This window comes from Sphingobacterium sp. Ag1, from assembly GCF_000988325.1.
Taxonomy (GTDB): domain Bacteria; phylum Bacteroidota; class Bacteroidia; order Sphingobacteriales; family Sphingobacteriaceae; genus Sphingobacterium.
The window spans coordinates 57,672-115,342 of record NZ_LBGU01000029.1 but is presented as its reverse complement, the minus strand read 5'-3'; the positions used below and the strand labels follow the sequence as shown (position 1 = coordinate 115,342).

Below are 57,671 nucleotides of genomic sequence, written 5' to 3'. Positions count from 1 at the left end.
GCCTGTCCTACTGCATTTACCTTTTTACTGAGGAAAATAGGGGATTCATTTTGGGGGCCGAAAGGTTCAAACTGCTGGAGAATACGGAAGAACTTAGCATCGATATCTTTCAATGCCAACTTTGCATCGATCAAAATTTCTTGGGTCAGCATTTCAGGACTGATACGTCGCGATACCACTTCCTCAAAACGATCCTGGAATAGCGTGACATTATCTAAGGACATCGTTAGTCCGGCAGCATATTTATGACCACCAAATTGCTCCAACAAGTCAGCGCATTCGCTTAAGGCTTCATACAAGTCAAAACCCAGTACCGAACGGCAGGAACCTGCAATATGACCATTTGTTTCGGTCAATATAATCGTCGGACGGTAATATTTTTCGGTCAGACGGGAAGCGACAATACCAATGACACCTTTGTGCCAGTCGGCTTTATACAATACCGTGGATTTTCGGCTTTTAAGAAGAACATTATCCTCAATCAGTGCAAGCGCTTCTTCTGTTATTTTGAGATCAAAGTCTTTCCGTACATTGTTTTGATCGTCTATGCTCGAACTGAAATCTTTGGCTTCCTGTAGCGATTTGGAGATCAAAAGTTTGACGGCGTCCTTGGCATGGTCTATTCTGCCCGCAGCATTAATGCGTGGGCCGATCTGGAACACGATGTCATTCACTGTAAAGATCTTCGTTCGATTGTTTGATAAATCAATCAGTGCCTTTAGTCCGACGCAGGGATTCGTATTGAGTTTAATGAGGCCAAAGTGGCTGAGTATTCTATTTTCACCGGTTATAGGAACAATGTCCGAAGCGATACTCACGGCTACAAGGTCCAAAAACTGGTAGCAGGCATTGATATCCATACCATTGGTCAGTATAAAAGCCTGAATAATCTTAAAGCCTATTCCACAACCTGAAAGTTCTTTGTAGGGATATTCACAGTCTGCACGCTTGGGATCTAATACGGCATAGGCTTTGGGAAGTTCCTCACCGGGAAGGTGGTGATCGCCAATGATAAAATCAATTCCTTTACTGTTTGCGTAATCGATTTTATCGATTGCCTTGATACCGCAGTCCAATGCAATAATTAAGCTGAAACCATTTGCTGCGGCATAATCAATACCCTGTGTGGAGATTCCATAGCCTTCGGCATAGCGGTCTGGAATATAAAACTCCAGTTGGCTATGAAATTCCCTGAAAAAACTATAAACAACGGCAACAGCTGTTGTACCATCTACATCATAGTCTCCATAGATGAGTATTTTTTCTTTGTTGCCAATGGCTTGGATGATCCGGGTGATGGCTTTTTCCATGTCCCGCATCAAAAATGGATCGTGCAAATCCGATAATTGAGGCCTAAAAAACTGCTTTGATTCGTCAAAAGTCTCCACTCCTCTGCTCACGAGCAACTCTGCCAATACAGTGTTGATGTTTAATTCCTCGCGCAGTTTGTTGGTTATTTTGACATCAGTTTTAGATTTTAGTACCCACCTTTTTTGCATATCTTTGCACAATATTTTAAGTGTAAATATACGTTTTAAGGCTGGACTTACCTAATTCCTAAACCCGGTATTGATCCGCTGTTGCTTAACGTGCATATTCCCAATGTTTTAAATATGGTGCAGGCTTATTCTTTATATGAAGGTTCTTTTTCCGTAGATAAGAGTAGAAAATTTATTCCCTTTGACCCCCTGATAGATGACCCTAAGGACCGACCCGGTGCGATGTTTATCCATGTCCATCCCTTCTTGATCCAAACGAATGCCGGACTTGTGCTCTGTGATACCGGTCTTGGCTATACCGATGACAGTGGCGTGCTACAACTGCATCATAATATCCGTAAGGCTGGCTTTGAACCGGAAGATGTAAAATATGTACTGATGTCTCATCTTCATAAGGATCATGCTGGAGGGATGGTCACATTTGAAAACGGAATGGGACGCATCGCATTTCCCGAAGCCGAATATATTGTTCAACGTGGCGAATGGGAAGATGCCTATTCAGGTATCTCCAGTTCATACAGGACCGAGATTTTTGATGTGATTCAACGCAGTGGAAATTTAGTTCTGGTGGAAGGTGAAGGAAGAATAAATGCAGAAATCAGCTATGCGCTCAATGGAGGACATACAGCGCATCATCAGGCATTTCATATTCAAACAGGCGATCAGCACTATTTCTTTGGCGGAGATGTATTACCTGAGCCCGAAGAAATTTTCCATAATTATGTCGCCAAATATGATTTTGATGGTCGGCGCTCCAAAGCGTTGCGTCAGGAGTATTGGGCTGAAGGTGCAGCAGCAGGCTGGTTTTTTTTATTTTACCATTCAAAAAATATCGCCATTGGTCGTAGTCAGATCCGGGAAGATGGCACCTATAAACTGATTGAAGCAAAGTCGTAAAAGAAAAAACCTCCATGGCCTTTGGGCTCATGAAGGTTTTTTGGAAGGTTTAGTATCCCGGATTTTGTGGGAAGGCTGCACCAGTGTTACTGTCGATAACTTCTTGTGGAATAGGCCAAAGAATAAATTCTTTTTTCACCACATTTTTTGATTGTGTGTTTAATGTTTGCACGCGGCGTAAAAATACATCCTCACCAAAACGGGCAAGGGTCATGCGACGCATTTCCTCACCAATAAGCTCGCGGGCGCGTTCGTCGAGAATCAAATCCGCATTGATCGCTGCGGCATCGATTAATGACGCTTTTGCACGGGCACGGACAGCGTTGATGGCATCCTTAGCTTGTACCGGTTTATTGGCACGCCAGTATGCTTCTGCCAATAGTAGGTAAGTTTCGGCCAAACGTACTTTCACACGGTCCTTCATATTTCCTTCAAATGCAGGGTCAACAGCTGTCTTCCCGTAGAAAAATTTGGTTGTTGTCGGGAATACATTGCCTGATTCTTTGATCGCGTCGGTAAGTACGATCTTCTTTCCATAAAGCTCAGGTACGGAGGGATCGTTATAATACCAATCGCGTTTGATATTGAAAGATGAATTTCTGACATCCTGTTTTTCATAGCTATCCAGCCACCATTGGTAAGGGCGTACGTGCCCAAGACCTCTTCCTCCAAGTGAGTCGGCCAAGGCAAATCCTTTTTGTTGCGAATAGAAAGGCACCCAGGCACGTTTGCTCCAATCGGTGTACCGGTCGCCGCCCCCTTGTGTATTGTATTCCAATTGGATGGCCCAGATGGTTTCTTGATTGCCGGAACCGCGATTTTGGTTGTTTTCAATAAACATATCGTGGAAATAATCCCCGGGTTTATCTTTTTCGGCACCAAAACGTTGATCGTTCAATTTAAAGTAGCCACTTTGAACCACTTTGTTGGCAGCCTCTACAGCTAAATCTGGCTGTCCAGCTTCGATATATGCTTCTGCCAGGTAATGTAAAGCAGCCCATTTCGTCAATTTACCTTCCTGAATTGTGCCTGGATTGTCAGGTAGATTTTCGCTCGCGTATTTAAGGTCTTCAATCATGTGCGTCAAGATTTCAGCTTTCGGTGTGCGGGTGAAATCGCGACGTGGTGTTTCGGATACTTTGTCTACCCAAGGCACATCTCCATACAGATTGATTAAGTAACGATAGCTATAGGCGCGGAAGAAACGGGCCGTTGCTTCCACACGTTTTGGATCGTTGTCTTTGTCTGTCCAGCTGATACCATCCTTTTTTAGGGCCTCTAGGATCGTGTTGGTATTACCGATAAAACCGTAGGCATATTTCCAGTAATTGCGCACATAAGATGATGCGGCATCGAGTTTGTAGTTGCTAAATGGGGCCAATGATCCGTCGGTGCCCGTGGTTTTGATGGCAACAATATCTGTTCCAACCTGTAGTGCCTCTTGCGGAGTTGCTCCCTGGGAAAAAATACTTCCGTTCCATGTCAGGAACTCCATGCGGGCATAAGAATATAAGCCATTTAGACCAGTTTCGAATCCTTTTGTATTAATATAAGTATTATCTGGCGACTGAAAACTGCTGGTGTCTTCATTTAAGAAGTTTTTGCTGCAGCCCGTGAAAAGTAAACTTAGGCCAGTTAGTATTGCATATAAAGTTGTATTTCTTTTCTTCATGATCTTGATGTGTTTAGAATTGGACATTTACTCCCACTGAGAATGTTCTTGCAACAGGATAAGGACTAGCGATGTTGGTCGTCGTTGGATTACCTGTCGTCGAACTTACGCTCAATGCCTCTACGTTGTAACCTTTGATCTTAGAGAATGTATAGAGGTTGCGTGCATTGATAAATGCTTTAATGGAAGAGAGATTTAGTTTTTTTAGAAAATCTCCGTCAAAGGTATAGCCCAAGCTAAAGTCTCTAATTCGCCAATAGGATGAATTGATGTAATAGGTATGTCCCCCAACCGGAGTATACCCTGGCGATGGAATATCCGTATTTGTACGTTCTGGCGTCCAGTAAGGCATATCAGCAAGATAATTGGCGCCGTTGTTAGGCAAGAAACGTTCGATATTTTTGAAATCATCTACTTTCGTTCCTCCAAATGCTCCATTCATAAAGAATGATAGGGAGAAATTCTTGTAGGTGAAATCATTACCAATGCCGAGTGTATAAGGGGATATTTTGTTCCCCATCATAGTCCGGTCTTTGGCATCGATTTTACCATCCCCATTTAAGTCGGCTAGTTTTGCATCGCCTGGTTTTGGTTTCACAGTGTAACTATCAGGAATTTTATCACCTTCCTGCCATACACCAATGACTTTATAATCGTAGAAAATACGAATAGGCTTTCCGATTAACCAGGCATTGGTCAAATCGTCTTTTCCATCAGCGCGCAGTTTCGTGATTTTATTGTTGTTATAGGCAAAAGTCGTATTGACATTCCATTGGAAATTGTCATTTTTGACCGGTATGGCATTCAAGGTAACTTCGATCCCTTTATTGGAAGTTTCGCCGATGTTGGTTAAAATGGTATTATAACCATTCATGACAGGGACCTGTTCGCTTAATAAAAGATCCGATGTTTTGGATGAGTAGTAGTCGATCGTTCCGGAAAGTCTATTTTTAAGGATACCGAAGTCTAAACCAAGGTTCAAAGAAGCCGTTGTTTCCCAGGTTAGGTTACCGCCTCGGCCATTGAAATTCATCACAAGTCCTTTGACCGGGTCAAGCCCATAGATATAATCGACGTTGGTCAGACGGTCGTAAGTTTGATAAGGCGATACGGCCTGGTTTCCATTTTTACCATAAGAAACACGAAGTTTTAACAGATCGAAATAGTCCTGCAAATTTCCTTCTTTAGAAATTACCCAGGCTCCTGCAACTGAAGGAAAAAATGCATATCTATTGTTGACAGAGAATGCGCTATAACCATCCGAACGACCGGTCAAAGTTAATAGGTAACGATCCTTAAAAGCATAGTTGATTCTTCCCATGTAGGAAATCATGGCTGTATTTTGGAGGTTGGATTCGATCTTAAGATTTTTAGAGGCAGAGGCCATGTTGTTATATCCGGCATCTGATACAAAATCGTCTCCATTCATTCTTGAAGTTTTCAAATTTGTTTTCTGCGAGGAATAGAGACCCACGACATTGATCTTGTGGTCACCAAAGGTACGGTCATAGGTCAAGAGATTTTCCCAGGTCCAATCCCAGAAATGCTCATTGTAAATTGAACCGGTACCATTCACGCCACGTCCTGTAACCGTATTTGAACCGTAATAGGAGTTTTCGTTAATATTTCGGTAGTTGGTTCCGAATGTGGTTTTGAAACTTAATCCTTCAATAGGGAGTTTCACATCAAGCCAAGTATTCGCATAGACTGTTCTTCTGGTCTGATCCCATTGGCCTTTTTCGTCTGCGAAAGGATGTGCCCATAGTGTTTGTGCGTACATCGGGTACGTTACAGCAGTACCATCGGCATCGCGGTTTTTACTGTAAGGGGAAAGTTTTACAACACTCTCGAGGTTGGGCTGTACGCCGTCGCGGTTCCCTTGAGAAGCCTGCATGGTCATTCCTAGCTTTAACCAAGAGCTTAAACTTTGATTGAGGTTCAGATTGACATTGTATCTTTCGTATGGCGTGTTTTTTACAACTCCATCTTGATTTAGGTAGCTCACAGAGGCATAATAATCGGATTTATCCGTTCCGCCTGAAAAACTGAGCTGGTGTTCCTGAACCGGCGCTCCGCTATTGAATACTTCATCCTGCCAATTGACTTCTTCCCCTTTTTTGTACTGTTCCAATACGTTGGCAAAAAGATAATTTTCCGGATTAAGCTTATCTCCGGTTTTTCCTGTTGCAGCCTGGTAATCACGCATAAATTGAATGTATTGCGGGCCGTTCATTAATTTAAGACGACGTTCTACACTTTGTACCCCAAAATAACCGTTATAATTGATGCGTGCTTTTCCGGCTGCACCCTTTTTTGAGGTGATGAGGATAACGCCATTTGCAGCTCTTGAACCATAGATTGCGGTAGATGAGGCATCTTTCAATACCGAGATACTGGCAATTGTATTGGAAGAGATATCGCCTAGGGAACCACTAAAAGGAATTCCATCCAGGATAATTAGGGGTGCATTGGACGCGGAGATCGAGTTCTCACCGCGGATATTGATAGAAGCTGTTTCACCAGGTTTGGCTGAACCGGAATTGATCGCTAGACCAGAAATCTTACCTTGAAGTTTATCGACAACATTCGGTGAATTTATTCGTTCTAGGGATTTTGCTTCCACTGTAGCGATACTTCCTGTCAAATCGCTCTTTTTCTGTTTACCATAACCTACGACCACAACTTCATCCAAAACATCCTCGGATTTTGTCAAGGTTATTTGTGCTGCTTGTGCCGCGGAGACTTCTTTCGCGGTAAATCCGATCGAGTTAAATGTTAGGATGGCACTTTTTGAACTGACGTTCAGTGAGAAGATTCCGTCTTGATTGGTTGTCGTTGCTGCCGCTTTACCTTTTTCAGAAACGGTAACCCCGCTTATTGGTTTCCCGGTTTCATCAAGGACCTTTCCAGAGACGACCTGCTGAAAGGGTGAAAGACTGGTTATTGCAACCAAATTACGTGGGTTCGCTACCCCGTAAATAGGTGCCGCTAATGACAAGATTGATAATGGTGTCAGAAGGATGAGATGACTCTTTTTGACCATAGGTGTGTAATTTAGATTCAGTAAGTGTTTAATGCGGCAATTATAAAGAAATAAACCTTTGGCAATTCTATTGCTTCTTGGAACAAACGATTGCATGAACTACGAAAACGTTATAGAAATGGGTATTTGTAATGAAAATTGGAGCTAATAAAAGCTGATTTGTTCTGTTAGGAACTCGGATCGTTAATAGCATGTGTACCTCGAGCGCTTTTAGTGTTGTTCAGCTGTGTCATCACGAAGCCATACGTCGAAAAAAGGGATGAAATCGGTTAAAAGAGTCGTTTTTCTGCTCTTTTTTTAGTATTTTGGGGTAATTTGCTCTTTGTGGCCCATCCCGTTAGATGTCAGCGGATTCGTTTAAGATTGATTTTTTAGGTAAATTTGTGTTTTAGTGGCTAAGGGCTGATGCTGTTTTTTCTGAAAGTCTTTGTTTTTGTAGTAAGAACCTTCAGCTTGCTTTTGTAATTGTTGGATACAACGTTATGAAGCTTATATTATTAGTATTTATTTAAATAGAAGATTATGTCTATTGTAAGAGAGTCCGATCTGATTGGAATTGGAAAAAAATTTCAAATTGAAACCGATGCGGGAGACAATATGGTTGTTGTTATCCATGACGATGGTAGACGGGAACTTTATCGCTATGATGACGAGGAGCATGAGTCACGTTGCGTCATGACACTCAATGACGATGAATCTCGGCAGATTGCGGGTATTATCGGTGGCTTGTCCTATAAGCCTAAAGCATTGGAGACAATTGAAGTTGCTTTGGACGATTTACGCATTGAATGGTACAAAGTGGAAGGCAAAAATGAGGGTGCTGGTAAGACAATTGGAGAGCTGGAAGTTCGTCAACGTACAGGTGCATCGATTATTGCTGGGATACGGGATGATGATACGGTTATCAATCCAGGACCGTCTTATTTGATTAGCCCAGGTACCACACTTGTCATTGCTGGAAAGAAGAATAATATTAAACTTTTGAAGGAAATTTTACTGTAATTTATGCTATCACATACCTTAATTCTGGAAATTGGAATCGCTGTAGGACTTGTTGCCATTGTTGGCCTCATCGCCAATAAGCTTAAGTTTTCTGTTATTCCATTTTTCATTATTATAGGAATGGTTTTGGGACAGCACGCTCCGCAGGTTGGTCTGGTGGATTTAACATTTACAGAGAGTAAACCTTTTATCGATTTCATGGGACGGTTGGGCGTATTGTTCCTGTTGTTCTACCTTGGTCTTGAGTTTTCGGTCAATCGGCTGATTAAATCCGGTAAAGCAATCGTCACCGGTGGAACAATTTACGTCTTACTGAACTTTACTTCAGGGTTGTTGATTGGTTGGTTGATGGATATGCCATTTAAGGAGATGATGGTGTTATGTGGTATCATGACGAGTTCATCCACGGCGATTGTTGCAAAGGTGCTGACAGATCTCAAACGTACAGCCAACCCGGAGACGGAGGTGATCATGGGAATGATTATGTTCGATGACCTGTTTATAGCGATGCATATTTCTTTCCTTTCGGGCCTGATACTGACAGGAAGCAGTTCGTTTTGGACGGTAGCTGGAACTTCCTTACTGGCCTTGGGATTTATATTGGCCTTTTTGATTTTGGGCAGAAAACTGGTGCCTGCGATCGATCGCTTATTGAAGGAGAAAACTTCTGAATTATTTATATTGATCATCTTTGCCTTACTTTTTATTGTGGCAGGTTTCTCCGAAACCATCCATGTTGCGGAGGCTATCGGGGCATTGATGGCCGGCTTAGTGTTGGCGGATTCGCAATACATCAAAAAGATTGAATCGATGGTGCTGCCCTATAAGGACTTTTTTGGGGCCATGTTTTTCTTTAGTTTCGGATTGTCTATTGACATTATGTCCCTTGGAGGAGCTGTCTTTTGGGCTTCGATTGCAGCGCTGGTGACGGTGATGGGGAATCTTGCTTCGGGCTATTTTGCAGCTAAATTTTCGGGTATGAAACCTAAAACGTCCTTTGATATTGGCTTTACCTTGTCTGCACGGGGGGAGTTTTCCATTATCATGGCAAATATTGGTAAAGCAGGGGCTTTATTACCCGTTATTCAATCCTTTGTGGTCGTATATGTGCTCATTCTTTCCATTGTATCCCCACTATTGACCAAAGAGTCACGTAAGCTTTGGAAATTACTTTTCGGTGCGGATGCCAATAGTGCCAAGCCTTTGAAAAAGTTGAGCGATTTGGAAAACAATCAGGGCAGATAGACCTGCGGATAGGGTACAGCTCAAACGATGTTTTAGGAGAGGCATATAGCATATACAAACAAAACAGGGCTTTCCAATATTCTTGGATAGCCCTGTTTTGTTTGATTAGTCGGTGAATTTTACAAAAAACCCAGCTCCAGTTTTGCTTCTTCCGACATCATGTCTTTTGTCCATGGTGGATCAAATGTCAATTCGACCAATGCTTCTTTGACACCTGCTACAGCAGCAACTTTTTCTTGAACTTCATTCATGATTTCGCCTGCCACGGGACAGCCAGGAGCAGTCAGCGTCATTACAATCTTTGCAATACCCTCTTCCTTCGTAATGATTTCATATACAAGCCCCAAATCCACAATATTTGCGGGTTTCAGTTCAGGATCATAAATTGTTTCCAGTACAGCTTGGATTTGTGGCGCCAGACCCAGTTTATCTAATACAATGATACTCATTTATTCCGTTTTTTATCGTGAATAGCGTCCTGATAGATCGCTAATAATTTCGCTTCATTTATTTCAGGCGTAAAATTACTAAAATAGTAAGCAATACAGGTCTTTCTTATCTCATCTTTTTCATTTGTTGTTTTTGTGCTCCACTCCCTCAAACATTGGATGATATCGTTTTTGTTGTGGGGATCGAACGTTTGTCCTGTTTTGCCGGGGATAATCAGTTCGGGGAGCGGGCCTAAATTGGAGCAAAGCACAGCTGTTCCGACTGAATAAGCCTCAAGAATCGTAATCGGCATCCCTTCAAAACAAATCGATGGTACAAGTAAAGCCTGTGCTTTGGCTATCAAGGGAAGTATTTCTGATCTCTTTTTAAAACCGAGGTAGGAAATATTCGCCTGGTGTTTAATGCTTCTCAAAACCTCATTTTCGAGCGGACCGCCGCCAATAATTGCTAGTTGAAAATCTGTGCCGATGAAAGCATCGATCAGCTGTAGTATCCCCTTTTCATCTGAAAGACGGCCGACATATACAAAGTGAGCCTGCGGACCCTCTGGTGCTATTGTCGTAGGAAAGACAAAATTCGGTTTGATCGCGAATTTAGTAGGCGGAAGGTGTAATGTCGATTCAACGAATATGTTCTTTGCGAACAGGCTTAAATTGATGTAGCGATTGACCTTTCTCCAGGTTCCAATTTTACGGTGAAACCAATAATTCAGTGCGAGAAGAAATGTTTTTACGATAGAGTTGTTAAAGGCTTTTTGTCGCACGGCTGTCCACGGAAACTCCTCTTGGAGTGAGCCCAGAAAGAGACGGTTGTGATGGTACAGTGTCGCCGAAGGGCATAGTAAACGAAAATTGTGCAGGGTCATGACCTGGGGGACGCCGAGTTTGGCAATGGTACGCACGATAATCGGGCCTGCTGCATAATGCGTGTTGTGAACGTGAACGATGTCTGGTTTAAACGCCCGAATTATTTTTTTGACACGTTGAGCAGCGCAAATATTCCAAAAAGATCCTATTGTCTGTAGTGCACCCTGCAACCCCTTTTTATTTTGAAAGGTTAGCGTTTGGACCTCATGTCCTTGCGCGAGGAGGGAAGATTCCTGCTGAAATACAGTGTCTTCACCACCAGGATCTTGATAAAATGTATGGATAATCAGTATGCGCATAATAAAAGACTTATACAAATGTACAATTTTGAGGTGACTTCCTTTAAAGGGACAAAATTGCCATTTCTATATGATTATTGCTATATTCGCAAGATTCGATCGTAAAGATATATGCAACATTTACAACAACTCGTGATAGAGGCGATAGAGACAAGTCAATTTCCTGAAACACCATCAAATTTATATGATCCGATACGGTATATATTGACTTTGGGCGGAAAGAGGGTTCGACCTGTGCTGACATTGATGGCCGCCGAATTATTCGGCATGCAAGAGATGGAGGAAATTATCCCTGCTGCCAAAGCAGTGGAGTTTTTTCATAACTTTTCACTGATCCACGATGATCTGATGGATAAGGCTCCTTTAAGAAGAGGTAAAACGACGGTTCACGAAAAGTGGGATGCTAATATTGCCATATTGTCTGGAGACGGCTTGTTGGTCAAAGCGTATGAGGAAATTTCAAAGTGTAATCCTATTTACTTGCCTGCAACTTTGAAAATTTTGAGTAAAGTGGCTATGGAGGTATGTGAAGGCCAGCAATTAGATATGGATTATGAGAGCCGGGATTCGCTGACAATGCCTGAATATCTTGAGATGATCCGTCTTAAAACTTCGGTGTTATTGGGCGGAGCATTACAGTTGGGGGCTATTCTGTCGGGAGCAGATGAACAGCAACAGCAGCTGATCTACGATTTTGGAGAGAACGTAGGCTTAGCATTTCAATTACAGGACGATATCTTGGATGCATATGGAGATCCAGATACCTTTGGAAAGATTGTTGGTGGTGATATCATGATCAATAAAAAAACTTTTTTATTGGTGAAGTTGATGGCGGTAATTTCGGAGGATGATAAGACGGTTTTACAAGCCCTATTAAATGCCACTATAGAGACTGCTCCATCAAAAGTAGCGGATATGCTTGCCTTATACGACAAGTATGCGATTAAAACTGCGGCCGACGAATTGAAAGATAGCTATACGCAACGGGCATTTGAAAAAATGGAAGCATTGAATGTACCAAATGATCGCAAAGAAGCGTTATTAGTGTTAGCAAATAACCTTTTGGTAAGACAGCAATAAGTATAAATTCTATTAAAATTCGTATCTTGCCATTAAATGTTTTTTTTGTAAGAAAATAATTAAATAAATTTTTAGATTACGTTCATGGAGCCTTTAAAAATCACCGTATTTCAAGCATATTTATTCTGGGAAAATATTGAGAAGAATCTAAATAATCTGGCCTTGAGACTTTCCTCATTGCGTGAGAAAACGGATGTTATTATTCTCCCCGAAATGTTTAATACAGGCTTCACGAATAATGTCGAGAAATGTGCAGAACCTGCAAATGGACCTACGACAAGATGGCTATTTGAAATGGCAAGCTCACTTAACTGTGTTGTTGCCGGTTCTTTGATTATCGAAGAAGGTGGGAAATACTATAATCGCTTTGTATGGATGTTTCCAGACGGTAAATATGTAAAATATGATAAACGTCATCTTTTCGGATTATCCAAAGAAAGCGAGTACTTTGAGCCAGGAAATGAACGTATCCTGGTTGATATCAAAGGATGGAAAATCTGCCCGATGATCTGTTATGACCTGAGATTCCCAGTCTGGTCTAAAAATCAAAACGGAGCATATGATATTTTAGTGTATACCGCCAGCTGGCCAGACAAGCGCTCAGCACATTGGAGAGCCCTTATTCCGGCACGTGCGATAGAAAACCAAGCTTATGTGGTGGGCGTAAACCGTGTAGGGCACGACGGTAATGATATTTACTATTCTGGCGGCTCTATGTGTATATCGCCCCTTGGTGACGTGGTATATTATAAACCGGAAGATGAGGACTTGTATACCTTTACCTTAAATCCGAACGATCTGTTGGAAGCACGTGAGAAATTTCCTTTCTTAAAAGATTCCGATTCTTTTACTATCGGATAACATCCTCTAAATTAGGTACAATTGCAAGCATTTATTTTGTTTGTATCCTTTTTATTTATTAAATTCAGTCTAGTATAAATCAAATTGTTATGATTTATCAACATCTGCTTATGATATGTTGATAAAATTTTGTTTGAGACAGCTATATTAAAGCGTAATTTAGGCTAACTATTAGCCAAAATACGTTTAGCTTTTTCTCAAATTGAATGAAAGACGACGTTTTATTATTAAAATAAGTTGCGTAAACAACCATAACCATTATTCATATGTTAGACCAAGATTTAGTATCACAAGAGTATTTTTATAATTTCTTAACAGGGAAATACTCAATTGCAGTTATGCGGAGATTACAACGTAATCTCAAGGAGGCAGGGTTAAACATTACTTCTGAACAATGGAGTATCATGTATAACCTGTGGGTAGAAGAGGGGCTTACCCAGCAGGAGCTTGCTGTGCGCACATTTCGAGATAAACCCAGTGTTACTCGATTAATTAATAACCTAGAACGGGTAAATCTGGTTATCCGTGTTAATGATAAAAACGACAGACGGTCCAATCTGATCTATTTAACAAAAATCGGGCGGAAGATGAAGGATGAAGGAATGAAGCAGGCAAAAAATACAATTGAACAGGCCTTAGGGGGATTGGCCGACGATCAAATTACTTTATCAAATACGATTCTGCACCGCGTATTGTTTAATTTGAAATAAAGATAATTAGTGGGTTTTATTCTGTAAGGGAACTATCAAGGTATAAAAAAGGTCCCCTATGTGGAATACATGGGGGACCTTTTTTTATGAATTGCTAGCAATTAATCTTCGAAAAGTTTGCTTTCGAAATCGGTGTGGCTATTGACCAATTTGCCTTCAGTACCGAAATAGATTTCCTGAAAACTTAGTGTCCGGATAGCATCGACCTTACGATAGAATTTGTCTGCCGATACATCCGAAAGAGTTTTGAAACCACAAGCTTCCATAATTTCGACTGTAGCACGTAATGTGTTGCGGTGGAATTGCGCGACGCGTACATATTTATCGTTTACATCGAGTCCTTTGTATAAATGCGGCTGTTGTGTGGCGACCCCAACTGGACAGACGTCTTCATTACATTTAAGTGCTTGAATACACCCTAAAGCGAACATCATACCGCGAGCACTATAACATGCGTCTGCACCTAAGGCAATGACTTTCAAGATATCGAAGCCTGTTACAATACGGCTTGATACAATTACTTTAATGTGCTTTTTTAAACCAAAAGCAATTAAGGTTTTCGTTACAAATGCCAATGCATCGTATAGTGGCATCCCTAGGTTATCTGTAAACTCCAGTGGAGCAGCTCCTGTACCGCCTTCAGATCCATCTACGGAGATAAAATCCGGGAAGATTTGCGTGTTTTGCATGGCATGACAGATGTCGATAAACTCATGTTTATCGCCGATACAAATTTTGAAGCCAATAGGCTTTCCACCGGATAGCTCGCGCAGCTGTTGTATGAAGTGCATCATTTCAGTCGGTGAAGAGAAAGCACTATGTGCTGGTGGCGACATCACGTCCGTTCCAGGAATGACGTGACGGATAGCAGCGACTTCAGGGGTGTTTTTTGCCGCCGGAAGTATACCGCCATGACCAGGTTTAGCGCCTTGCGAGAGTTTCAATTCGACCATCTTCACGTTTTCACGGTTGGATTTTTCTCTGAAAAGTTCGGGATCAAATTTTCCCTCCTTATTGCGGCAGCCAAAATAACCTGTACCGACCTGCCAGATTAAATCACCTCCATTGTTGTGGTAATCGCTGATCCCCCCTTCGCCGGTATTGTGTGCAAAGTTTTGAAGGGCAGCACCTTTATTTAACGCCGTTATCGCTGTTTTACTCAACGCACCATAACTCATAGCCGAGATGTTGAACACACTTAAGCTATAAGGTTTCTTACAGGCTGCATTTCCTACGGTGGTACGCAGATCGTGGTTTTCGATATGGCAAGGGAAAACAGAGTGCGCAGCCCATTCGTTCCCCACAGCCTGTGGATCTGTCTGCATACCAAATGCTACAGTTTCACGCTGATTTTTTGCACGTTGGTATACGATCGAACGTTGTCTTCTGTTAAAAGGACGTCCATCCATATCTGATTCCCAAAAATATTGTCTCAACTCAGGACGAATAGATTCGAAGATATAACGGAAATATCCAACTAAAGGATAATTGCGTAGGATGGCATGTTTGGTCTGGAAACTATGATATAACGCGATCAATAGCAAGGGAAATGGGATGATAAGCAGCCAAAACCAGCTTGATGTAAATATAAATCCAAATGATACAATGATTAAATTAATCACAATCATTATTGAAAGAATGAGTTTTCTAACTTCCATAGAAAATACGATTGTTTAGTTTTAATTCGCTATTTTAATGTTTAGCCCAACTGATTATTTTATTACTCAATTAGCATTCCAAAATGCGCTTTTGGACGAAGCAAATGTACTAAAGTTCCTGAAGTAAATGGATATATTTACCCCCTGTAGGTAAGTTTTGATAAGTTTATAACCGTTTCTAACAAACTATTTTCTTTTAGTAATCTCCTGCGACAAAAGTTGATAGATTTGCTGTAAATCTGGTTTATTGCTAATAAATTGCAAATGTTTTTGCATTGTTGTGCTGTCCTGTCTGATCGCCGGACCTGTCTGAACTGTTATTGGAATATGATTTTGCACCTTTTCTGCCGTCTCCAGGATAATTGGTTTGATTAAATCAAAGGGCAAGTTGTTTTCTTCCAATAACTCATAAGCCATCTGATAGAGGATATTGGAGAAATTATTGACCATGACCGAGGCTAGGTGAATGGCTAAGCGTTGCGGTGAGTTACAATAGATACTTTGCGGTGCAAATGTCTGTGCAAGCTGAAGTAGCGCGGCACTATTTTCATCTGTGTTACCTTCAATGCAAAGTGGCACCGTCGAGAAATCGACTGCTTTATTTTTGGATAACGATTGTGGTGGATAGATTACGCCTGCGTTTTTAAATCCAGCCAGGGCAGCAAGATCGGTTGCTCCTGAACAGTGGACAACAATGCCTGTTAAATCCTTTGGTAATGCTTCCACCAGCGGCAAAATGGCTTGATCCGAAACAGCAACAAGGTACAGATCGGCATGGAGGTCGAGTTCAGACAGTAGGTCAGTTGCCGTGCAATGAAGCGCAAAAGCCAATGCGTCTGCATTGGCTTTTGTTTTACTGTAGATCTGAACGATATGCTGTCCTGTTTTTTGAAACTGTTGTCCAAAATGCGTCGCGGCATTACCGCTTCCTAAGATCACAATGTTCATTATTTAAGTGCTTTTCGTTTCTCCTCTTTATTTCTTCTCACAATGGACATGATAAAACCGATGGTCATGACAATTGTTCCACACCAGAAAAAGTTGATGTATGGGAATTTAATGGCTTTAAATACCACCCATTTCTTTTCCGGAAGTGGCTTCTGATAAACCATGATTTCCAGTTTATCCTTGTCAGGTTTAATTCCCGTAAATCTGAATTTGAGTCCTTGCTCGGTAACATCCTTGTTGAAGTCGTAAACACCACCGTCTTTAATTAAGTAAATCGGCTGTACCTCATACTGTTTGTTGTCGGCCGAAAATACTTTTATTTTCAATCCAACCATGACATCACTGGGCCCCTTTGGAATTTTCTCCAGGTGGGCCTCTTTGTTTAAGCCTTCAATGACGTAATATCCATTGCGGTAGCGTAAGGTATCGCCAATATTTACCTGATATGTTGCCGGCTCCTCGTAGTCCTCGAAACCAGTTTTATCTTCAGCAGGAACTTTGGCGTGTGTTGCTTGACTTTCAGCTGCGGCAGCTGTAATCAGTGTATATACATCATGCGTAACATAATGTTTGGTCGCTGGAGTACCTATCAAACCACCCATTTTCGCGTTGTTTTGTGCAAAAGGTTGCAGCACAAAATGCTCCTTCACTTTGCCTGTTTCTTCGTCGATCCGCTCGTATTTTATTTTATAGAACGTATTTGGAGCAACAATGCTATCGCCGATATAGGTAATTTTGTATTCACCCATTTGTACAGGTTCACCCTCGGTCAGGAATAAGTTGTCGCCAGGCTTTTCTACTTTGTCGAATCCCGATACAGCGATGTAACCCGTGTTGTTGACAGAGATGACTTCGTTGGTTGCCGCGGCCACCATGGCACCGATAAGTAATAAACCAAAACCGATATGGGCTACCGAAGAGCCAGCCAGTTTCCATTTACCTTTGACAGCGTCACCCAATACGCGGATATTTGCCAGAATACAGAAAATACTTGCGAAGGTGATCAAAATGTAGATCAGGTTGGTATACGTCTTCGTAAAATAGACGACAGCAGCCGTTAGGATTAAAGACACAACCAACGATGCTACAGTGGAAGCCAAAAACTTGCGGCTATCAGTACGTTTGTATTTTAAGAATTGCGTAAATCCGGTTAAGATCATCACGATGACGGCAAAACCCGATTGCCATTTGTTATAATGTTGGATCGGATCCAAAGGTGGAGCTACCTTGGTGCCAAAGATCTTGTTGAACACTGGAATTGATGTTGAAGCAATGATCTGTGCACAGGCAACAGTCAATACCAAGGCGCCAATAAACATCCAGAATTCTCTTGAATAGATATCCTCATCCTTTTCTGTGATGGGCATCTCTTTCTTTTTGACGGTAAGAAAGACCACCATGATAACCAAAAAGACAACATTGAATAAGATCAATTGTCCGCTCATGCCCAGGTCGGTAAAGGAGTGTACCGAAGTCTCTCCGAGGACGCCACTACGTGTCAGGTAAGATGCGTAGATCACAAGCACAAAGCTGATCATCGCCAAAAAAGTAGCGGTGAAGTAGGAGTGGCCTGAATTCTTGTAAGCAATCATGACGTGAACAGCGGCAATCAAGGTAAACCAAGGAATAATAGATGCATTTTCTACCGGATCCCATGCCCAGAATCCACCGAAGTTAAGTGCTTCGTAAGCCCAGAATGAGCCCATGATAATACCTGCGCCTAAAATCATCACGGCAAATAAAGCCCAAGGAAGTGCTGCATTGATCCATTCTTTGTAACGTTTGGTCCAAAGAGCACCTGTTGCATAAGCAAAAGGAACAATCATCGACGCAAAGCCAAGGAATAGTGTCGGTGGGTGAATAACCATCCAGTAATTTTGAAGTAAAGGGTTCAAACCATTACCGTCGGTGATAAGTGAAAGATAATTTGCTTCTCTAAAGATTGGAATATCCATTGCTTCACGCAATAAGATAAAAGGAGAGCTACCGATCCGCAGGCCGAAGATTTCCACACCAATAATCATGGATGCTAAAAATGCTTGACATAACATGACGAAAGTCATGACAGACGATTCCCAGCTTTTTGCTTTGAAGAGCAAAACAGCGCCTAATACCGTTTGCCAGAACATCCAGAGCCAAAAACTACCCTCCTGACCTTCCCAAAAACTGGAGATGATGTAGTAGGTAGGGAGTGTCTTGGACGAGTGCGCCCAAGCATAATTATATTCAAAAAGATGATTGTATATAATATAAAATAAAGTTGCACCAATCGCTACGACGGAGACCGCATTAACCCAAAAGGCAATACGAGCAATTTTTTTCCATGAATGCTCTTCAGGGTATTTTGTTGCAAAAAAGTAACTGATACAAGATAGAAGTGCAGCACCAAAAGAAAGTACAATGAAAAATTGTCCGATCTGCCCTGGCAGCAGGTGCTCACCAACGTAATTAACGTCCATTGAAAATTGATTTTACGAATTAATTATTGAAAGCAGTAGCATTGATCTCGGTGACGACCGATTTATCGTTATATTTTGACGGACATTTCATCAATATCTTACTCGCCCTAAACACATTCCCGTCCATTTTTCCTGTCAATACAATCTGCTCTGAACGTTCAATATCTTGAGGTTTGGCCCCTCTAAAAATCACTTCACATTCTGTACCATCGTTGTCGCGCATGAAAAACGAAAATTTGTTGGCGTCAGTCTTGGGATCATAATGAAGTGCTTTGTCTTTATTCAATTGACCTACCACATATAGTTCGGTTTTCTTTTCTTTAGCTTCGGTAAATGTCGAATACGTACTTGAATCGGTATAGATAACAAGTATCATGGCAATTGCGACAGCAATGATAGCGATTAGAATAATTGAACTTTTTTTCATTTGTATTTACTTATTTATAAGTGTCCGAACTCATCGTATCAATGAGCTCGTTTCACTCGGTTTGTTTTTTACCAGTTAATGGCTGTTCCGATCTGTCCGATATCTTCCTATTTTTTTCGAAAGATTATTACCCAAACCTGACAACGTTATGCGCGCTAAAATCCCAAATTGTTTACATTTGACACCTAATCGAATGCAAAATTACAAATAGATTCGCTAAGAAAGGAATAATGCAACTTTTCCATATTATTTATATCTATTCTAAATAGTTTGAATTAATTGGAAAAATAAGCTAGATTCAAATGCTTTTGAATAATTTGAAGTGAAATTTGCTATTTTGGATCTAATGATATCGCATGAATTTTACAATTGCCTGTTAATATGAGTGTTGCTTTGCGATTTTTAGGCCTCTTTTGGGCTGTTATATTTCCCTGTTTTTTTGTTTTTGGACAGGTAAAATTCTGTAATCAGGAAATTGCTGTCCAAAATGACAATGACGTCTATCTCCTGACCGGTCAGGACCGCTATTATACCAATGGTATCAATATAAACTATAGGATTGCGTTGCCGAGGAAACTGGATAAACAGTCTTCAAATACGGTATTGGATTTTGAAATAGGCCAGCGTATTTATAACGGTATCAGTATCATTGACTATAGACGGCAGGAAAAGAAATACGATAGACCGTTTGCAGGTTACCTTTATTTTAGTGCTGGGGTAACGCGATTTTTACCGCAGGATCAGGTCGTCGAGTTCAAGACCGAATTGGCCCAGATCGGTCCTAAATCCTACGGTGAAGAAGCCCAGAAATTTATCCATCATCTATTTGGCATGTATGAGGCAACGGGTTGGGATACGCAGCTTGGAAATTCCTTCGGTATTGATCTAAGTGCAACCTATAAAAAAGGACTATATCGCAGTCAAAACCAGCAATTTGATGTGGGAATTATAGGTGAAGGGACTATTGGACTAAATAATACCAATCTGGGGATTGCGGCTCCACTTCGTTTGGGGAAGCTGAAATCCTATCAGGCATCCACCTTTACACATGGGCATTTGACACAAGGAAGGGCGGACACTGATAAAGAATGGTATTTTGTCTATCAGCCAAGCGTATCCCGTATTTTTTACAGTGCAACCGTAGAAGGAGGGAGAGGTCAAAATGATCCCACAGGCAAGCTATACACTATTCAGCCTTGGATGCTTAGTCACCGCATAGGTTTCAACTGGTCGAATCACAAGATCAATTACGGTATCAATTATATATTCAATTCGAAAGAGCTCAAATCAGTTTTTCATCGGCATCAATATGGCGAGCTGTTTTTTGCCTACCGTTTTTGATCTGCCAGCCATAGATATGACCCATATTGATCCGCTGCGCATTGGTAGAGTCTCCGTTGATCCGCTATCCTTGAAATGCTTGCCGTTTGTAGCCTGTTTAACCTGGATTTTCGGGAATAGGATCGGCCAGTTTTTGCCCGATCAATCTGCTGGTGAGCATAGCGGCTACGGTGTCTCCGGTGGCATTGAGCATTGTTGCGAGGGGATCGACCAAGGTTGCGATAATCATAATGGATGGGATTACCTCGGTTGGCATCTGATAAACCGATATAATCAGCATTTCTCCGATATAGCCACCATTAGGAATGCCGCCGGCCACAATACTGACCAATAAAGTAATTCCTACCGCCATAATCAAATTCGACGGATCAAAAAATTCCTTTCCACTTAATAAAAGTGCGATATAGATTTTAAAGATACAGGCGATTGCAGAACCATGTTTGTGCAGTGTGGTGCCTAACGGAATGACGACACTAGCAACGCTGTCGGGGATGCCAATTTGTGTGGCCGCAAGTAAGTTGGCTGGCATGGTGGCGAGGCTGCTGCAGCTGCTCAATGCAGTTAAGGAAGGTAATATGTTGTTTTGCCAATACCGTTTGACCCCCTTAAGCCCGAATGCTAAAAAAGCGAATAGACTGAATACCGTAAAAAAATACAAGATTCCAAAAAAGTAGTATAGACCGATAGGTTTGGCATAAAAACCAAAGAGCTGCGGGCCCAATGTTCCAACCTGATAGGCAAAATATGCCCCCAAACCAATGGGAGCTAGGTTCATGACCATCACGAGCAGATTTCCCATCACAACGTTGCCTGCGTTTATAAATTTGCGGAAAGTCTCTGCAGATGTTCCCGATTTGCGTGTAGCAATGCCAACGAGGAACGAAAAGATGACAAAGGCCAGCATATTTTGACGTGATAATAAACTTGAAAATTCGCTAACAGTTAAAAAGCGGACCATTTTTTCACCCCAAGAATCATGAGCAACCGTTTCGACGATCTCAGTTGCTTGCTCGATAGGTAATGGAGCATCTACTGGAAAGAGGTAAAGGAAGCAGATGCTTGACAGTCCAGCGACGACAATACCCAACACAAATACGAACGACATCATACCGATGATTCTTCCCAGTACACTGTCGCCATCGATATTGGCAACAGATGAGGATATGGCAAAAAATACCAAGGGTATGACGCTGACAAAGAGTAGGTTTAGGAAAATGTCGCCGATCGGTTTAAGATTGTTGACGATAGGAGGAAAAAAGATGCCGATCAAACTTCCAATACTGATTCCAAGGAGTAGAAGTAAGATACTGCCGTAGTTCTGTACAAAAGTTTTTGTAGCGTATTTCATAGGTGTATGATTAGTTATTTAAAAGGAGTTCATTCGCATGCAAGAACTGCTTATATTGTTTTTGTAATTTGGTCATATTGAGAATATCCAATTCTCCGGCGTTATATGTGCGTGTAAGGTCTGGATATTTCATTAGGTTTTGTGAATATTTCGTGTTTAGATTGCTAAAATACTGTTTTTCTCGAATAGCGCTATTAAAATGAGCTGAATTTATGCGTGTTTGTTCATTTTTGTTTTCCCTTGCTGAAAAAATCCGCTTTTTGTCGGCTGGGCTGTTTTTATTGAAAGCATTTTTTTATAGCGGTACCCATGCCTACTATAGGTTCAGTATTGATATATTTTCATTTGGAAGTCGATGTACTGGTCAATTGCTCGACATCACCTTCAATCTACGCTGATGGATGGTCGTGCTTCTTAAACCATGAGGATTTTGATACGGGCATTGGCTTTTTTATCTTTGGAAAGTAACGGTGAACAGCGTCATGTGGAGGAAGTAGGCCATTTGTTTTGGCAACAACTTCTTTGTTTGAACTTCATGTGTGAAAATTAGAACTTAACGTATTTGTATAAAAATGGAATTTGTAACGACAGGAGATGGTTCGAAAACTTTGTTTAATGCTGAAATAGGTGAATGTTATCATTCGAAACACGGCGCGGTACAGGAAAGCAGGCATGTTTTTATAAAAACAGGGCTTGACCACTATGTACAAACGACAGGAGCCGCCGACGTTGGTATCTTGGAGGTTGGCTTTGGTACCGGTTTGAATTTTCTACAAACAGCCGACTTTCTTAGGGATAAATCTTTTCAGGTGGAATACGTCGGAATTGAAGGATTTCCCCTGCCTTTGTCTACTATTGCTGCAACGGGCTATGATGCGACGGTACACCCAACTGTTTGGACAAGCTATTTGAATGCATACGAGCTGGCTTTGACGGGAAACGTGCAGATTAACGAACAATTAAAACTTCATATTGATCATACCCTGTTGATGAATTTTCAATCGGACCGCTTATTTGACGTCGTTTATTTTGATGCCTTTGCTGCTGTGCATCAGCCTGAGATGTGGAATGATGCTGCCTTGGGGCATATTGCACAGTTTGTTAAACCGGGTGGCGTCTTTGTGACTTATGCGATTACCGGGAACCTCAAACGCAGTATGAAAGCATTGGGATTTACCATAGAAAAGGCACCTGGCGCACCAGGCAAGCGAGAAATGCTGCGTGCCACAAAATTGTAGCGGATGATTCTTTTATAATAGCATCGGAAAAAGTTAATCATACGTTGTTTAGAGTTTACATGTGCGATAACCTAGTCTGTGCTCAGCACGCTGATGTAATTATCGATGTAGTGCAGTTTGTCTTTGGATTTATATTGTTGTATATAGCGCGGGTGGTCTAGAACGGTCATTTTTCCAAACAACTTTTCTTCTTTGTTGATCTTAGCGAGAAAAGCTGCATTTTTCTTTCCGAGCACAAAGACCTCCTCCGTCGCTAGGCCCATAGCGATGTGTTGTTTCAATGAATCAAGCATAAAAGGGCTGACCATGTCGAAGAGTGTTTTATCATCATAGTAGTTTGCATTGATCCAGTTGTTGGGTTTCGTTTCTCGGACAATCGCCAGGGGAAAGGGTGAATTGATATAAAATTGTTTGTAGAAAATATCGGGGCCACCATAGGCTTCGATCATATCGTACATGAACACCGAAGATATTTCATGGGTATATGCAGAATGCATTTGTATGCCACATGCGCTAGCTAGTCTTTTGGTATCCGTAAAAGGAACTCCCGTTACACCTGCCCCGTGTCTGCTCGGATTAATGCCAATAATGAATTTTCTTGTTAGGTTATCATTGTAGTATTTGTGGTAGAACTGTTCCATCACGACCAATGTCTCGGGGTTATCAAGATAGGGGTTAATTACATTGAATGCTGGGGGAAGACTTCCCTGATAATGTAGATGTTTATTGAATAAAACTACTTTTTCCGCAAATGTTAGCATCTTTCGTCTGTTTAAAATAAGATACGATTTTTAAAGAAGTAAAAAACAAAGCCGGGTGTCAATTAACACCCGGCTTTGTTTTTTAGTATTCTGGGTCCGTATTAGTGACCTTGCGTACCGTCTACACCATGCGAGTGTCCGTGAGACAACTCTTCTTCAGTAGCAGGACGTACAGTTAAGATTTCAATATCGAAATTTAATGTTTTACCAGCCATTGGGTGGTTTAAGTCAGCAACAACTACTTCTGGAGTAACCTCAGCTACTACAGCGCGGAATTGGTTTCCTTGGTTGTCTTGTAGAGGCAATACTTCTCCTACTGGAGGTAAACCTGTTTCTTTGAACATATCTACTGGCAATTGTGCGAATGCTCTGTCGTCTTTTTGACCGTAAGCATCATCCGGTGCCAATTCAAATGAAATCTTATCACCAACGTTTAAGTCTGCGATGTTTTCTTCAAATTTAGGTAACATCATACCTACACCATATAAGAAATCTAAAGGTTGTTCTGCAGTTGTTTCTTCAACGAAAACTTTTTCACCGTTTTCTACTGTGTGAAGTCTGTACGTCAATGCTACGACGTCGTTTGCTTTTATAGCCATCTGATTTTGATTTTTGGAAGCCCGAGGCTACCGTTTATTAAATATAATTTATTAACGCTTCTATGGAGTCCTGTGGTAGACTGCAGGTCCTGTTTTTACAAAGATATGCTTTTGTCTCCTTTCCGACTCTATGTTCTAGCAATGGAAGATTTTCTTCCGTACCGCCAAGAACAATTTTGTTAGGAATATAATATTTGCCGAGTTCATTTTTGAAAGCCATCGCTTTATCCCCCGTCAATGCAATTTCATTGATTCCATATATTTCTTCTAGCAATAATATTGCCCAATTTGAATAGGCCGAACCATAAGTCTTGATTTGCGGGAATACATTCGCCAGCAATTGGTCTGTAATGGCGATGTAATTTTCATCGTCAAAAAGTAAACCTAATCGTTTCAATTGGCGAACCATTGTCGACGAAGAGGAAGGGATTACGTTATCCATAATTTCGCTTTTCCGTGCAATAAGTTCCTCCGCCTCCGACGATGTGTAGTAGAATGTTTTTTGTGATCCATCGTAAAACAATGCAATGGCACTATCAGCGAGCTGTCTTGCTTTTGTGAGCCAATTGAGGTCAAATGTGGCCTCATATAAGGCTATAAAGGCTTCAATAGTGAATGCATAGTCGTCTAGGAAACCTGCGATCGCTCTGTTGTTATCTTTTGGTTGGTGCAATAACTGAAGATTGTCTTGAATAAGATGCGTACAGATAAAGTGGGCATTGTTTAAAGCGAGTTCAAGAAAATGGCTGTTCCCAAGACTGTGATAGGCATCTAGGAGTCCTTTTAGAAATAAAGCATTCCAGGTGGTCAGCTGCTTATGGTCGAGTCCCGGACGGATCCGTTGTTCACGATAGTTGTATAATTTTTTCTTTGAAATTTTTAGAAAATCTGCCCATTCGTCAGCTGACATATTGACCTTTACGGCTAACTGGTCTGCATTAATGGCGCAAATTGGGATGTTAGTTTTCTCTTCCGTCCAGTTCCCTGCTTCGGTGATGTTAAAATATTGGCCAAGGAGGGCAGCATCATCGCCCAATACCTCGTTAAATTCAGCCTTAGTGAATGAATAATATTTTCCTTCAATCCCTTCGCTATCTGCATCTAAAGCGCTATAGAAACCATGGTTCGGCGCAAGCATTTCGCGCTCGGCCCAGTCAATCGTTTCCTCGATAATCCGCTTATAGAATGGATCTCGATTTTGTTGATAAGCTTCGGCATAAAGGGATAGTAATTGCCCGTTGTCGTAAAGCATTTTTTCGAAGTGGGGAATATGCCAATAATGGTCAACCGAATAACGCGCAAAGCCACCACCGATCTGGTCGTAGATACCTCCTGATCCGATCTTTTTCAACGTCAAATGAACATGATCCAGGAGTTCCTGATTGTCGGCAAGCACCGCATATTTTAGCAAGAATAACCAATTGTTTGGTAACGGAAATTTGGGTGTTTTTTGATAACCGCCTTCATTTTTATCGAACATCTCGGTCCAAGGGGCAACAATTTCATTTAAGTCGTCGATCGTGTATTGATCGGGGATGGGGTGAATGGGCAGTTGCTCGGCGCGTTGGATGCCGTTGTTTAGTTTTTCAGCATAGTCAAACGCGACTTCGGGTTTCTCCGCCCACATTTGTGCAATTTGCAATAAAATATTCTGCCAGTCGTGCGGTTTGAAATAGGTGCCACCATAAATTGGTCTTCCATCGGGCAGGCAGATACAATTCAATGGCCAGCCGCCGGCATTGGTCATCAGCTGCACAGCAAGCATATAAACTTGATCGATATCGGGGCGTTCTTCACGATCGATTTTGATCGATACGAAAAACGTATTCATGGTTTGGGCGATGGCTGAGTTTTCAAAACTTTCACGCTCCATCACATGACACCAGTGGCAAGCCGAGTAGCCAATGCTTACAATGATGAGTTTATTTTCGTCTTTTGCTTTTTTTAAAGCTTCCGGTCCCCAGGGCATCCAATCTACTGGATTGTGTGCGTGCTGTTTAAGGTACGGTGAATTTTCAAATTGCAATTGATTCGCCATAAGACGAAGGTAGTGAAAATCTGCATCAACTAGCATTGCCTTGCAAAACAATGCTAGTTGATGCAGATTCTTCTACATTAAAAGTGTTTAAATTGGCTGACTAATCGTACATAACCATCTTTGATATGATATTTTTTATTCTTTTCCGTATACCCATTAAGTTCAAACTCGGCTTCCAGTAAATAAAATCCCCTGTCGAGCTTTTCAAACTTCAAAATCGTAAACGTAGCGTCATCCTGGATATTGTTATTCAATTGGACCGGTTTTGTCATGGATCGATTGGGAATGTACGAAAACATAGCTTCTTCCGTTTGAGGAGAAATACTTAGAAATACACCTGAAGTTTTATTTTCACGTGCATAGTCTGTGATAAATTGTTGCGGTCCTGTTGCCAATTGAAATCCATTGATAGGTTGATACACTGTTGCTCCTTCTTGCAATTTCGCTATATTGTATTTTTTAGTAAAACCAATTGTCACATTTGCTTCGCCTGAAAATGCATAACTATATTCAACGAGCAAAGAATCTTTTTCGCCATACCACCAAGTGTTACCGGTGTTATAAGCAAAATGTCTATTGGGCAATTCCTGATTATAGGGTTTGATGTTAATTTGCTTATTACTGTAGCCATTCGCATATCGATCATTAGAAGCATATTTTACGCCGTCAATTGTATATGAAATACTGTCGCTCAACATGAGTTTTGCTTTTGTATTGTCATCAGGATTAACTTCAGGTTGATCTTTTTTGCAAGAAATAAAGAAAAGACCTATTACAGTGAATAAAAAAAATGATTTCATGATTGTAAAATAAATTTGAGGCTTTTATGAAAACTATAAAAATAGCAGTTAAAATTAGCGTGTAAACATGCTTTTGTTTCTCTAATATTAAAACATGTTTTAATATTTAGGCTCTCCGATAATCCTATAATGTTCAATATTATCTTTTGGATAACCTATCAGGGCGACAGCGGTAGATCGGTTTTCCCAGATTGCTACTGTAGTGGCGTTAAACTTATTTTTGAAAAGTAAATTATACTTATTATCTAGTTCAGCTTGGCCATTATTCCCTGCAGAGAGCGAAGGGCTACTATAGGTTTTACTTGCCGCTTCCAGTAAATATTCTTTTTCTTTTTCTGGTGTTAATTTTGCGGATTTATTTTCATAATAAAAATCTATGCTACTATAGGGATATTGTTTTTTTACATAAGTTTGATCAACGCGATAACCTTTGTAGGAGTACGATTGCCCTACAATGCTGCTGCTCGGTGGATTTCCCCAATCGATATTAAAAAAATCTTTTCCGGGAACGGCTCTGATCATAAGCTCAGCTTTTTTGACCACCTTATTGTCTTTGTAAACTAGTAAGTTAAATTTGTATTCCCCAGGTTTGTAAAATGTGACACCTGTCATGGAACGAAAAGGATTAACGCCTGAACTGTAGTGTAAAATATCATCAATATGCCATACAATAGAATCGACAGCCTCTTTATCCAATTGGAAAGTAGTGTAATGATCCGTATGGTCCTCTTTATCATAAATACGGATTTTACCTTCTTCAAATATATTAATCACCCTATTGTCAGTCCAAACATCCATATTTTTGGTCATTCTTGTTGTAAGAGATTCCTCTTCTGGTTTTATTACCGCTGGGTTTTCAGGATAATTTTCTTTGGTACATGAAATGAAAATAAATAAAATTAAACTTATAAAAAAGTGATTTTTTAACATGTTTTGTGATTTTTTGTAAAAATAGAAAATTTATTTAAAATTCACTTAATTGAGTCGCGTTATTGTTTGTTTTTACGTTAAACAGTTTTGGTGACTCATTGAGTTGTAAATTAACTAGATGCATAAAATCTCCATGGAATTTGATTATTTTTACATACGTTTATTATTAGCTTTACCGAAGTCCTATGTCAAATGACGTTGACCTGCTTAAGAAGATAGTCCAAAAAGATCGCGATGCTTTTGAAGCTATTTATAAGAGCCATTTCCGTAAATTGTATAGCTTATCTTTTCGGTACTTGCGTGAGGAGGCCATCGCTGAAGAGCTCACCAACGACGTATTTATGATGTTATGGGAAAATGCAGGCAAGTTGGCTATTAGTCAATCACTGGGAGCTTACCTATCTCGCAGCGTTATCAACCTTTCGCTTACCTACCTCAAAAAGAATCAACGTTTATTGGAACGGAATAACGATTATAGCAAGGAATTGGATCTGACCGATGATGAAGATGAAACTGATCGTGCCGCACTTTACGAATCCAAGTTGTTGATGATCGAAAGTATACTGGAAGGACTGCCGCCGCAGTGTCGAAAAATCGTTCTTATGAGTAAGTACGAGAAGATGAAACAACAGGAAATCGCGGATCAATTGGGAATCTCCATAAAAACGGTTAAAAATCATCTGACCATTGCTTACGATAAAATTCGGGTCGCTTTGGCCAAGCAAAAAACATTTCTGTTGCTTCTCATTGGCTTTTTATTTTTTTCATTAGGACTTTTTGTCCAGTTTATTATCTTATAGTTATGGAAGAAAACAATACTTCAAGATTTATTCCTTATGACTTGATTCAGAAAGAGCTGGATGGGACTATTTCCGAAAGGGAAGGAGTGTTGCTTGGGCGTTGGATTTCGGAGGATGTGGAAAACCACGATCTATACCACGAAGTTAGAAGTATAGCTGACGACCTTATAGTACTGGAATGCTATAAAAAAGTAGATACTGGTAGCCAATGGGAAAAATTTAAAAATCAGTTGGATAAAACAGGGGATCATCAAAAACCGGAGATCGCGACAGCGGTACGAACAATCTGGAAACCCTGGATGAAATTTGTGGCTGCAGCCGTATTGTTCGTGGTCGGTTTTGCCGGTTACCTGAACTTCGACCGTTGGATGGGGTATGAAGTCCGGTTATATGGATCAGTAGCACAGCAGCCTACCCTACTTCCCGATGGTTCGATCATCACACTACAGGCCGGAGCTGAAGCGATGTTCAACAAAAGGACATTTTCGCAGCAAAGAACTGTCGAGCTCAAAAAGGGAAAAGCGCTATTCGATGTCAAACATCAAACAGGAAACTCCTTTGTGGTGGATCTTGAACATAATTATGTACGTGATATCGGCACTACCTTTGAGGTCAATTTACTGAAAGATGATGTCGAAGTATTTGTGAAAGAGGGGGTAGTAGCCTTAAGTAGTGGAAAGGGTGATCATGCAAAAGAGCTTGTTTTACAGAAAAATCAAAAGGGCCTTTATAAAAGACAAACAGCGTCTTTATCTAAAATTGATCTGTCGGTAGACAATGATACTGACGTAGCGCAAAAGCTGAGCTACTCAAATGTTCGGTTGGATAGTATCTGCTCAGATTTGGAAAAGCACTTTCGGGCGAATATAACTGTCGTTGGAGATAGTTTAAAAGCACGGAAGCTCAGCATGTATTTTGATGGGCAGACGCTCAATGAGATCGTTCAGATTCTTTCCAAAACCTTAAATGTGAAATGGAAAGCTGGTAAAAAGGGATATAGTATCTACGAATAGACTCTTCGCGTTGCTGATATGAAAGATAGGATCCTGTATCGTCTGCTCTTTTTCTGCTGGTTAGTTATGGTTGTATGTGCGAAAGCCATCGGACAGAGCTCCCCTGCTGAATTACGGATTTCAATTGACACGCACAACAAACAGATCATTCAGATACTTACCGAAATTCATAAAACATACGATATATCCATGTCCTATGATGAGCAGATTTTTAACAAGGACATCATCTATAGTCGTTCGTTTGACAAATCCAATTTGGAAGAAGTTCTTAATTATTTGCTGAAAGATTCCAATGTTGGATTTACAATTATCAATAGGGCGCTGATCTTCTATGAGGAAGATAAAACTTTTACCATAAAAGGACGTGTTGTGGACAGTCTGAGTGGTGAAAACCTGATTGGTGCCACTTTGTTGATCGCGGAGAAAGGTAAAAGTAGTTTAAGTAATAAATATGGGTTTTACTCGCTGACATTACCACGGGGCGAATACAGTTGTTATGTAAGTTATCTGGGCTATAAAACAAGGGTGGTCTCATTAAATGCTGCGTTAGAAAATAATTACCTGGTCATTAAGCTCGCTCCGGTAGATTTCAACTTGAGTGAGGTGGTGGTCAATGTGGATTCTTCCTTGACTGCGCAGCACATGGGAAGTTTCACCGATAAGATCAATTGGACCCAAACACGAAGAAATGCTTTTTATAAAGGCGAGGCTGATATCATGAAGGTATTACAGATGCAAAATGGGATTAACGGATTAACAGAAGGTGGCAGTAATCTTTTTGTAAGGGGAAGCGGTAAAGACCAGAATCTTATTTTGCTCGATGAAGCTGTTGTTTATAATCCATCGCATCTATTCGGTTTAACCTCGGTGTTTAATTCGGATATCTTGAAGAATACCCAGCTTTATAAGGATGCTATCCCTGCAAATTTAGGGGGACGTCTTTCTTCCATTATGGATATGAGTACCAGAGATGGCGATGCCAATGCTTTTCATGTTTTTGGTGGATCAAGTCTATTGATTGCTCGGGTTGGTGCTGAGGGACCATTTATAAAAAAAGGAAAAGGTGCTTTCATTGCCACTGCACGGGGAAGTATATTAAATGCTTTTAATACAGATTATCGGCTGTTTAATGTCAAAGGTAAGTACAGTGACTATAACGTGAAGTTCAACTATACATTTGACGAGAAAAATCGGGTTTATCTTTCGGGTTACTATGGGCAAGATAAAGTTATTTCACCGAATAAGAATACCAATCGTTGGGGTAATTGGACCTCTACTTTGCGGTGGAACCATGTGCATAGTGACCGATTATTTATGAACCTTTCGGCTATATTCAGTGATTATCATAATAAATTGGATGTCAGTAAACCCGAATCGAGTGACAATCAGATCTGGTTGACACGGATACGCGACTTTAGTTTGAAATCCGATTTTACGTATTTTATGGGATTGGACCGCACCTTGGATTTTGGTCTCCAGGGTACCTTACATCGTTTTAATCCCGGGGAGATATCACCGGTAAATTCAAATACGGAGGATAATATCTTTAGGGCCCAGGCCTATGATTATACGGGTTATATTTCTTTTAACTGGAAGATTGATTCAGCCTTCCGGATTGTTGCGGGAATGCGGGCAAATACCTTTTTTAATGCCTCCTTTGGACGCTATTATTTATTGGATGGCAGCTCGTATAAGCCGTTGTCAAACGATGCTGACAAGAAAAAATCGTATTATGGTTTAGAGCCACGCCTGTCTTTGCAATATAAAATGAGCAATGATTATGCTTTCCGACTGGCTTATAATCGGAGTTATCAATATTTGCAGTTATTACAGAACGATGAACTTGCTTTTTCCTCGTTGGAAGCGTGGGTACCGGCGGGATTAAATATTAAACCACAATATGTTGATGCGATTTCTTTTCGTATCAACAGATTATTGTATCGTGGAAATATCGGACTGGAAGGGTATTGGAAGAGAATGGGCAATCAGGTCGAATTGATCGATCATGCACAGTTAATACTCAACCCATTTATCGAAACACAGCTGCGCCAAGGAAAGGGGCGTGCCTATGGACTAGAATTATCCGTCAATCAGCGTATCGGTGAGTTTTCGGGCAGTATTTTCTATAGCTGGTCCAGATCGTTTCGGAAGATCAACGGCATCAATAAAGGAAAAGAGTATGCAGCCAATTTCGATATTCCACATGTGCTTAAGAGCAACTTGTCCTACGATTTGGGGAGGTCGGTGCGTCTCAGTGCTTTTTATACGATTCATACAGGGAGACCTTTAACCTATCCAATAGGATTTATGGAATATGAGGGGATATATGTTCCAGTGTATTCAAGTCGTAATTCCCATCGCATGCCTACGTTTAGTCGTTTTGATCTAAATTGCTCGGTAGATTTGGAAACCATAAGGCAGCGAGAGCGAGGAAGAAGACACACCTTGAATTTTGGATTATATAATATATTTGATCAGCGCAATCCACTTTATTATAGTTTCTCCGAAGATAGCAATGGGAATTTGGCAATTCAGAAAACATCCTTTTCTGGGCGGGTTCCCTCGATTAGTTACACCATGAGATTTTGATTGATATGAGATTCTTATTGATTATAGTTGCTTGTTTTTTAGTGGTTTCTTGTCAGAAGTCAGCTGTAGACGAGGGGCAATCGTACGATATGATTGTTGAAGGCGGGATTAATACCATGTACAAAGAGCAGTATATCCAATTAAAGAAATTGGATGGGCTAAAGTCTAATTCAGGGACTATTGGGATTAGCGGAGCCACCGTCCGCGTAACCAATGGTCCCAATACGATTGAATTCAATGATTTGGGTGAAGGGCTTTACTATGGGGAGCTGTTCAACCTCAAGGACACCGTAGGAAATGTATTTCAGCTTACGATTACTTTGAATGGGAAATCATATGAAGCACAGGATCAATTGATACCCGTGATACCGATTGAAAATGCCTTTCTGCCGGTAGAAAAAAATAACTTGAATGGCAAATGGGGGGTAAAAGTCAGTAAACATCTGTTCGGGATGCGAACCTCTAATAAATGGCTTATTATGCCGCAAAAGGATTTTTCCGAAGACGATATCTCTTCTTTTCGATCTCCTTTTAGTTATAGTTATCGTTTGGGCGCGCCCAACGTACTGAACAACTTACTTGGGAAGACCTACAACTATGAAGTATCGTTGAAGGACAGTTTAATCGTCTCTAAGTTTTCTGAATCGCCACGTTACTCCCGTTTTATTTATAATCTATTTCAGGAGACAGAATGGAAAGGTTTATTGTCTGCAGTACCTGCTAATGTCGAAGGTAACATTTCAAACAATGCTCTTGGCTTTTTTTATGTGATGGACGGTGTGCGTAAATCTATTCCAATAAAGGACATTAGAACCGGTAAATAGTGTCAGAGGAAAGGATTTCACGGCGTATTTATTAATGAATCATCCCAGGTGGTCACAGGCATTGTTATTATTCAAAGCAAATATTTACACATATTATATACACATGAACACTGCACATTATAAAGCAGATAGATTATTGCTATTGCTATTTTTTTGGCTAAGTCTTGCCCTAAAACCAGTACACGCAGAAGTACTGCCAAGTTACGTTATTCCACTTAAAGATGCCAATAACAAACAAAAAACAATGCTTGTATTTATTACGGGTGATGGCGGTTATAATGATTTTAGTAAAAACCTGTTAGCTTACTTTTCGCTCGATGGATATCCTCGTTTGGTCATCGATGCAAAAAAATATTTCTGGAAAAAGAAAACACCACAAGAAGCGGGCAGGGAATTCGAACGATATATTGACCATTTCAGAAAAGAATGGGATTGTGACCAGATTTATTTGATAGGACATTCATTTTCTGCGGGAGTGTTGCCCTTTGTCCTGAATAATTTTTCGGATCCATTGAAAAAAGCTATCCGGCATGTTACCTATTTATCACCCGATCAGTACGCGAGCTTTGAGGTGACCGTATCGACAATGCTCAACTGGAAACAGAAAGCCAATGGCTATGAGGTACTTGCTGAAGTGTTGAAGCTAAAGCAAATCCCTTCGACTTATGTTTTTTGTAAAGAGGGCGAAGAAGATCTCGTGAAAATGTTTCGTAATGCGGGATTAAAGGTCGATGTATTGGCTGGACCGCATAATTATAATCGTGATTTTAAGACGATTTATAATACTGTGCGATTAAGATAGCAATCGCACTAGGACTTTTTTATAAAAACCTTGTCATCCTACTGAATTTAGATGCAAGGTTTTTTTATGCAATATCGTTTCTTATTGGTTTTACTGTTCTTTACTTCTCGACTATTTGGACAAGGAGCTTCATTAACAGGAATTGTCCTCGATGCCTCATCAGCAAAACCCATTCAAGGTGTTACTGTAACGCTTTCCCACACGGCCAGATCTGTAGCAACAAATAAAGAGGGGCATTTTCAACTATCATCCGTGCCTGACAACTGGGAATTATTATTTAGTGCCGTTGGCTATAAAAAGCAGTTGTTCCCGATGAGTGTCGCACAGGGCAAGAAGGTTCTTATTATCCGTTTGGAAGATGAACAACAAAGTCTTGATGAAGTTGTCGTGAATGCGCCTAAAAAGAGGAAATACACGAATAAACATAATCCAACAGTCGATTTAATCCGTAAAGTAATTGAAAAAAGAGACGAAAATAATGCCCTAAATGGGGCCGCAGGGAGCTATCAGGAATATGAGAAGCTATCGATGTCCCTGTCTATCCAAAATCAAAAGGTGGATAAATCCCGCTTACTCAAACGTTTCGGATTCTTGAAACAGGGGATGGATACGCTAAAGTATCCGGGGAGATCGCTGGTACCCATATTCATGGATGAAAAAATCGGTCAGCGAAAATTGGATGCCGCTAAAGGTAATAACTTTGTTTTACTGGGGGAGAATCAGTCGCGCGTAGATCAGTACCTGGATGAAGACGGTATTGATGAGTATCTGGATAAAATCTATGGCGAAACAAATATCTATGATACGGATGTCTCTATTGGGAATAGACGTTTTTTGAGCCCTATCGCGACGTTGGGACCTTCGTTTTATAAATATTACCTGGTTGACACCTTGAAGGATAGTAAACCTTGGCATGCCAAAATACGCGTAGAACCACGCAATAAAGAGGATGCACTTTTTTCAGGCTTCATCTATATCCGCTTAGATGGGAGTTATGCCTTAGATCAAGCGGAGCTGACCATCAACGAAGCGACCAATATCAATTGGGTAAAGGGGTTAAATATTGTTTTAAATTATTCGGAGAATCAAGCGCATCGTTTTTTTCTGAGTAGGGGAGTCCTGACGATAGACCTAGGGATTTTTAAGGATGGTATGGGTTTGTTTGGGGAGAAAGTAACCAGCAGATCACCTTCCAGTGAAACACAACTCGCTGTTAATGGTAAAGCATTGACACGAACAGGACCACAGAATCCGAATGGAATTGACTGGAATCTTGCGAGACCTGAGAAACTGAGTAAGCTGGAGGCGCAGGCCTTTACGAATATCGATAGTTTAAAACAATCAAAATCTTTCAAAAATCTGATGGCATTGGGCTCCTTTATCATGTCGGGGTATTATGGCCGCGGTGTTATCGAAATAGGGCCAGTACCTTCATTCTATAGTTTTAACCCTGTCGAAGGAAGCCGATTTAAATTTGGGGGCAACACGACGGATATTTTTAGCAAGACATTGGTCCTGGATGGTTATGGTGCCTATGGTACGAAAGATAGGCAATGGAAATATAATATGGGGGCTACTTACTCCCTTAACGGTGCATCGGTATACAAATTTCCGGTAAAGTTAGTCTCCGCTAAGGTTAGTAAAGAGGTGCAGGTGCCGGGCCAGGATCTCAATTTTATTGACAATGACAATTTTTTGCTTTCATTCAGAAGAGGGGAAAATGACAAAATGTTTTATCTACAGCGGAGGCAGATCGAATATTGGCAGGAGTTTGAAAACCATTTATCCTTTAAAGTGGGGTTCTTCAATCAAATCCTTAGCCCGGGTGGTATCTTAACATTTGACCGTCGCGCTTTTAGAAGAAGTAACGGCAATGAGCTGTGGACTTCTGCTTTCACCGGAGAGATTCGCTGGGCTCCACATGAGAAATTATACCAGGGAAAACGTTATCGACGTATCATCAATACGGGCCAACCAATTTTTACCTTAGCCGCACAGGTTGGTGTGAAAGGTTTATTGGGTGGAGATTATAACTACCAACGTTTCATATTAAATGCCAATAAGCGATTTTTTGCGTCCCAATTTGGTTTTGCCGATATCGTATTTGAATCGGGTATCCAATTTGGAAAGGTTCCCTATCCGCTGATGATTATTCATCGGGCAAATCAAACGTATTCGTACCAGCTCAACTCCTACAATTTGATGAATTCGATGGAATTTATGAGCGATAAATATACATCACTATTGCTTCAACATTCATTTAATGGTTTTTTTCTGAATAAAGTTCCGCTTTTAAAAAAACTGGATCTCCGGGAGATTGCCTCTGTAAAGATGTTGTATGGCGCTGTTGATGCCTCCAACAGATACACAAAAAATTTTGATGAATTGCCCAAGGATCCGCGCGAACCGCAGCTGTTCTCGCTTAATAATGGGGCCTATATAGAAGGTAGTGTTGGGCTGAGTAATATCTTTAAAATTTTACGGGTCGATCTGGTTCGCCGTTTTACGTACCTGGATAATCCGGGGGTATCTCCATGGGGTGTGCGGGCAAAGATCGGTATTGATTTTTGATGCTTGAAAAAAGACAAATTGGATTGGGACTATTTTGAGGAAATGATGTCATTAGTAAAAGTGGTTTAGAAAAACGAAATAATTGGGTTTGTCAATTCGAGAGGTAATTATGCTGATGAAAAACAAGATGTTGATCTGGAAATCCTTGTTGGGCCTATTGGTCATTTTGGGTGCTGTATATTTTTTTGCAAATCAAAGACAGGAGCTAGCATCGTCGGTAGGGCTTATCCAGTCAAGCTCGTTATTTTGGGTGGCAATCGGGATTGTGGTTTCTTTGGCTTATATCGCCATGCAAGGTTTGGTCTATGTCTATAGTTTTAGGTCTTTGCAACAGAAACTATCACTGGGTGGGGCTACTCGCCTATTTCTAAAGAGAAACTTTATCAGTGTTTTTCTTCCAGTAGGTGGATTTACCTCCCTGGCTTTCTTTAAGAAAGAGGTCAATCAGGAGGGAATTGATGATACAAACACCAATCTTTCTTCGGTTATCTACGCAGTTATTAGTTTAGTATCCTTATTTATCCTCTGTCTTTTTGTTTTTCTGTTTGTTGGAATCGCAGGTCTTGATATGCAAATCATTGGGATTTTGCTTGTTTTTAGCGTCCTACTGCTGGGATTTGGTTGGTACTGCAGCTCATTTTACCGTGGTGGTGGAGCCTACAATTTTACCGTACGTCATTTCCCTTCCGTTGCTAATACCTGGAATGAACTCCATAAAAAAGGCGTAGATTTTTGGGCTGTATTGCAAAGTCTCCTTTGGGCGACAGTCATTGAGCTCGTCGGGATTTTGCATATCTATATTGCTATGCTTGCTTTAGGCTTTGAAACATCGTTATTGGCCTGTACAGTAACCTATGCTGTCGGAACCTTGGTCTATTGTTTTTCACCGTTGATGAAGGGGGTTGGACTTATCGAGGTGTCGATGGTTGTCATTCTGTGTAAGTTTGGCTACAACGAAGAACAGGCGATTTCTATATCCTTGTTATATCGTTTATTTGAGTTTTGGGGCCCGTTGGCATTGGGTGGAATTAGTTTCTTTGTGAATAAGAACAACATCTTTGTTCGGATACTTCCATCTGTTTTTATTTTTGTGATGGGCCTTATTAATATCATCTCGGTCTTAACGCCGGCTATCCATAGCCGTATAACGGCATTAAAGCAATTTATATCTTATGATGCATTAAATTTTTCAAATGCAGCGGTACTTTTCTTCGGTATATTGCTGGTGATGTGTTCGGGCTTTTTGTTGAAGGGGCTACGTATGGCTTGGTATGTTGCGGTTGCGTTATGTTCACTTTCTATTGTTGCCAATCTTTCCAAAGGGTTGGATTTTGAAGAAGCCTGGTTTGCTTTTTTGGTGTTGCTGATGTTACTCTATTCATCGAAACATTACTTTGTGCAAAGTAACAGAAGACTCAGCTCTTTAAATCTCAGCTTGGTTTTGTGGCTTATTGGGGTTGTACTTCTGTATGGTATTACAGGCTTTTATTTCTTGAATGCGAAGCATTTTAATACAGACTTTACTATTGTAAATGCGGTGAGCAATACATTGCACGGTTTTATACTGCTCAATGGTGATGTTGCAGAGCCGCAGACTGCCATAGGACAGTACTTTTTATATTCTATCAATTTTTTTAGTGTGATCAGTCTTTCAGCATTATTCTACTGGATGGTCAACCCATGTCAGTTGGCGGACGAAGAAGTTGAGGGACAGATAGAAATCGCGCAGCACATTTTGGAGCGTTATGGTAAATCACCTGTCGATTACTTTAAGACCTATGGCGATAAAGATCTTTTCTTTAACAAGGAGCTGACGGGGTTTATTGCGTATAGAAAATGTTATGGCTTTGCGATAGTGCTCGAAGGTCCCGTTTGTGAAGATACTGAAGATGCCATGAAAGAACTGATAAATGCATTTGAACACTATTGCCGCAAATCGAGTTTAAAAACAGCTTATTACCGCGTTGACGGTAGACATTTGGGGGTTTTTAAGCAGTTGGGCAAAAAATCTTTTCTGATTGGAGAAGAGGCCATTGTCAATGTCGATAATTTTTCGCTGGAAGGAAAGAAACGCAAATCACTCCGGAATGCGGTGAATAGCATTGAAAAGAAAGGCTTTGTTTCGAATTTATATCGGGCGCCGTTATCCAATGGTTTGCTTCAGAAATTACAGGTTGTGTCGGATCATTGGTTAAGAGACATGAAGCGTTCAGAACGTGTTTTTTCTCAGGGCATGTTTGACGTTGGTAAGATTAAAAATAGCCATGTAATTACTTTGGAGGATAACGAAGGGCGCATTTTGGCCTTTTTGAATATCATTCCCAATTATGCTCCGGACGAGGCGACGTATGATCTTATACGGAAATTGCAAGATGCACCAGGTGGAAATATGGATGTATTGATTATCCGTTTTTTAGAATATTGCAAAGAGGAAGGTTATTCTTTTCTCAATATGGGACTGGCTCCTTTTTCGGGATTTGACAAGAAAAAAGGGCTTGTTGAACGTTTGATCAGTTTTCTATATGAAAATAATCCTTACTTCCGTCAGCCAAAGGGCTTAAAAGAATTTAAGGAAAAATTTGATCCCTGCTGGGTCGAGAAATTTGTGGTGTATTCACATGATTTGGATTTGATTTCAGTGCCTTTGGTGATTGATAAGGCAATGAAATCAAATGCGGGTAAGTAATCAGCAGATATTAGCTGAAAATAAGTTTGTTCTTTGAATAGAATTTTAATCAATTATTTGCACAAGATCGGCACAATTGCCGCTGAGCATATGAAAGGTGAAGCCACCATCAAGTCTTATCTCTGCACAGGATGAGGTGCGTAAGTAGGCTGCTTTTCGGGTCAGGTATTCCACTAGATCAGTCAACGTGGGATTGTGCCCAAAGAGCAGGACATGATTGACATGATCGGGGATTGCATTGATGATGGACAGCATATGCTTGTACGTACATTCATAAATTGTTTCTTCAATTTGAATATCAAAAGAAGAGGAACCCATGACGTCTAGAAAAATACGCGTTGTTTGGAGTGCGCGATTGGCTGGCGAACTGATCACCATACTGTTTTCATCTAGGGTCAATTTTGCGGATAGCTTAGCCGCAACTTGTTTGGCGTGTTGTATACCGTCGGATGTAAGCGCACGATCAAAGTCGTTGATGCCCGGAATAGTTTCGGCTTTGGCATGTCGGATGATATAAAGTTTTTTACTGTTGTCCATGATTAAAATTTTTGATTCTTAATACCAATATAGATAATAACGCTTGATGTTCCTGTTCATTGTGTTTGCACAATGAGCAGGCTTGCGTATGAATACAAATAATAATACAGTAAGTTTTAAAAAGTAGATTACGTTATGAATAGTTTTTTTACCTCAAGTGATACGTTTAATGTCGTGTCAAAGCTAAAGCATTGTGGTTTTTTTAGTGCCTATAACGGCAAAATGAAAGTCTTGATAACGAATTTTTTAGATTGATTTTGGGTCTTTGTTGTCTTGGTGATTTAAAAAACAAAATCGTTGTTTTACTTTGATAAAATTATGCTAATTTCGCAGCGAAAAACAATAATTTGTTTTATCCAGCTATTTGCCGTCAGCTTATTTTATTTATTGAAAAACATCGTTAGCGAAGTTGCATTTTTTTTGTTTCTACCGTTTGATATTTACTTATGATTCGTAATTTTTTGATACTTCTTTATGGAAGTATTATCCTCGTGGCTTGCCACCGTCCAGAGGACTTTTTTGCGCAGGATGTTGAAGCTCCTATTTGGACTGTTGAGCCCATTGATTCAGTTACTTTTGATAGTGATGAAGGTTTGGTCAATATACATACTGTTGCTGACGCTAATTTTAAAGGCCTAAAAAATGCCAATGATTTTATAGATATCTCGGGTGCAAATGCCAGTTATTGTCATCCAGATGTTCTCTATTTTCCAAATAAGCTGAATGGATATAAGTATTGGATGGTTTTTACGCCTTATTTTGGCGCAGTTGGAACGAATCAAAATTCAAAGAAATTTGAAAATCCAAGTGTTGTTGTATCCAATGATGGTCTTGATTGGGTAAATCCTCCGGGATTGAGCAATCCAATTATCAATGCTCCCTTTCCGACAGAAAGTTTCGGTGAAAACAAGGTTGATCCGATTCAAGGTTTCTGGTCAGATGTCGATTGGATATACTTAAATAATCAGTTTTATCTTTACTATAGGGGTAGTTTTATCACTGCGCAGGCTTTGAAAGGCAAATGTGTGTTAAGTAATACCAATTTTGATCGATTGAAGCAAAATGCACATCGCACCATTGTACAACAAACCTCTACAGATGGTATAAAGTGGTCGAATTTGAATGTCGCCTTTACCAGCAACCCACCGTTTACGCCCAAAGATGATCATCTATTGTCTCCCTCCTTTATCCATGACGGGAAGGAGTTTTTGAGTTATGAAATTGAGCTGAATTTTAATTCGAAAAATTTTAAAGGTAAAGACCCTTCTTATGTTGTTCGTAGAACATCTACCGATGGCATTAATTTTACAGGATTTAAAGAAAGCAAAATCATAAATTTTCTAAATAGACCCTGGTTAAAAGAGGGACGAGTAAATTCACCATGGCATATTCAGGCCACATTTGCCGATGGTTATTATTTTCTCTGTATTGCAGTGGGAGATGTGAAACGATATACTGCGGAACTGTTGTACATTGGGTATTCTAAAGATGGATTAAATTTCAAAGTATTACCGAAGCCGCTGTTGAAAAATAATGCGTATCGAAGTTCAATTTTTCCAATGGGCAGCAACGAGTCTTTAATTAAGATGGGAGCAATGATCGGTAATAAATCTGGGGAGTTTAGATACCGGGAATTTACGTTAAACAAAGACAATATTGAGAAGTCACTAAAATGATTTCAGCCTTTAATATATCATTTCTGTTACTATTTTTGTATATTAAAGATTAATGATGGTAAAAAATGGTTGTATGGATTGTCCTCGTCCGGTTGCTGTTTCGGTAGTTATACCGGTATACAATGTCGAAAAATATTTAGACGAGACGATCCAAAGTGTGCTTGATCAGGAATTACAAGATTTCGAAATCATACTCGTTAATGATGGTAGCAGTGATTCTTCGGCTGAAATCTGCCGGAAGTATGCATCATTGGATGCTCGCATTTATTTTTTTGACCAGGAAAATTCGGGCGTTTCTGTCGCTCGAAATAACGGCCTCATTCATGCGAGCGGAGAATATGTCTATTTTTTAGATTCTGATGATACTATTGAACGCACCTTTTTGTCAGCTTCTTTAGCGATTGCTAAACAGCAAAATTTTGATTTGCTGATTTTGGGGGAGCCTTATTGTTCCCGTGCGCCACGTTTGACTGCTGTACCGACATGCGGTTTGCTGACCAAAAAGACCTTATTGGACACTTATCCCCATATCCGTTTTCCTGAAGGAATTCAGCCCTGCGAGGATGGCTTGTTTTCACATCGTCTCTTTTTGATGACCGATAAGATCGGATTCAATCCGGCGGCAGTATATTTTTATAGACAGCACGAGAATCAAAATCATACGCAAATTAATCGGCAGACGGATCGCTTATTGAAACAGATCCCAATATGGTTAGAACTGTTGAAGGAGTTTTATAAGGAACATGATCTTTTTGCTTCAAAAGCCTTAAAACTAGCGCTATTTATCGAACATGAACCTTTTGAGTTTCGCTATTTAAAAATGGCATTTAATGATCTTGAGAAGGAAGAGCTGTTTAAGTTATTGCAAAATTTTATGCAAGTATATGTAAGCCCACATCTTACCAAAGCCGATAAAGAAATATTAACGGTGCCTTTTAGCTATTTTGTAGAAGCTCGAGATCATAGGGATTTTGATACGTTTTACGTAGATTATTGTAAAAGGAGAGCTGAAAAATTGAAGCGAGGCTTATTTTGGGTGAGGTTTATTCCAATTGCTGGCCTAAGAAGAAAAGTCCGTCAAAGGATCAGAAATAAGTATCTCGACGTATGAAGATTTTACTAATACAACATTTGTATTTTTTAAATGGAATAGGAGGCACGGAAAAGATATGTTCTACGTTAGCGAACATACTGAGTACAAATGGATATGTAGTGGAGATTGCAACCAATGAAAACATAAAAGGCTCCCCAGTTTTTCCGCTGCATAAGTCGGTGAAAGTGACGAATATCTTTGACGCTAATTTGGAGCAGAAGCTCGAGCTTCCTATTTATAACTATAAGGGGACGAATCCACTTTTATGGTTGAAATACAAGGCCCGCAAAAAATACAGCAAGTGGTATAACCGCCGATTGAAGCAACGGATGGGGGGGGAAGCTAAATTATTTCAATTTAATCTGCGAAAGCGGGCGATTTTATGGAAAGATTATATCGACGGACTAAAGCCGGATTTGATTATTACCATGTCCATTGGCTCACTTCTAGAGATTACTTATGGAAATACACTGTCAATCCCCATTATAGATTCGGTCAATGGAAGACCTGATTACGATTATACCAATGTTCTGGGCGGGAGAAAAGCCTATATGGTTGATTTGTTAACGGCTAGTTTCGATCATCTAGATGGTGTTCAGATCTTATTTGATAGCTATCGGGATTTTCTACCGTCTAATTTTTCGGGACAATGCGACGTTATTGCCAATCCAATCCAGCAGGTAGATCCTCACGATTTAGTTATCCATGACCGTATCAAAGAAAGATATAAGATTATTCATGTTGGGCGTTTGGATACAGAATGTAAGCAGCAGCATGTTGCCATTGCAATTTTTGCTGACCTGGCAAACAAATATCCCAATTGGGATTTGGAGTTTTGGGGGATAGGTCCAGACTTTGATCGATTGAATACACAAATTTGTGATCTTGGATTGGCTGAACGGGTCTTTCTTCGTGGATTCACCGACAATCCCTTGATAAAGATGCGGGATGCGGATATTTTTATTTTCCCCAGCAAATATGAGGGGTTTGGACTGGCCTTGGCAGAAGCCATGTCAATAGGCCTGCCGAGTATCGGCTTTTCTACTTGTTCCGGGGTAAATGAATTGATCAAACACAGTCAAAATGGTTTTTTAGCATTGGATGAACAGCAGATGGCGCTGTACCTCGAACAATTGATCATGGACCCTTCGCTACGTTCGAGACTTGGCGTTCAAAGCAATTTGGCAATGAAGGCGTACAGTTTTGAAAATATGGCTAAAGGGTGGTTAAATTTAGTGGAAACTGTTACAAGAAGTTTGGGGGTGAAGGCGAGATGATTCATAGATCTTAATACTCCTGCAAAAGAAAAATCAAGGAGAATGTGGCATTTTCCGAGAATAATTCGTATTATTTAATATAAAAGCAATTGCTGCTTTACCTATTCAATAAGAATAAATGCAAACAATAAAGAAAAAGAGAATATTATATTTTATGCCTGAAAATCCTAACAGTTCGAAAGCAGGCAATTTGACCAGGTGTAAGCAATTGTTAACTTATTTTAATACGCTAAATGCAAATTTTGAGACTGATTTTGTGTCCTCAATTAATTGGGCACCAGGAGATGAAGCTATTTTTCAATCCGAATTTCCAAATGTTAACCTGATTATTTTACCTTTTAAATCTTCCAAAAAAAATAGGATTAGTTATTTCTTTCGTGATAAATTACAAAAAGAGATAAAAAATATATTCCACTCAAATTTGGTTGATCGTGTTTCGCCATCCTTTCAAAGAAGATTTGAAAAGGTTTTAAGCGCTCATAGATATGATTACGTTATTATTAGTTATGTTGAATTTGGTAGTTTGGTAAAGAATTTGATAGGACCTTATACAATTTTAGATTCGCATGATTTTCTGACGCTGCAAAATAAGACAAAGGAAAAGGAAAACTTTTCAATGCGTCAATTGGGTAAAATGTTTGGAGCTGAGTTGTCTATGATGACCTCTTTTAATGAGATATGGACATTTTCAATTGAGGAAAAATATATTTTTGAACAGTTTGCAGATAAATTTGTACGATTAATTCCGGTTTCAATGCCATCTCCTGTTATTCAAGAACGCGAAAAGAAGATAGACTTAATTTATGTGGCGAGTGATAATCCACACAATGTGACAAGCATAACGTGGTTTTTAGAAAAAGTATTTCCACTACTTACGAATGTTGAACTGCATGTGATTGGCAAGATTTGTGCACATATTCCAACTGTGAAAAATGTTATAAAACATGGATTGGTGGATGATCTTACAGCATATTATGAGCAAGCTAAAGTTGCTATCTGTCCAATGCTTTCAGGGACAGGAATCAAAATAAAGGTTTTGGAAGCATTATCTTTTGGCATTCCGGTTGTAACCAACCAACGTGGTGTCGATGGATTGTTTAATAAATCAGATAATGGATGTCTTATAGCACTAAATGAACAGGCTTTCGCTTCTCATATAATTGAATTGCTCCGGGAGGGTGAATTTCATGAAAGGAAATCGAATCAGGCTATTGCATATATGAGAAGTAATCATACCGTAAAGAAAGAGTATGAGGTCTTGGATGCTGTTTTTAACAATAGATGAATAAATGAAAATCTCTCTAATAATATCTACTTATAACTGGCCGGAGGCGTTGGCATTATGCTTGGAAAGTGTATTGCATCAGAAGGATCTTCCTGATGAAATCCTTATCGCTGATGACGGGTCTGGAAAGGAGACAGAGCGAATTGTGGCAGAATATAAAAGTAAGTTTAATATTCCTTTTATTCATGTATGGCATGAAGATGAAGGTTTCCAGTTGGCGAAAATCAGAAATAAAGCAATCGCTAAAGCCTCATCCGACTATATTGTTCAAATTGATGGTGATTTAATTTTGCACCCCTATTTTATTCGGGACCATCGGAAATTCGCGCAAAGAGGATCCGTAGTACGGGCCAGCCGTATTTATCTTGATCGGGAATTTTCCGAGAAAAAATTGACTAAGCGTGATACAAAGGTGAATAGATTCGATAAAGGAGTTTCGAACCTATTCAGTGCTTTTCGTTTTCAGTTGTTATGGAAATATTTTGAATTTAATTATAAAAATAAAGGCAACGAACGTTGGGAGATTCATGGGGCCAATATGGCCTATTGGAGAGAAGATGCCATTCGTGTGAATGGCTATAATGAAGACTTTAAGGGCTGGGGGCCGGAAGATAAAGAATTTGTCGCTAGACTTCTAAATATCAACATCAAAAAACGATTCTTAAAATTCGGCGGCATTGTGTTTCATATTTGGCATGCGATAAATGCAAAAGAAAATTTAGGCAACAACAATTGTTTGTTTGCAAAGACAAAAAAGCTAAATTTGACCTATTGTGATAATGGTATTGATAAATACCTGAAATCATCTGATTAGCACTTACGGTTTTATAGCTATTTTTTGGAAACTTCAATAATTATTACAACGTATAATAGGCCCGATGCATTGGAATTGGTGCTATTGTCTGCATTCAATCAAACAGTTTTGCCGAGTCAAATTATTGTTGCTGATGACGGTTCTGACGATAGAACAAGACTGCTGGTCCACCGTTATAAGCAAGTTTCTGAAATTCCTATCTGCCATGTTTGGCAGGAAGACTGTGGCTTTCGAGTTGCGCGTATTCGAAATCAAGCACTAGCTCAAGTGAAGTCACCCTATGTAATACTCGTGGACGGTGATATTCTCATGGCACCAAATTTTATTGAAGACCACCTAAAACTTGCCAAAGACGGACATTTTATTCAAGGAGGAAGGGTTTTACTGGATCAAGCATTAACAGCTAAATTGTTAACCGAGTCGAATCAACTAAAGTATCCAAATATGTTTCAGGCGGGATTCGAATCTGGTCGATTTGAAAAGAGAATAAGTAGTTTTCGTAATCTTCTTTTAGCACGATGGACTGCCAAAAACCTAGCACATAAAAGAAGCAAAGTACGCTCTTGTAATATGTCCTTCTACATGCGCGATGTTCGTGCAGTGAATGGTTTTAATAATCTTTTTGAAGGCTGGGGCCGGGAAGACAGTGAATTTGTGGAACGTTTATTCAATTATGGACTCAAAGGGCAACTAATCAAGTTTGCTGCAATTGGGTATCACTTATATCATAAAGAAGCGTCTAGAAAAGCTCTTCCACAAAACGATCATTTATTAGAAAAGACAAAATTAGAAAAGCTGAAATCTTGTGCTGACGGACTTTCTAGTTTCCTGTAGTTATTCATTATCATGGGAATTCCAAAAAATATATTTCAAACATTTAAGGATAATAAGATTCCTTGGCTTACGAAGCTCTATATTCGCTCGTTCTTGAAAAAGAACAAGGGTTATTCATATGAGTTCTATGATGATCAACGGGTGAGTGACTTCTTTGCTGAACATTTTGATGAGCGCATAAATAAAGCTTATCATCGTCTTCAGATAGGGGCCGCCAAAGCAGATTTTTTTCGTTATGCTGTTTTATATATATACGGTGGCATTTATATAGATTTAGATAGTGATTTGTTAGTTTCCCTCGATAAATATCTAAATAGCGATGACGTTGCGGTAATAACGCATGAGAACAATAGGAGCCTGTATGCACAATGGGCACTGATCTTTGATAAAGGACATCCTTTTTTAAAAAGAACGATGGAACTGATTGTGGATAATATTGAACAGAATCGATTTCCACATGATGTGCATGCGATGACCGGCCCAACAGTTTATACATTAGCGATTAATGAAGTTCTGAAAGAGAATCCGAGTGTAGCGTATCGCTGCATAGAAGATGATTATAAAGGATTACTGAAATTTAAGTATAAATTAGGCAAACTCATGATTTATAAAGACAAGTCTAACCATTGGAAGAAACTGCAACTGCGTATTCCTGTTGTAAAGCCTGATACAGACTTTTAGGTTTGTTTATTTTAAGGGAGAGTTGTTTTTACTTATTTTTGAGGAAAAGTATTGCACATCGATGAATTTCAAAAGAATCTTTTTGCGAAATAAGAATAATAAGATTTACTATTATATTAAAGCAATTCTTAGGGAGCTAGTTCCTGATAGTCTTTCTCAAGCCCAACTGACAAAGCGTTTAAATAGCACTTATTATCGCAAAAATGCCACATATATTGATGATAGGGTAAATTATTACAATAAGTTGGAACGGCTTGAGCCTTTAGATCAGGACGCTATTGAAATAGGCAAATATCGCATACCAGAACGCATACGCGTTTATTATTTCGACAGTAAGGAATATTTAAGGTTTTTTAACCGCAAATTGCGGTTCAGTATTTTGCCAGGTGATATCATTCATATTCCCTCACATCCGACTTTACTCAAGAGCCGACCTATTCATGGTGATAATAGCAATGCAGTAGTCTTAAATTTGGATAAAGCAAGACATTTTAATTTTCTTCAGGACGACGTGTCTTTTGATAAAAAAATAGATATGTTGGTCGGAAGGAGTGGTTTTGGACAAGTGCATCGTAGCAGATTCTACCAATTGTATTATGATCATCCATTGTGCAACATCAAAAAGGCTAATCGATCTTCCGATAAGGATTATTTATCCATCGCAGGGCACCTTGATTATAAATTTATTTTGGCGCTTGAGGGAAACGATGTTGCGACAAACTTGAAGTGGATTATGTCCTCAAATTCTATTGCCGTCATGCCTATGCCGAAATATGAGACTTGGTTTATGGAGGGACGCCTAATTCCAGATGTTCATTTTATTTGTATTAAAGATGATTATTCTGATTTGGAGGAAAAATTGCGCTATTTTATGGCAGATGATCATGCGGCTAGGGTGATTGTAAAAAATGCGAACGCATATATAGCTCAGTTTAAAAATAAAAAAATAGAGGATATAATCGCATTAAAAGTCTTGGATAAATATTTTACGCATACCGTTCAGCCTAAATTACAATAAGGACTGATAGCAGTTTATGAGTTCTGATGCAATTTTTTCATCATTAAATTTTTGCACATAGTGACGTCCTTGCGCAATCATACTAGCGCTGGCTTGCGAATCGCCGAGAATATGTTTGATCGCTAGATTTATTTCCTCTACATTTGAAGGGTCGACATAACAAGACGATGGTCCACCAGCTTCTGGAAATACGCCCGAATTGGTTGTAATGACAGGAGTACCAGCATATAAGGCTTCGATGATAGGGATACCAAAGCCTTCAAAGATAGAAGGGTATATAAAAATTGATGCCATCGAATAAATAGTCGATAGTTCTTCAATAGTAAACCCTTGTTTTATAATGACTTTGCTTTCCAATTTGTTGGCTACGATATATCTGTTAATCTCCTCAAGATAGGGTGTTTTCTTACCAATTATTAATAATGGAATATCGATATCCTGAATAGCTTTTACAATTTGTAAAACATTTTTTCGTTTTTCAATTGAACCCACATTTAACAGGAAGTCTTTGGGTAAATTATATTTTAACCTTAATTTGTCCTGCTCGTCGTCGCTTTTTGGAACCTTGAAAGCCGGATGGCAACCCTGATATATAACCTCGATCTTATGTTCGGGAATTGCATAGTAATCGATGATATCTGATTTAGTCTGTTCACTAATTGCAATAATTTTATCAGCGTGATTAACCGCTAATTGGAATTTCTTGTTGTATATCCAACGATCGATGGGTTTATAGAGTTCGGGATAGCGTAAGAAGATTAAATCATGTATCGTGACAACAGATTTAATTCCACGGGCTTTTAAGCCCCTTGGTATCTCTCCTGTAAGCCCATGAAAGAGTTCTACACCGTCATTAAGCAGGTCAGATGCTATTCCAAAGCTTCGCCAAAGTGCGGGAAAAGCACGGTCAAAAGCATTTTTGGGTAAACGAATTTTTTGGTCAAGGATAGCTTGATCCGAAAGATGGTCGTCCGCTAATCTTGGTGTATACTTCAAATAAGTATTATCCGGATAATATTGTTCCAGTATACGGACAAGGTCCCGACTATAATTGCCTAAGCCTGTTCGATTGAGAAAATATCGTTTAGCGTCAAATCCAATTGTTATCATGCTTGACCCGGTTTAGCTTTCTTTAAAAATGTGTTCAAATTTACTTAATACCAAATCCCAATTATAATATTTAGAAACATATTCTTTAGCTTTTGCCTCAATGATGTTCTTATCGGTATTTGGATCTTGCAAATATGTGATAATTGAACTTAGGGACTGGAAGGAATCATAACAGAAAACAGCCCCACTTTTGCGTTCATGTTCGACCATGACATCACACTTTTTGTTACCAATGACCGGTTTCCCCAAGTGGAGCGCTTCCAATGTCAATAGTGATAAACTTTCGGCGAGTGAAGGATTAATAATGGCAAAGCTTTGTTGCATTAGCGCTTTTTTTTCTTCCTCGCTTACAAAACCAGTATAGATGATATCCGGATCTTGCTCAACATTCATGGTATTTTCTCCTGTAAGTACAAGTTGCAAGTCGATCTGTTTTTCTGATTTTAATTTCAGAAAATAGGTCATAAAATTGTTGATTTTTACAGACGTTATGCGACCACAATAAAGTAGGTATGGTGATTTGATCTGATATTTGGCACTGATGGCTGCTGCAGCTGGTAAATCATCTATTTGATTGACGCCTATGCCAACAATTGTATTTTTTGCCAGCGAATTTCTGAAAATTTCTAAACACATTTCTTTTTCACTTTCTGTATTAAAGGCAATATGATTGACTTTTGAGAATAAAAGTGTGTTGATACTTCTAAATAACATACTTTCCATATGTGCAGTGGGAATCAGAATAGACTTCTGTGGTACAAGGAGAGATCCCAATATGGTTAGCGGATTTTCGTAAGTAAAAAAAATGAATTTGTCGAAATCGTGTTGGAATTCCCTAATATAGTTAAGTAATGAAGACGAATAAAATGGATGTCCTTCCAAATAGGTTGATTCATCATCAACTTTGAATTTCCAAATGGGAAATAAGGAGAAAATAGGCTTTGCTAACCCCCAGCGATAGATCAATCGGCGTATCTTCCGGGCGATTTTACTTTTCTTTTCGGAACGCGAATTTTTATCGGTCACGAACCTCATCACAGGTATTCCCTGTATAATTTCTAGGCCCGGAGTGAAATCTTCCGATGGTTTATTTAAAAACTTGATATTGGTGGTTAATACAGTCACGTCATGCTTTGCTGATAATCGTTCTGCTAGCATTCTACAATGGAATTCGGCTCCACCGGTGATATCCAATCCGTATCGAATGGTTATTAACCCTATCTTCATCCTATTGCTTTTATTTTTTCAATCACCATTTCCGGTGTAATTAAATCAATTGCTTCTATCCCATCACAATCACAGGGCTTGTTGCCGTACACTGAACTCGGTCTGTTGGGGTGTTCAACATGGATGCAGTCTGTTAGCTGCTGCCCATAACCGATGAATCCAGCGTAAGGATGTGTGGCTCCCCACAAAGAAAGACACCTTACGCCCATCAACGATGCCATATGCAGTCCCGAAGAGTCCATACTGATCATGAGATCTAAATTTGAAATCAAATCCAGTTCTTCTCGTAGCGAAAGCTTGCCTATGGTATTATAGGTATTGGGAAATCGCTCCGTCCAGTTTTGCGCAATCTGGAATTCCTGTTCACCACCACCAAACAACAAAACATCATAGCCATTGTGCGTAAGTTCGTCTATTACATGTTCCATCTTGGTTTGCGGAAAAATCTTATAACGATGTTGTGCAAATGGGGCAATGCCAATTTTCTTTCGATCGAAATTCGCGAACATACTAAATGCCGCTTTGGGCACATCCTGCAAATTAAGAACCAATTTATTGCTGAGTTCAAATTTGAAACCTAATGCGCGAAATACATCTGCATAACGCTCGACCGTTAGCTTTAAAGGAACCTTAATTTTGTTGTTTTCGCGGGTTAAAGCTTTTTTTTCCGCCCTGCCTTTGTCAAGTTGTTTTACTTTTACACCCGATAAGGAAAATAAAAGATCGACTACGCGGGAGCGTAAATTGAAATGTAAGTCAGCTACAGCATCTGCGCCGTATTGAGCCAGTTCTTTTTTTAGCCTGACTAAGCCCAAAAAACCTTTATGAATTGTTTTGGGTTCAATCGCGTGAAACCGTACACCTTTTATTCCATCAAAAAATGGAGCAAAGAATTTCCGGCTGACCATTATGATTTCTACATCAGGGTATTGAATACAGAATTCTTTCAATACTGAGGCGACCATGGCAACATCGCCCATAGCTGAAAATCGGGTTACTATGATCCGCTGCGGTAAGGACATGTTTTATTTTCCTGATGAATATAGGACAGGGTTCAATGCCGGATCGTTATACATTTTCATCTGTTTATAGACTTTCATGTATTTATCGCCAGATGCGATGGCGGTCATCAATTCATCAATACTTTGGGATAAATCTTTTCGTTGTTCCAATAAAACGTTTAGTTTTTCCTGGCAGGAAATGATATGTGTTTCGGAAGCATCTGTGCGCAATGTTTCCTGTTCCATGTGGTAGATTTTTAGAGCCAGAATGGAAAGTCTATCAATAGCCCATGCCGGACTTTCAGTATTGATTGTCGCTGTAGAACTCGCCTGTATATCTTGAAATTTTTGCAGAAAATAACTATCAATGTACTCTACTGTATCTGTGCGATACTGATTGGATTCATCAATACGTCTTTTCCAGTATAAGCCTTCTTGAGGTTCAATAGCGGGATTACGCACAACATCTTCCATATGCCATTGTACAGTGTCAATCCAGCATTTTAAATAGAGGAGATGTTCCAGGGATTGTTTGTCATACGGGTTTTGGATTGGATGATCAATCTGATCGTATACGTGGTAATCCTGGATAGCACGCTGAAAAATTGGATTTGCTATTGCACTAATCATGTTACAAATATAAAATATATTATGGAGTTATTCTTACTATTCACTTCAGACATTAAGCGAATGAATTGGACGATAGACTTATTTAAAATGAAAGGAGTTTCCTGTTTTCTAGAATGCCGAAAGTAATAAATCGGGAAAGATACCTAAGATCAACACCGCGACGGTACATAAGATTCCAATACATAAGAGCAGCATATTGAATTTAACAGCTGGAGATCCTGTATTTTCTCTTAAAAACGCATTCAGCGGTATCTTAAAATAATAAAATAGGGAGATGACAGATGTCAATGCGCCAACTAGGAGTAATGCCAACAAACTGAAGGATTGGAAGTTTTGGTATTGTTCGAACACTTTGGAAAAGACCAAAAGTTTTCCAACAAAACCCGCAGTAGGAGGTAGGCCGACCAAAGCGATTAAAACAATCGAAAAGGAGGTGAACAACAGGGGGAATTGCTTTCCTAAGCCACGATAAGATTCAATCGTGGTATTTCCTAAACTAGTTTCCAAGGCATCAATAAAGATAAAGACCGCAATATTCATCAGCGCGTATATGGAAAGGTAAAATAAGAGCACATTTGATTCCTTATTTTGATAAACCAATACAGCCATAAGGAGTATACCCGTATGCCCGATGGAAGAGTAGGCCATCATCCTTTTGGCATCCTGTTGACGCAAAGCGGCTAAATTACCAATCAGCATAGTTGCAATGGCGATCGCAATAATCACATAAGTCAGAAAATCACTGAAATAAAAAGAAACATTGAGCCATGCGGAGAATATCTTGGACAAAAGAACAACGACCGCAATTTTGGGTACCGTAGCAAGATAGGTGGTAATCACTGTTGGGGCACCCTGGTAAACATCCGGGCTCCAGACATGAAAGGGAAAAAAACTGAGTTTGAATCCAATACCTGTCAGCAAAAATAATAAAGCAATGCTGATCATGATCTGGGGTGCTTCCATCAAGCCGGCAATGTGGCTTGGAGCGTCAAAATTCAGGTTTCCCGTGAAACCGTATAGTAAAGACAAGCCATAGAGCATAACGGCGGCACAGATGGATCCAAACAGGACATATTTTAAAGCAGCTTCCGATTGAACCTTTGTGGAAGAAAAATAGCCAACCATAATATAGGAGCTGATCGAAACGGTCTCCACAGCAATAAAGATCATCAGCCAGTTACTCGACATCGTCAGCAGGTGCAGGCCAAGGGTTGCGGTCAGTAGCACAGCGTATAGGTCGCCTAAGGGGCGGTCTTGTTGGCGTTGTTGGATAAAGATACAGATGAGCATTGTTGACAACAGCATAATCAAACGTGCAGCTACAGCAAATGCATCAATATGGATCATATCAAAGAAGCCCGTTACCTCGATCTTACTGAGTCCCTGTCCCACAAGGTAACAGCCACTGAGCAATAACCCAATGAGGGTAATGGCAAAAGAGGTATTCTTCCAGTGTTTGTCAATAAAAAGACTAGCGAGGATAGTACCAATAAAAGTGACGATCAATGTCAGTTCGGGCTTAAAATAAGGAACGCTTACGATAATCTGATCGATGAAAGAACTGATATATGGACTGAATGCGAGCATGCTGAATTAGATAAATTGTTGGATAAAACTCACGAGATTCAGAACACTGGCGTTTAGGTTGTTAAATACTAATGCCGGCATAATTCCAAGTAATAGCGCAAGCGCTAGGGTAGGAAATAAGATCACTTGTTCCCGTAAATTGACGTCTGTCAGTGCATTACTCCAGGAGTCCCCACCTTTTAAGCGAATTTGCCCAAAGAACATGCGTTGCAGTGTCCAAAGTAGATAGGCCGCACTTAATAAGATACCTATGGAGCCCGCTAGTGCCATCCAACGCGGTAATCCAGTTCCTATACTCGCCGAATTGAAGGAGCCGATAATGACAAAGGCTTCGCCAATAAAGGCTGAAAAGCCGGGCAGGCCTAGGGACGCAAAAAATGCGACAGCGACATAACCTGTGTATTTGGGCATAATTTGAGCTAGGCCACGGAAACTATAGATATTTCTGTCGTGTACACGGTCGTAAACCACACCAACAAGGAAAAAGAGTGCCGCGGATAAAAATCCATGCGAAATCATCTGAAACATGGCGCCAGAAATACCTTCTGCAGTCAGCGATGCAATTCCAAGCAGCACAAAACCCATATGTGAAACCGATGAATAAGCAATCATTCGTTTCAGGTCTTTTTGGGATAAGGCATTCAAAGCACCATAAATAATGGAAACAACACCAATTAACCCCAGCCACCAATTGGATAAGGCAGCCATATCGGGAAAGATGCTGTAACAGATACGGATGATACCGTAACCACCTATTTTCAAAAGGATACCGGCAAGAATAATAGATACTGGTGTCGGCGCTTCAACGTGCGCATCCGGTAGCCAAGTATGTAGCGGAACAATGGGTACTTTAATAGCGAAGGCAAAAAAGAGCACAATGAAACCGACCAGACGAGCGGAAATGCCCAAAATCTCCTGATAACCTTCCCAGCCGAAAATAGAACCCTCAAGATAATTCTGTGGATTCATCATATAGATCATGTTGAAGGTATGTGCTCCAGTCAAGGGGTTGATTACTGAAAAATACAATCCGACGATAATCAACAACATAAATACAGACCCGAATAGGGTATATAAAAAGAATTTTATAGCTGCATATTCGCGTCTTGCGCCACCCCAGATACCGATCAAGAAGTAGAGTGGCAGTAACATGACTTCATAAAACAAATAAAATAGGAAGAAATCCAATGCGCAGAAAATCCCCATAACAGCCATATTAAGTACCATGAGCAAGGCAAAATATCCCTTTGGACTTTTCTGAATATTCCAGGAGGCACCTATAGCCATCAACATAACGAAGGCACTCAGCAATAACAAGGGCATGGAGATACCATCAATACCAATAAGATAATCAATCTCTAATTTTCCTATAGATCCTAAATCTAACCGGATCCAGGAAAGCTGTTCAACAAATTGATAGCCCGCCAGATCTTGGACTCCTGTTTTGCTTGCATCAAATTGTACATAACATATTCCGGCCAGTACAAACTGTATTGCTGTGAATGCTAAAGCAATATATTTGTAACTCGATTTATAGCGTGTTGGTAAGGCGAGAATGAGCGCCGTAGCCAATAGCGGTAAAAATATCAATAAGGATAGAATAGGCATTTCCTAAAAGAATATAAGATAAATTAAACCAAGTAAAACTAATAAAAAGACGGAATACAATGCTGTCTGTATCTTTCCGTTTTGGACCAGGCGAACTTGATTGCCTGTCCAATAGGCTACAGTAGCAACCGTATTAACAAAACCATCTACAATATATTTGTCTATCCACACACTTAGCTGAGAGAGGGATAAGACGATAAACTGAATCAAAGAAACGAAAGCGTCAACGATATGACGGTCAAACCAATAACAGAACTGCGCTAATTTTAATGTGCCATTTACAAAGACTGCTTGGTAAAATTCATTGATATAACCCTGGTTGAAAGCGGCTTTTAATGCCTTGCTAGCGGGGTTTAACGGGTATTTATTTTGTACATACCATTTCCAGCCGATGATCCAGCCAATAACCGAACCAAGGAGCAGTATTGCCGGGATAATAAGGTGTGCACTATGGCTTGGTGCAAAAGCATATTCATCCAATAAAAGGCCGTCCATCAACCAGGAATCATGATAAGAAAACGGATTGAATGAGAATACCGGAAATAGACAGAAGAGACCCAACATAAACATGGGGATCAACATGGTCTTTGGGGCTTCATGTAGTGGATGATCCTGTAGTTTGCCCTGAAGCTGTTTCAACAGTCTGAACTCTCCAAAAAAGGCTTTAAAGAGCAAACGCCCGATGTAGAAAGCCGTTAGAATACTTACTAGAATTAAAATCGCAGGAATGATAAGGTATAAGTTACCTTTTGAAAGAGCCCATTCAAACGAAGAGATAACAATACTATCTTTGGATAAATAACCTGAAGTCAATGGGAAGCCTGCAAGTGCTAGCGAAGCTATACACATCAGCACGAAGGTTTTTGGCATATAGTGACGTAGTCCTCCCATATTCCGTAAATCCTGCGGATCAAAGTCCAATTGGCTATGTGCTTTGAGATGGGCCATTTCATGAATGACAGCTCCTGCCGAAAGAAATAATAGACACTTAAAGAAGGCATGCGTAGTCAGATGAAATAAAGCAGCATCCCATGTTCCAATGCCAATGCCAACCATCATAAAACCAAGCTGCGATATGGTCGAAAAAGCAAGAATACGTTTGATGTCGTATTGGCCAAGCGCGAAGTATGCGGCCGAAGCAGCGGTTATTGTACCAATGATGGCAATAAATAATAAGGCAGATTCATTAAATAATGGAAATACAGTTGCCAGCAGGAATACACCGGCAGCAACCATGGTCGCAGCGTGAATCAACGAGGATACCGATGTAGGACCTTCCATGGCGTCAGGAAGCCATACATGTAATGGAAATTGTGCAGATTTAGCCATAGCTGCCAAGAAGAAGGCTAAGCCTGCAATCGTAAGCCAAATCTGAGGTAAGCTATTGACTGGAGATATCCATAATCCTTGGGCGATTGTGGATTGATAAATTAAGCCATTGTCCCCAAAGAGATCGATTAAATTGAGGGTTTTGAACTGTGTAAATAGGATCGCAAGCCCAATTAAAAACCCGAGGTCGCCGATACGATTGACCAAAAATGCTTTTTTATTGGCTTGTACAGCTGTTTCACGTGTGAACCAGAAGCCGATGAGGAGATACGATGCAAAACCGACCAATTCCCAAAAAACATACATCAATAAGAGGCTATCCATAATAACCAATCCCAACATCGCAAAACAGAATAAGCTGAGATACATCCAATAACGGTGAATACCTGAATCGCCATGCATATAGGCTCTGGAGTATATATGTACGGGTAGGGCAATGGTCGGTACCAAAAAAAGCATCAACGTGCTCAAATTGTTCAGCAGGATACCAACTTTAAATGCTGTTTCA

Annotated in this window: 47 protein-coding genes (2 of these 47 cut by a window edge); 23 read left to right on the top strand and 24 right to left on the bottom strand. The window is 40.0% G+C overall.

What is annotated here, in order from left to right:
- Positions 1–1,499, bottom strand: partial view of a single-stranded-DNA-specific exonuclease RecJ gene (gene recJ / locus AAW12_RS06575; RefSeq protein WP_046672806.1) — the 5' portion only. The gene continues 202 nt to the left of window position 1, outside the view; only the first 1,499 of its 1,701 coding nucleotides appear in the window; its start codon is at positions 1,497–1,499; its stop codon lies off the left edge, out of view.
- A gap of 114 nt (positions 1,500–1,613) precedes the next feature.
- On the opposite strand from recJ, the gene AAW12_RS06570 reads away from it, so the two are divergent.
- Positions 1,614–2,396: an MBL fold metallo-hydrolase gene (locus tag AAW12_RS06570; protein WP_046672805.1), complete on the top strand. Its 783-nt coding sequence runs from the start codon at positions 1,614–1,616 to the stop codon at positions 2,394–2,396.
- Between the two features lie 49 nt (positions 2,397–2,445).
- Here AAW12_RS06570 and AAW12_RS06565 read toward each other — a convergent pair whose 3' ends face one another.
- A complete protein-coding gene (locus tag AAW12_RS06565; protein ID WP_046672821.1) occupies positions 2,446–4,068 on the bottom strand; it encodes a RagB/SusD family nutrient uptake outer membrane protein in 1,623 nt (540 codons plus the stop codon).
- 13 nt (positions 4,069–4,081) lie between these two features.
- A complete protein-coding gene (locus AAW12_RS06560; protein ID WP_053003550.1) occupies positions 4,082–7,111 on the bottom strand; it encodes a SusC/RagA family TonB-linked outer membrane protein in 3,030 nt (1,009 codons plus the stop codon).
- 522 nt (positions 7,112–7,633) lie between these two features.
- Between AAW12_RS06560 and AAW12_RS06555 the strand changes: the two genes are divergently transcribed.
- Both AAW12_RS06555 and AAW12_RS06550 read left to right on the top strand, forming a co-directional pair.
- Entirely contained in the window at positions 7,634–8,113 is a 480-nt protein-coding gene (locus AAW12_RS06555) for a cation:proton antiporter regulatory subunit (RefSeq protein ID WP_046672804.1), read from the top strand.
- A gap of 3 nt (positions 8,114–8,116) precedes the next feature.
- Entirely contained in the window at positions 8,117–9,358 is a 1,242-nt protein-coding gene (locus tag AAW12_RS06550) for a cation:proton antiporter (RefSeq protein WP_046672803.1), read from the top strand.
- 119 nt (positions 9,359–9,477) lie between these two features.
- Here the strand turns inward: AAW12_RS06550 and AAW12_RS06545 are convergent, their stop codons facing one another.
- Positions 9,478–9,807: a metal-sulfur cluster assembly factor gene (locus AAW12_RS06545; protein ID WP_046672802.1), complete on the bottom strand. Its 330-nt coding sequence runs from the start codon at positions 9,805–9,807 to the stop codon at positions 9,478–9,480.
- Complete coding sequence (locus AAW12_RS06540; RefSeq protein ID WP_046672801.1) at positions 9,804–10,973, bottom strand: glycosyltransferase family 4 protein; 1,170 nt, start codon at positions 10,971–10,973, stop codon at positions 9,804–9,806. Before AAW12_RS06540 ends, AAW12_RS06545 begins: the two co-directional genes overlap by 4 nt.
- A 111-nt stretch (positions 10,974–11,084) precedes the next feature.
- On the opposite strand from AAW12_RS06540, the gene AAW12_RS06535 reads away from it, so the two are divergent.
- From AAW12_RS06535 to AAW12_RS06525, 3 genes are all read left to right on the top strand, one after another.
- Entirely contained in the window at positions 11,085–12,053 is a 969-nt protein-coding gene (locus tag AAW12_RS06535; protein WP_046672800.1) for a polyprenyl synthetase family protein, read from the top strand.
- An 84-nt stretch (positions 12,054–12,137) separates the two neighbouring features.
- On the top strand, positions 12,138–12,914 hold the full coding sequence (locus tag AAW12_RS06530) for an amidohydrolase (RefSeq protein WP_046672799.1): 777 nt from the start codon (positions 12,138–12,140) through the stop codon (positions 12,912–12,914).
- Positions 12,915–13,180: 266 nt separating this feature from the next.
- Positions 13,181–13,624 carry a MarR family winged helix-turn-helix transcriptional regulator gene (locus AAW12_RS06525; RefSeq protein ID WP_046672798.1) on the top strand — a complete coding sequence of 148 codons (444 nt, stop codon included), beginning with the start codon at positions 13,181–13,183 and terminating at the stop codon, positions 13,622–13,624.
- A gap of 101 nt (positions 13,625–13,725) precedes the next feature.
- On the opposite strand, the gene AAW12_RS06520 is transcribed toward AAW12_RS06525, so the two are convergent.
- The 4 genes from AAW12_RS06520 to AAW12_RS06505 all read right to left on the bottom strand — a co-directional run bounded on the left by AAW12_RS06520 (position 13,726) and on the right by AAW12_RS06505 (position 19,116).
- Positions 13,726–15,282 (bottom strand): FMN-binding glutamate synthase family protein, encoded by a 1,557-nt coding sequence (locus tag AAW12_RS06520; RefSeq protein ID WP_046672797.1) that lies wholly within the window; start codon positions 15,280–15,282, stop codon positions 13,726–13,728.
- Between the two features lie 186 nt (positions 15,283–15,468).
- Positions 15,469–16,230, bottom strand: coding sequence for a Rossmann-like and DUF2520 domain-containing protein (locus AAW12_RS06515; protein ID WP_046672796.1), 762 nt, complete (start codon positions 16,228–16,230; stop codon positions 15,469–15,471).
- Positions 16,230–18,689 carry a heme lyase CcmF/NrfE family subunit gene (locus tag AAW12_RS06510; RefSeq protein WP_046672795.1) on the bottom strand — a complete coding sequence of 820 codons (2,460 nt, stop codon included), beginning with the start codon at positions 18,687–18,689 and terminating at the stop codon, positions 16,230–16,232. Before AAW12_RS06510 ends, AAW12_RS06515 begins: the two co-directional genes overlap by 1 nt.
- Before the next feature lie 19 nt (positions 18,690–18,708).
- Positions 18,709–19,116 carry a cytochrome c maturation protein CcmE gene (locus AAW12_RS06505; RefSeq protein WP_046672794.1) on the bottom strand — a complete coding sequence of 136 codons (408 nt, stop codon included), beginning with the start codon at positions 19,114–19,116 and terminating at the stop codon, positions 18,709–18,711.
- 381 nt (positions 19,117–19,497) lie between these two features.
- Between AAW12_RS06505 and AAW12_RS06500 the strand changes: the two genes are divergently transcribed.
- The gene (locus AAW12_RS06500) at positions 19,498–20,457 is read left to right on the top strand and encodes a lipid A deacylase LpxR family protein (protein ID WP_046672793.1); all 960 of its coding nucleotides are present in this window, start codon (positions 19,498–19,500) and stop codon (positions 20,455–20,457) included.
- A gap of 97 nt (positions 20,458–20,554) precedes the next feature.
- Here the strand turns inward: AAW12_RS06500 and AAW12_RS06495 are convergent, their stop codons facing one another.
- Both AAW12_RS06495 and AAW12_RS26720 read right to left on the bottom strand, forming a co-directional pair.
- The gene (locus tag AAW12_RS06495) at positions 20,555–21,805 is read right to left on the bottom strand and encodes a dicarboxylate/amino acid:cation symporter (protein ID WP_046672792.1); all 1,251 of its coding nucleotides are present in this window, start codon (positions 21,803–21,805) and stop codon (positions 20,555–20,557) included.
- 10 nt (positions 21,806–21,815) lie between these two features.
- Complete coding sequence (locus AAW12_RS26720; protein ID WP_262506839.1) at positions 21,816–21,938, bottom strand: hypothetical protein; 123 nt, start codon at positions 21,936–21,938, stop codon at positions 21,816–21,818.
- A 439-nt stretch (positions 21,939–22,377) separates the two neighbouring features.
- Between AAW12_RS26720 and mnmD the strand changes: the two genes are divergently transcribed.
- Positions 22,378–23,043, top strand: a complete 666-nt coding sequence (mnmD, locus tag AAW12_RS06485) for a tRNA (5-methylaminomethyl-2-thiouridine)(34)-methyltransferase MnmD (RefSeq protein ID WP_046672790.1) — start codon at positions 22,378–22,380, stop codon at positions 23,041–23,043.
- A 71-nt stretch (positions 23,044–23,114) separates the two neighbouring features.
- Here mnmD and AAW12_RS06480 read toward each other — a convergent pair whose 3' ends face one another.
- From AAW12_RS06480 to AAW12_RS06460, 5 genes are all read right to left on the bottom strand, one after another.
- Positions 23,115–23,804 carry an SMUG2 DNA glycosylase family protein gene (locus tag AAW12_RS06480; protein WP_046672789.1) on the bottom strand — a complete coding sequence of 230 codons (690 nt, stop codon included), beginning with the start codon at positions 23,802–23,804 and terminating at the stop codon, positions 23,115–23,117.
- A gap of 101 nt (positions 23,805–23,905) precedes the next feature.
- Positions 23,906–24,403, bottom strand: a complete 498-nt coding sequence (locus AAW12_RS06475; RefSeq protein WP_046672788.1) for a peptidylprolyl isomerase — start codon at positions 24,401–24,403, stop codon at positions 23,906–23,908.
- Between the two features lie 37 nt (positions 24,404–24,440).
- Positions 24,441–26,441 carry a thioredoxin domain-containing protein gene (locus AAW12_RS06470; RefSeq protein WP_046672787.1) on the bottom strand — a complete coding sequence of 667 codons (2,001 nt, stop codon included), beginning with the start codon at positions 26,439–26,441 and terminating at the stop codon, positions 24,441–24,443.
- 77 nt (positions 26,442–26,518) lie between these two features.
- Positions 26,519–27,241 carry a hypothetical protein gene (locus AAW12_RS06465; protein ID WP_046672786.1) on the bottom strand — a complete coding sequence of 241 codons (723 nt, stop codon included), beginning with the start codon at positions 27,239–27,241 and terminating at the stop codon, positions 26,519–26,521.
- 99 nt (positions 27,242–27,340) lie between these two features.
- A complete protein-coding gene (locus AAW12_RS06460; RefSeq protein WP_046672785.1) occupies positions 27,341–28,171 on the bottom strand; it encodes a hypothetical protein in 831 nt (276 codons plus the stop codon).
- A gap of 185 nt (positions 28,172–28,356) precedes the next feature.
- Here AAW12_RS06460 and AAW12_RS06455 point away from each other — a divergent pair, with 185 nt between their 5' ends.
- From AAW12_RS06455 to AAW12_RS06425, 7 genes are all read left to right on the top strand, one after another.
- Positions 28,357–28,971, top strand: a complete 615-nt coding sequence (locus AAW12_RS06455) for an RNA polymerase sigma factor (protein ID WP_046672784.1) — start codon at positions 28,357–28,359, stop codon at positions 28,969–28,971.
- A gap of 2 nt (positions 28,972–28,973) precedes the next feature.
- Positions 28,974–29,984, top strand: a complete 1,011-nt coding sequence (locus AAW12_RS06450) for a FecR family protein (protein ID WP_046672783.1) — start codon at positions 28,974–28,976, stop codon at positions 29,982–29,984.
- 18 nt (positions 29,985–30,002) lie between these two features.
- Positions 30,003–32,573 carry a TonB-dependent receptor gene (locus AAW12_RS06445; RefSeq protein ID WP_084823097.1) on the top strand — a complete coding sequence of 857 codons (2,571 nt, stop codon included), beginning with the start codon at positions 30,003–30,005 and terminating at the stop codon, positions 32,571–32,573.
- Between the two features lie 5 nt (positions 32,574–32,578).
- A complete protein-coding gene (locus AAW12_RS06440) occupies positions 32,579–33,397 on the top strand; it encodes a DUF4249 family protein (RefSeq protein WP_046672782.1) in 819 nt (272 codons plus the stop codon).
- Positions 33,398–33,500: 103 nt separating this feature from the next.
- Entirely contained in the window at positions 33,501–34,199 is a 699-nt protein-coding gene (locus AAW12_RS06435; RefSeq protein WP_197083987.1) for an AcvB/VirJ family lysyl-phosphatidylglycerol hydrolase, read from the top strand.
- A 51-nt stretch (positions 34,200–34,250) separates the two neighbouring features.
- Entirely contained in the window at positions 34,251–36,770 is a 2,520-nt protein-coding gene (locus tag AAW12_RS06430; RefSeq protein WP_053003547.1) for a DUF5686 and carboxypeptidase-like regulatory domain-containing protein, read from the top strand.
- Positions 36,771–36,885: 115 nt separating this feature from the next.
- Positions 36,886–39,456: a flippase-like domain-containing protein gene (locus AAW12_RS06425; protein ID WP_197083986.1), complete on the top strand. Its 2,571-nt coding sequence runs from the start codon at positions 36,886–36,888 to the stop codon at positions 39,454–39,456.
- Between the two features lie 45 nt (positions 39,457–39,501).
- Here AAW12_RS06425 and AAW12_RS06420 read toward each other — a convergent pair whose 3' ends face one another.
- Complete coding sequence (locus AAW12_RS06420) at positions 39,502–39,993, bottom strand: SixA phosphatase family protein (protein ID WP_046672779.1); 492 nt, start codon at positions 39,991–39,993, stop codon at positions 39,502–39,504.
- A gap of 446 nt (positions 39,994–40,439) precedes the next feature.
- Here AAW12_RS06420 and AAW12_RS06415 point away from each other — a divergent pair, with 446 nt between their 5' ends.
- The 8 genes from AAW12_RS06415 (at position 40,440) to AAW12_RS06380 (ending at position 48,671) form a co-directional block, all read left to right on the top strand.
- Positions 40,440–41,669, top strand: coding sequence for a hypothetical protein (locus AAW12_RS06415; protein ID WP_046672778.1), 1,230 nt, complete (start codon positions 40,440–40,442; stop codon positions 41,667–41,669).
- Between the two features lie 73 nt (positions 41,670–41,742).
- Positions 41,743–42,780: a glycosyltransferase family 2 protein gene (locus tag AAW12_RS06410; RefSeq protein WP_046672817.1), complete on the top strand. Its 1,038-nt coding sequence runs from the start codon at positions 41,743–41,745 to the stop codon at positions 42,778–42,780.
- Positions 42,777–44,039, top strand: coding sequence for a glycosyltransferase (locus tag AAW12_RS06405; RefSeq protein WP_046672777.1), 1,263 nt, complete (start codon positions 42,777–42,779; stop codon positions 44,037–44,039). The genes AAW12_RS06410 and AAW12_RS06405 overlap by 4 nt, the downstream gene beginning before the upstream one ends.
- Positions 44,040–44,157: 118 nt before the next feature.
- Entirely contained in the window at positions 44,158–45,324 is a 1,167-nt protein-coding gene (locus tag AAW12_RS06400) for a glycosyltransferase family 4 protein (protein ID WP_053003546.1), read from the top strand.
- 4 nt (positions 45,325–45,328) lie between these two features.
- Positions 45,329–46,138 carry a glycosyltransferase family 2 protein gene (locus AAW12_RS06395; protein WP_046672776.1) on the top strand — a complete coding sequence of 270 codons (810 nt, stop codon included), beginning with the start codon at positions 45,329–45,331 and terminating at the stop codon, positions 46,136–46,138.
- 24 nt (positions 46,139–46,162) lie between these two features.
- A complete protein-coding gene (locus tag AAW12_RS06390; protein WP_046672775.1) occupies positions 46,163–46,972 on the top strand; it encodes a glycosyltransferase family 2 protein in 810 nt (269 codons plus the stop codon).
- 12 nt (positions 46,973–46,984) lie between these two features.
- Positions 46,985–47,653 carry a glycosyltransferase family 32 protein gene (locus tag AAW12_RS06385; protein WP_046672774.1) on the top strand — a complete coding sequence of 223 codons (669 nt, stop codon included), beginning with the start codon at positions 46,985–46,987 and terminating at the stop codon, positions 47,651–47,653.
- A gap of 61 nt (positions 47,654–47,714) precedes the next feature.
- Positions 47,715–48,671: a glycosyl transferase family 90 gene (locus AAW12_RS06380; protein WP_046672773.1), complete on the top strand. Its 957-nt coding sequence runs from the start codon at positions 47,715–47,717 to the stop codon at positions 48,669–48,671.
- Here the strand turns inward: AAW12_RS06380 and AAW12_RS06375 are convergent.
- The 7 genes from AAW12_RS06375 to AAW12_RS06345 form a co-directional block, all read right to left on the bottom strand.
- Positions 48,663–49,781: a glycosyltransferase family 4 protein gene (locus AAW12_RS06375; RefSeq protein ID WP_231585217.1), complete on the bottom strand. Its 1,119-nt coding sequence runs from the start codon at positions 49,779–49,781 to the stop codon at positions 48,663–48,665. The two genes, AAW12_RS06380 and AAW12_RS06375, sit on opposite strands and share 9 nt — an antisense overlap.
- Before the next feature lie 12 nt (positions 49,782–49,793).
- Positions 49,794–51,008 (bottom strand): glycosyltransferase family 4 protein, encoded by a 1,215-nt coding sequence (locus tag AAW12_RS06370; RefSeq protein WP_084823096.1) that lies wholly within the window; start codon positions 51,006–51,008, stop codon positions 49,794–49,796.
- Positions 51,005–52,030: a glycosyltransferase family 9 protein gene (locus tag AAW12_RS06365; protein ID WP_046672772.1), complete on the bottom strand. Its 1,026-nt coding sequence runs from the start codon at positions 52,028–52,030 to the stop codon at positions 51,005–51,007. Before AAW12_RS06365 ends, AAW12_RS06370 begins: the two co-directional genes overlap by 4 nt.
- A 3-nt stretch (positions 52,031–52,033) precedes the next feature.
- Positions 52,034–52,639 (bottom strand): DUF4254 domain-containing protein, encoded by a 606-nt coding sequence (locus AAW12_RS06360; protein ID WP_046672771.1) that lies wholly within the window; start codon positions 52,637–52,639, stop codon positions 52,034–52,036.
- Positions 52,640–52,747: 108 nt separating this feature from the next.
- The gene (locus AAW12_RS06355; protein WP_046672770.1) at positions 52,748–54,226 is read right to left on the bottom strand and encodes an NADH-quinone oxidoreductase subunit N; all 1,479 of its coding nucleotides are present in this window, start codon (positions 54,224–54,226) and stop codon (positions 52,748–52,750) included.
- 6 nt (positions 54,227–54,232) lie between these two features.
- Entirely contained in the window at positions 54,233–55,834 is a 1,602-nt protein-coding gene (locus AAW12_RS06350) for a NuoM family protein (RefSeq protein ID WP_046672769.1), read from the bottom strand.
- A gap of 3 nt (positions 55,835–55,837) precedes the next feature.
- A protein-coding gene (locus tag AAW12_RS06345; RefSeq protein WP_046672768.1) for an NADH-quinone oxidoreductase subunit L crosses the window boundary here: on the bottom strand, positions 55,838–57,671 show its 3' portion. 221 nt of this gene lie beyond the right edge of the window; 1,834 of the gene's 2,055 nt are visible here — the last part of the coding sequence; its start codon lies off the right edge, out of view — the gene reads right to left on this strand; it ends in the stop codon at positions 55,838–55,840.

What these genes read in the sequence shown, in the direction of transcription:
- AAW12_RS06360 (WP_046672771.1), bottom strand. Translation starts at nt 52,639, where the DNA reads ATGATTAGTGCAATAGCAAATCCAATTTTTCAGCGTGCTATCCAGGAT.
- AAW12_RS06430 (WP_053003547.1), top strand. Translation starts at nt 34,251, where the DNA reads ATGCAAGGTTTTTTTATGCAATATCGTTTCTTATTGGTTTTACTGTTC.
- AAW12_RS06470 (WP_046672787.1), bottom strand. Translation starts at nt 26,441, where the DNA reads ATGGCGAATCAATTGCAATTTGAAAATTCACCGTACCTTAAACAGCAC.
- AAW12_RS06370 (WP_084823096.1), bottom strand. Translation starts at nt 51,008, where the DNA reads ATGAAGATAGGGTTAATAACCATTCGATACGGATTGGATATCACCGGT.
- AAW12_RS06465 (WP_046672786.1), bottom strand. Translation starts at nt 27,241, where the DNA reads ATGAAATCATTTTTTTTATTCACTGTAATAGGTCTTTTCTTTATTTCT.
- AAW12_RS06435 (WP_197083987.1), top strand. Translation starts at nt 33,501, where the DNA reads ATGAACACTGCACATTATAAAGCAGATAGATTATTGCTATTGCTATTT.
- AAW12_RS06440 (WP_046672782.1), top strand. Translation starts at nt 32,579, where the DNA reads ATGAGATTCTTATTGATTATAGTTGCTTGTTTTTTAGTGGTTTCTTGT.
- AAW12_RS06350 (WP_046672769.1), bottom strand. Translation starts at nt 55,834, where the DNA reads ATGCCTATTCTATCCTTATTGATATTTTTACCGCTATTGGCTACGGCG.
- AAW12_RS06540 (WP_046672801.1), bottom strand. Translation starts at nt 10,973, where the DNA reads ATGCGCATACTGATTATCCATACATTTTATCAAGATCCTGGTGGTGAA.
- mnmD (WP_046672790.1), top strand. Translation starts at nt 22,378, where the DNA reads ATGGAATTTGTAACGACAGGAGATGGTTCGAAAACTTTGTTTAATGCT.
- AAW12_RS06380 (WP_046672773.1), top strand. Translation starts at nt 47,715, where the DNA reads ATGAATTTCAAAAGAATCTTTTTGCGAAATAAGAATAATAAGATTTAC.
- AAW12_RS06525 (WP_046672798.1), top strand. Translation starts at nt 13,181, where the DNA reads ATGTTAGACCAAGATTTAGTATCACAAGAGTATTTTTATAATTTCTTA.
- AAW12_RS06395 (WP_046672776.1), top strand. Translation starts at nt 45,329, where the DNA reads ATGAAAATCTCTCTAATAATATCTACTTATAACTGGCCGGAGGCGTTG.
- AAW12_RS06565 (WP_046672821.1), bottom strand. Translation starts at nt 4,068, where the DNA reads ATGAAGAAAAGAAATACAACTTTATATGCAATACTAACTGGCCTAAGT.
- AAW12_RS06385 (WP_046672774.1), top strand. Translation starts at nt 46,985, where the DNA reads ATGGGAATTCCAAAAAATATATTTCAAACATTTAAGGATAATAAGATT.
- AAW12_RS06515 (WP_046672796.1), bottom strand. Translation starts at nt 16,230, where the DNA reads ATGAACATTGTGATCTTAGGAAGCGGTAATGCCGCGACGCATTTTGGA.
- AAW12_RS06405 (WP_046672777.1), top strand. Translation starts at nt 42,777, where the DNA reads ATGAAGATTTTACTAATACAACATTTGTATTTTTTAAATGGAATAGGA.
- AAW12_RS06420 (WP_046672779.1), bottom strand. Translation starts at nt 39,993, where the DNA reads ATGGACAACAGTAAAAAACTTTATATCATCCGACATGCCAAAGCCGAA.
- AAW12_RS06480 (WP_046672789.1), bottom strand. Translation starts at nt 23,804, where the DNA reads ATGCTAACATTTGCGGAAAAAGTAGTTTTATTCAATAAACATCTACAT.
- AAW12_RS06500 (WP_046672793.1), top strand. Translation starts at nt 19,498, where the DNA reads ATGAGTGTTGCTTTGCGATTTTTAGGCCTCTTTTGGGCTGTTATATTT.
- AAW12_RS06505 (WP_046672794.1), bottom strand. Translation starts at nt 19,116, where the DNA reads ATGAAAAAAAGTTCAATTATTCTAATCGCTATCATTGCTGTCGCAATT.
- AAW12_RS06425 (WP_197083986.1), top strand. Translation starts at nt 36,886, where the DNA reads ATGAAAAACAAGATGTTGATCTGGAAATCCTTGTTGGGCCTATTGGTC.
- AAW12_RS06550 (WP_046672803.1), top strand. Translation starts at nt 8,117, where the DNA reads ATGCTATCACATACCTTAATTCTGGAAATTGGAATCGCTGTAGGACTT.
- AAW12_RS06415 (WP_046672778.1), top strand. Translation starts at nt 40,440, where the DNA reads ATGATTCGTAATTTTTTGATACTTCTTTATGGAAGTATTATCCTCGTG.
- AAW12_RS06355 (WP_046672770.1), bottom strand. Translation starts at nt 54,226, where the DNA reads ATGCTCGCATTCAGTCCATATATCAGTTCTTTCATCGATCAGATTATC.
- AAW12_RS06455 (WP_046672784.1), top strand. Translation starts at nt 28,357, where the DNA reads ATGTCAAATGACGTTGACCTGCTTAAGAAGATAGTCCAAAAAGATCGC.
- AAW12_RS06375 (WP_231585217.1), bottom strand. Translation starts at nt 49,781, where the DNA reads ATGATAACAATTGGATTTGACGCTAAACGATATTTTCTCAATCGAACA.
- AAW12_RS06400 (WP_053003546.1), top strand. Translation starts at nt 44,158, where the DNA reads ATGCAAACAATAAAGAAAAAGAGAATATTATATTTTATGCCTGAAAAT.
- AAW12_RS06560 (WP_053003550.1), bottom strand. Translation starts at nt 7,111, where the DNA reads ATGGTCAAAAAGAGTCATCTCATCCTTCTGACACCATTATCAATCTTG.
- AAW12_RS26720 (WP_262506839.1), bottom strand. Translation starts at nt 21,938, where the DNA reads ATGAAATATCCAGACCTTACACGCACATATAACGCCGGAGAATTGGAT.
- AAW12_RS06555 (WP_046672804.1), top strand. Translation starts at nt 7,634, where the DNA reads ATGTCTATTGTAAGAGAGTCCGATCTGATTGGAATTGGAAAAAAATTT.
- AAW12_RS06410 (WP_046672817.1), top strand. Translation starts at nt 41,743, where the DNA reads ATGGATTGTCCTCGTCCGGTTGCTGTTTCGGTAGTTATACCGGTATAC.
- AAW12_RS06570 (WP_046672805.1), top strand. Translation starts at nt 1,614, where the DNA reads ATGGTGCAGGCTTATTCTTTATATGAAGGTTCTTTTTCCGTAGATAAG.
- AAW12_RS06460 (WP_046672785.1), bottom strand. Translation starts at nt 28,171, where the DNA reads ATGTTAAAAAATCACTTTTTTATAAGTTTAATTTTATTTATTTTCATT.
- AAW12_RS06475 (WP_046672788.1), bottom strand. Translation starts at nt 24,403, where the DNA reads ATGGCTATAAAAGCAAACGACGTCGTAGCATTGACGTACAGACTTCAC.
- AAW12_RS06535 (WP_046672800.1), top strand. Translation starts at nt 11,085, where the DNA reads ATGCAACATTTACAACAACTCGTGATAGAGGCGATAGAGACAAGTCAA.
- AAW12_RS06510 (WP_046672795.1), bottom strand. Translation starts at nt 18,689, where the DNA reads ATGGACGTTAATTACGTTGGTGAGCACCTGCTGCCAGGGCAGATCGGA.
- AAW12_RS06445 (WP_084823097.1), top strand. Translation starts at nt 30,003, where the DNA reads ATGAAAGATAGGATCCTGTATCGTCTGCTCTTTTTCTGCTGGTTAGTT.
- AAW12_RS06520 (WP_046672797.1), bottom strand. Translation starts at nt 15,282, where the DNA reads ATGGAAGTTAGAAAACTCATTCTTTCAATAATGATTGTGATTAATTTA.
- AAW12_RS06545 (WP_046672802.1), bottom strand. Translation starts at nt 9,807, where the DNA reads ATGAGTATCATTGTATTAGATAAACTGGGTCTGGCGCCACAAATCCAA.
- AAW12_RS06365 (WP_046672772.1), bottom strand. Translation starts at nt 52,030, where the DNA reads ATGTCCTTACCGCAGCGGATCATAGTAACCCGATTTTCAGCTATGGGC.
- AAW12_RS06530 (WP_046672799.1), top strand. Translation starts at nt 12,138, where the DNA reads ATGGAGCCTTTAAAAATCACCGTATTTCAAGCATATTTATTCTGGGAA.
- AAW12_RS06495 (WP_046672792.1), bottom strand. Translation starts at nt 21,805, where the DNA reads ATGAAATACGCTACAAAAACTTTTGTACAGAACTACGGCAGTATCTTA.
- AAW12_RS06450 (WP_046672783.1), top strand. Translation starts at nt 28,974, where the DNA reads ATGGAAGAAAACAATACTTCAAGATTTATTCCTTATGACTTGATTCAG.